Source organism: Flavobacterium frigoritolerans (assembly GCF_025847275.1).
Lineage (GTDB): Bacteria > Bacteroidota > Bacteroidia > Flavobacteriales > Flavobacteriaceae > Flavobacterium > Flavobacterium frigoritolerans.
Map to the genome: position 1 here is coordinate 1 of NZ_JAOZEV010000015.1, position 57,671 is coordinate 57,671.

Here is a 57,671-nt window from a genome sequence, read left to right on the forward strand (position 1 = left end):
GATCGAAGCTTTTAAACGTATTGATTATTAAACAGCTATAACACAATTATAAATAAATCTCTCGCAAAGAAAATAAATTATAAAAGTAAAACTTTGTACCTTAGTATCTTCGCGAGAGAACTTTAACTTCACAAACTTACATCTGGGTTTCAAAACTTTCGTTTTCTAATATTGTTTTTAACTGAGGAGCAAAATTCATTCCCCACTTATCAAGCGCAACAATTAAAGGTAAAAGAGATACTCCAGTTTCTGTAAGGTAATATTCAACTCGCAAAGGAATTTCAGTATAAATTGTTTTTGCCAAAAGCCCATGTAATTCCAGTTCTCTTAATTGGTTTTGTAATACTCGCTTGCTAATGCCATTAATAGCTAAAACCAAATCTTTAGGGCGTTTTATTCCTTTATGAATTTCATCCAATAAACAAAATTTCCATTTAGAACCTACTACTTCCATTGCAACACTAAGACCACAATTATAATCTATCGGAATTTTTCGTTGATACATCGTTTTAGTTACTTTTATTAATCTACAAAAGTAAAAATAAATGAAGTAACTGCCTTAATTATCAATGGTGATTAATTTATCACTACATGATTAATTAACCCCTTATTGATTAATCCTTGAATGAGTTTGATATTTGCACCAGCAAAAATTTAAAATTCATAACATGAAAACTTTAGTAATTATCATACATCCCGATTTAAAAAATTCTATTATAAACAAACGATGGATTGAGGAATTAAAAAAACATCCCGAAAAGTATCTCTTACATGATTTACATAGCGCGTATCCAGATGGAAACATCGATATTGAGAAAGAAAAACAGCTTGTAGAAGCACATAATACAATAATATTCCAATTCCCTTTTTACTGGTTTAATTGCCCGCCATTATTCAAGAAATGGTTAGATGAAGTATTAACACATGGATGGGCATATGGCTCAAAAAGTGGATATAAACTAAGCAATAAGAAAATTGCATTAGGAATAGCTGCTGGAATTAATCAAGAAGACTACAGCGCAACAGGCAGATACAAATACACCTTAGAACAATTAACAGCTCCCTTCGAAGTTACTTTTAATTACATAAAAGCCGACTATAAACCGTTATTCGCTTTTTATGGTGCAGAACATAACGCTACTACTGAAAGAATAGAAAAAAGCGCACAAGATTATATTTCTTTTATAGCCAATTTATAAAATCGTAACGTATAAAAGTAAACACGAATTGCACAAATTATCACTTCTATTTAATGATTAACTTAGTTTGAGAAATCAAATTAATTTCAGAGACTAATTCGTGTTTTACTTTCTTCTTTTCTTTATAGTATCCCGTTTTTTTATACTATCTATGATTTACTCTCTTTTAATTGTAATGCTCTTTGCAGAAAACTCTGATTGGCAATTTTACTTTCGGCTTCATTTATGGCTTTTAGTAAATTATTCTCATTATCTGTGATTTCATTAAGAACTTCAGAGATAATACCCCAAACAGGTTTCATTTTTAAGATAAGATCTTGTCCTTTTGTGGTAAGTACAATTAAACGTTTACGCTCATCTTCCTTATCTTTTTTGGAACGGATAAGCTTTTGTTTTTCTAATTCTTTTAGCAAACTAATTGTAGATGGATGTGTATAACCAATCTCATTAGCAATTTCTACAATACTTAATACACCTTTATTATGAAGCGTATAAATTACTGGAAACCATTTGGGTTCAAACTCAATATCAAATGATTTGTAGAGCATCGCGCCATCTTTACGCAGCTGTTCACTAAGACGTTGCAGTCTTGTAGATAAAGCCAAAATACCCGATTCATCTATTATATTAACCATATCCTAATTTAATTTTAAATGACAAAATACATTATCAACATCTACTATAGGAAATGCATCTGGAAGTGTTCCTTTCTCAATTCGTACAAAATTATTTCTTTCATAAAAGCGCAAAGCTGCTTCTAATATCGAAACTGTTCCCAAATATAAATCAAGTAAACCATTTTGCTTGCTATAAGCAATTAATGTATCCAAAAGTTGTTGAGCAATATATAACTCTTTACCTCGATATTCTTTTTTTACAAACATCTTTCTGATCGCACCTTCCCTATCATCATATTTTACTAAGGCAATAGTACCAACTAATTCTCCATCAATAAAAGCTCCCCAAAAGCAACCTCCTTTTTTGTGGTAAAATTGATTTATTTCAAGAAGATCAGGTTGATCTTCCAGAGTTATCGGAACATTAAATTCTTTTTGCTGAATGTTTAATATTAAATCAACTACTGCTTCTGAATAATCATCTTTAATAGGAACAATTATTATATTCATAACTTAAAATATTTATAATTCAAAACTACGTAGTTAAATACCTAAAACAAAATTATTTTATTAAAATTTTAACAACCTACAACTAAATAGCTAAGTAATGACGCATCTTTTTCATTAAAAACAGCTTCTAAAAACATTACAATTCATTTAACTTATTGGCAAAAATTCTGAGTAAATTTTTTTGTACTTTTGCGCCCTCATAATTTGAACCCTTTCATGAAAAATAAATTAATAAATATACCACCACTTCCAGCAATACTTTTAGCAATTATAAGCGTACAATTTGGAGCGGCAATTGCCAAAAGTCTTTTCCCTGCTATCGGTGCAGCTGGAACAGCATCATTACGAATAGGTATTTCTGCAATAATATTATTATTGGCATACAGACCAAACTTGCGTGCGATCACACCCGAACAATGGAAACTTGTTATTCCTTATGGATTGTCATTAGGTTCAATGAACTTAATCTTTTACCTCGCAATAGAACGAATTCCTGTTGGTTTAGGAGTTACATTAGAGTTTATAGGTCCTTTGGTACTAGCCGTTTTTGGATCAAAACGTATGGTAGATTATTTTTGGGTATTACTTGCTGCGATAGGAATTGCCCTTATTGCACCATGGTCTGGCAATGGAATTGACCTTATTGGAGTATTTTTTGCATTATTAGCTGGTGTCTTCTGGGCAACTTATATTGTCTTGGGTGGAAAAGTTTCGAAAGTAATGAAAGATGGTGATGCAGTATCAACCGGAATGTTATTTGCATCGCTACTTATCGTTCCTTTTGGGATTATGGAAAACGGATTAAGCAACCTAACTCCAACTTATTTAGGAATGGGAATCGCACTTGCATTGCTATCAAGTGCAATACCATTTACCTTAGAAATGAAAGCACTTGGACAACTACCTCCACGTACTTTTAGTATTTTAATGAGTCTAGAACCTGCTGCAGCCTCAATTTGTGCCTTTTTCTTTTTACAAGAACATCTTGCTTCTAGCGAAATACTTGCCGTGTTTTTTGTAATAATAGCATCTGCTGGTTCTACAATGACTGCTAAGAAAGCAATTCAAATCAAAGATTAGGGAATCTTCATTACGAGTTTTAGAAGGATTTTTTCCTTAACTATTGAAGTAGAAAAGCTAGACTGAACATTTACTCATTGGTATTTTAGTCTTATCCTTTCCTAATTTATAATTATACCTACGCTCAGAGAACAATAGTATAATTGTCTTATGTGTAAAATAAGTAAACTTTACTTAGCACCTTTCTATAAAAGGATTGTGTAGAAAAGTTCAAAGGTTCAAAGATTGCTCAAGTTTATATATAAACCAGACAATCTTTGAACCTTTGTTATTTAGAACCTTAGCATCTCAGCGCCTTAGTACCTTTTTTCAGAACCTTTATTAAAATATTCCGATATAATATTGATCAGCACCTGAAGTAACTTTTGCACCTACAGTACCATCAGGACTTGTAGAGTTTACATCAAATATATAAATGTTACCCTCTACACCAACTGGAGTTAATGCAATATAGAATTTTCCATCTCTCACAACCGAATTTTGGTATTGTTGCAACCATAATCCTTTAGGTACGTTTAAATCTAAAACTGTGTTATTTTTAAAGTCGATTCTTGCCAATCCCCAAGGAGCTGAATACGATTTTTCTCCATTTGAATCAACACCAATCTGAATTTTATCTTGATCTAATTTCTCATAAGGAATATAACCAATTCCATTGCCAGCATAAAACCAACCATTACTAGAAGCTGGTTTACCTAACAATTCGCTTACACTAAGCTTATATGATTCATCATATTTCCCGTCTTTAATTTTTACGATATTTAAATCTTTACCATTGCTAACCATTTGCATGATTTCACCAGCTTCATTAAAGTGTTGCGTAGGTGTACGATATCCATTTGTTGCTCCTTTAACGTGTGAAGTACTAATTACAGTAGCATTAGTTAAGCTTGGATAATCAAGTACAAGAGTAAAAGTCTTATCTGTTTCTCCTCCTTTACCAGTTGCTGTATTAAACTTGCTTACAGATGCTCCATAATACAATTTATTTCCAGAAATAACTGGACAATCAATACGAGAAATATAATACCCTTCACTTGCTAAAGTTCCTGGAAGAACTAAGTCAATGTCTTTCTTGAAATTGTTTCCTATTGACATTGCCTCTAAATCAAGAAGACCAATAGTTACAGTCATTTTGTGCTTTAAATACTCTGTATTATTAGCTCCTGCATATAATGGAATAGCAGCAATACTGTGTACAGAACCCACTTTGTCATTCATTTTAGTAAAACGAACAGCCTTTACCCCCAATGGAATAGAAGCGTCTATAGTAGTTACCATTTTATAATTTTGTCCGCCATGATACGTTAACTTATCAATAGTACCCACTGTATAATTAAGACTGTAAACGATCGAACCATCTGTAGATGTAAATACTCTGGCTGTACGCGATGATGTCATCGAATACCCTTTTCCAGAAAATGATACCTCGCCTTTAGAAAGATCTGTAACCCCCTGAAGATAAGTACCAGAAATACTCCCAGAACCACTAGCAAATACCATCTGAAAATCTTTTGTTACGGGTAATGTTGGTGCAATATCCTCATTACTATCATTATTACTACATGAGCTTAGTAATGCTATTGCACAAGCCCCTGAGAATAATGTACTTTTTAAATTTCTAAATTTAATTTTCATTGCGATTAATTATTTTGAAGTTAATGAATATGTTAATTTGGCATAAAATGCACGACCTGGTTTTTGTAAACCAAAATTGTCAAATATTTGTTGGTCAAATATGTTTTTTGCATCCACACTAATTGTGAATTTATTAGATGGAAAAGTATAGGCAATCCCTATGCTATTAGAAAATTGTGTTGGAATATAGTCTAGATTTTTTCCTCCTACGTTTGCCCAATTTCTAAGAAATTCATCTACGTAGCTGATGTTATAATAAATAGAAGCCTTTGATTTTTTTGCAAATAAATCATCCTGATAATAAATTGCATTGATATTAAATTTAAACGAAGGCTCGTTTCTTATTTGCATACGATAAAATAAATATGGAGCACCATTGGCATCAAATCTGGTATTAAACAAAGACTCAAATTTTGATATATTAAAAGAGAGATTAAACTTCTTGGCATAGTCATAAATTATCTCAGCATCTATACCGCGAGACATTACATTCTCTAAGTTTTCAAATTGCGAATAGGTAAAGCTTCCTGCTCTTATCGATTCTCGAATCATTCCTTTTGTATCTCTGTAAAAAAGAGATGTATTTAACCTAATAGAATGATTATCAAATTTTAATCCAGCCCAATTTACTCCTATGTTTACATTATAACTCGTTTCAGGCTTTAGTTCTCCTGCCGGCGCAAGTAAATTATCATTAACATTACCAAATAATTCGTTGGCACTAGGCAAACGCATTGCTTTTTCTGCAGATCCCAATAAATACAAATTAGGATTTAGCTCATAAGATAAAGTAATACCATATCCGCTAAAATCAGATTTTTTAGTAAATTCTCTCTTTTCGTAATTAGGTACACCCGTAATAATATCATTCCTGTAGGGCTCATTTGAAGTAGCCTTTTGAAAATAATGTTTATAAAAAATATTAGTTCTTAGTTTTTGAGAAAAAGCAAGATTCTCATAAGTAAACGAAACGATGTTTTTTTGTAAATCTCTTGTATTCTCTAATAATTGCAGTCCTAAAGGTTGTAATTCATCTGATATGCCACGTATAAAATTATTATACATATAATTGGCGTATATCGTGTTATTATCATTAATAGTATATCCTAAGTTTGTACGAACAAACAAGGTCTTATCAGTATTAATTCCCAAAGTTTTAGCACTAGAAACCTCAGCTCCACTAGTATATTTTACATAAGTTCCATCAGGATACATCAATGGTTTTCCTCTCCAGTCATACATAACACCTACAGTATCTATTGCTTGTCTTTTTAGATAAGAATAACTAGCATCTGCTTTAAATGATAATCCTTTTGCCAAAAAATCGTTCTTACTATAAGTCAATGTAGCAATACTAGAATTACGTCTGGTATGACGGTCACCATATACATTATCCATTGTAATACCATGCTGAACTTCTTTATAATCCTTAGATAAAATCCCCCCAATCATAAATCTGTCGGCCCATTTTACATCTGTAAAACCAACTTCTACCTTGGTTCCGTATGATTTATAAGCATCATGAAAACGTTTTGCATGATGGTTACTTGTAGTTTTACCTGTATAATCCTTGAAAGTGATGCTTTTTCCCCAAACTTCATAATTGTTATCACTATAATTATAAAAAGCCGAAGCATCAACTGTAAGTCCATTCTCTTTTCGGTAATTGCTTGCAATATTCCATTGGTGCGTATTAAATGAACCTAGAGAATAAGATGTTACAAGAGAATTTCTAGTTTTTTTCTTTAAAATAATATTTATCGCTCCGCCCAAAGCATCCTCAGAAAGATTAGCAGGAACTACCCCTTTATAAACTTCAATACGATCAATTAAAGCAGGAGGAATACTATTTAAAGAATATGATGAACCAAAATTTGAAGCAGGAATACCGTCAATAAAAACCTTAACAGCATTACCTGATAAACCATTAATATTATAATCAATCTTAGATCCCAATCCACCATCTTGTCTAATACGAACTCCTGCTGAACGGTCTAGCAGTTCATTAGTTTGTATCGATTGCATAGCCATCTTTTGAGTTTCGATCACATTTACAGCAAACCCTTTTGTCTCTACCTCTTTTTTCTCAGTCTTAACATTTATTATGACTTCTTTTAAGCCTAAACTTTCCGAAGGTTCAACAATTAAAACTATCCTTTCGTTGCTCCCTTTAAAATGTACATTAATACTTTTTCGGGTAATTTCGATAGAGCTTACTTCAATTTCATACTTCCCATAAACCAAACCTCTAAACTCAAACTTACCCTCATCATCAGTAATCATCTGATGATTAGTGTTTTTAACAGCAACCGCTGCATAAGTAATCGGCGTTCCATTTTCTAATTTTAAAACCCCCGAAAGAGTTCCCTTTTGAGCTAATAAACCTGATGGTAAAAAAAATATAGAAATAAAAAATAGGCTGTATTTTAAAGATTTCAATAAAGAACTATTCTTTTTAAAAGTTAAACCATTTTCATTTTTCGAAAAAAAAGTCATTATATCCAACCTAAAAACAGAATCAGAACTATTTATTATACAAGCAGTTATTATATTCTTGATTGCTATAAGACAATCTATGTAGTTTTTGAAACCCATTACAAAGTAAAATTGGCATTATTAATTTACGTGCAAACTTACCTCTAGTCTCTCAGGATAAGGGTTTCAATTAAGGATTATAACATACACAAAAAGGATTGTTTTTATTTAGACTCAATACATATATGGAATATTAAGTGTATATTTGCATTATCTCAAAGTAAGAATTTCCATGCAACTTAAAACCACGATAAAAGATATTAACTATAAACTCTGTGACAAGGTGTTTTTTAGTGAAGATGCCCAAACTTGTGAGCTTATTGAAGAAATCAATACCTATAATGACCCAGAATATGGAACTATAAAGGATAGTCATACTTTAGCTGGAACCTTTTTTATAAATTATATTGAAGTAGATTTACTTAAGCCTATAAAACTTGAATATTATACGGACGAACCTGTCATACAAATGTTCTTTTTTATGAAAGGATGTTCTAATTTGATGCATCATCAAATACACTACTTGCCAGCAGGTACAAAACTGGCAAAACTTCCTGCTACCTCAACAGTCTTGGAATACCTGTCGATATTAATTCCTCAAGACAACTACACTAACCTTGTAGATTCATTAGATTTAGATTTCGAATTTATCACGACCTGTTCTAATGAAAATCCTGCAAAACAAATAAAATATAGCGAAATCATGTCACCAGAAATTCTGACTACCGTAAGAGATATTGTTTCTTGCGAAAGAACAGGACATTTCCGTAGAATGTACATGGAAACTAAAGTTACAGAATTATTGTTGCTACAAGTAGAACAGTTAACCCAAACACAAGACAATTCTATTAAGATTCCAAAAATTGATATAGAAAGAATGCACCATGCAAGAGAATTGGTTACACAAAATATTATTACCCCTTGTTCTCTAATTGATCTTGCCCGTAAGGTAGGAACCAACGAATTCAAGTTAAAGAAATACTTTAAAGAACTATTTGGCACAACCGTTTTTGGATATTTAAACGAACTAAAAATGAACGAAGCCAAACAAAAATTACTAAAAGACGAACTTAATATATATCAAGTAGCAGAATCTTTAGGATATAAAACTCCAAATCATTTTAGTACAGCATTCCGTAAATATTTTGGTTATCCACCTAGTCAAATTAAGAATCAGGCTAATCAAGTGGCTGCGAGTTTTACAAAAGCTAAAGAAATAGTAGTTAGTCTGCTTTGCCCTTTTATAACAGAAATATCAGTTTTGGATTTAATACTAATTTAAGCCCATTCGCTTAAGGTTTTATAGCAGCAACTTCACTCATGAAATAGCTATTTGTCATCCATTTAGTAATCCAAAATAGGAATTATAAACCTTTACTTCATAGAAGTTTAGTTCTTTAGTTTTTTTTCTTAGAAAATAAATTCTCAACCACCCAAGCTGGGCCAATCATTAAAAACTGAAGATCTTTTAAGAAAGAAGGTTTTTTGCCTTCAATATTGTGTCCGTAAAATTGCCCAACCCATGCAATAACAAAAACACCAATTGAAAAAATCCATAATGGAAAAACTTGTCCAATGTAATAATTCGCAATCAGACAAATAGCTGACAATATTGCAATCTTAAAAGCCATTGCAACCGATAATCGAATATAAAAAACAAGTACAAAAAGCAATACTACCACAGCCCAATTTTCGATTATTGGAGCATTCAATTTTAAAATATTGGCAATAAAACTACTCGGAATACTCATTAATAATCCCACAATCGAAAAATAAATAGCAGGCACACATATATAATGTATTGCTTTATTCATTGGGTTCTGATGACTTACTGCATATTCTTCAAACCATTGTTCTAACGTTCTCATATTACAGGATTTAGGTAAACGTAAATCTAATAAATTTTATGGAAGATGCAAAAGTTTTTTTTTCAGGAAAGGTGCTGAGGTGCTGAGGTTTTTTTGAAGAAAAGGTACAAAGGTACAAAGGTACAAAGGTACAAAGGTTTTGGGTTTGGATAAATATTAGGGGAATAAAGAATACTAGGATTGGTTTACGCTAAAAGAAATCAAATAGCCAAAAAAGACTAAGATCGTTTTATCCGCAAACTAAACAACCTTTGTACCTCAGAGCCTTTGTACCTTTGTCCCTTTTCTTCAAAAAACCTTTGAGCCTCAGAGCCTTTGAGCCTCAGAACCTTTGTACCTTTGAACCTCAGAACCTCAGAACCTCAGAACCTCAGAACCTTTGAACCTCAACTATTATAATCAAAAACCCCATCCCATAATTCATCAATTTTGATGAGTGCTTTATCAAGCGAAATCACTTCCCACTTTTCATTTATTTCTAAAGCAAGTCCGATACTTTTTAATTTTAACAGAGCATCATTTACATCAAAATCTAAATCGGTATCTAATTTTGTCAAAAACCATGATTCTATTTGATAATCTAATTCTTCTGCAGTTAAAGGCTCCATGCTTCTGCTTAAAAATGCATACGCCAAAATAGTTTCCTTAAGCACTTCTTCCTCTGAAGAATTCAACAAAGAATAAAATGCACCACTATTGTTTCCCAGATTCTTAAAGTAAAGACTATCTGAAAGCATTTTGGAATATTTAATCTTCTTATTTACAAAATTGCTGTATTGGCGAAATAAATACGCAGATAGTATTCCTAATGCAATTAAACCTTGATTAAGTGAAGTTTTACTATTTAATAAATCAATTGCCTCCCCCGATTGATAGGCTCCATACATACCAATTAACGCCGGAATTACTGTAGTACTCAATAAAGATACTCCTCCAAAAATTCCAGGAACCCAGAGCAATAATTTATCTGTATTCGACATCATGGGAATCGCATTTGGGAATATCGTTTCCAGATCATTTTTAGGAACACGCTTAAAAATTTTTAAAATTATAGATCCCGGATCAATAGGCATCTTCCCTAATTTTACTTTTTTTGAGTTAAGATAATCGGCATCGTTATAATTGAGATAAATCATAACACGATCATAGTATTCAATCTCTATTTCTTTCTTCCAAAAAACAAATTTCGTTACCGTTTCTTTAGCCTTATGACTTCCTCGAACATACAATTCATAATCTTTAAATGCATTAAAATCTATAGCAAGATTTAGCCCTATTAAATCAGAATCTTTAAAAGCATTATCCAAAGTTTCTTTATCAATACGTCTGTAATTACCATGCTCCAGAACTGTATGAAGTGTTTCTTTAAAAACTCCAAAATCACTTTTACCAATGAATCCTTCCCGCTCTTTTGCGGTTAAATCTGGGTCAAATAAAGCATAATTTTGTTTTAGATTTCGGTTAAGATTAAAAGCTTCATAATGATAATAATGTTCGATTATATCAAATAACTTTTTAAAATCATCAACCTTTTTTGGGTCTTCACAGATAGTTGCTATTTGTTGTTCGAGTAAGAATTCCTTATTAAAGGGAATATAATGTTCTCGTTTCATATGGGGTTTTAGGGCTTTTTTTTAAAGGGGCAAATGTACAAAGGTTTTAGGAAAGGTACTAAGGTTCAATGGCACTAAGTTTGCGTAGACAAAAACTCTCTAGCCTTATACTTTACTGCTAACTTTTCTTTCTAACTTAGAACCAATCCCTAAGGGTAAAATTAAGAAACTACTTATGGAGATTCTTAGACTGTTTCTTTTAGAAACAAATATAATAACCTAAAAAAATCACATTTTTTATTTTGTAAACTATGCAACTTTGCTTCTTAGTATCTCAGTACCTTTCCTAAAACCTTTGAACCTTTGCCACTCAGAACCATTGAGTCTTTTAAAATCTATTCACAAAAAAAAGCATAGTATAGCATGAGCCATTTCTATTAGCCTACCTTACACAAAAAAATGGCAATAGAACATAAAGTTCGGCTCGTTGAAGCATTGTTTGACCGCCTTGAGATTGAAATTACTGCTTTTAAATCTGAAACCCATTTGTTTTGCAACGCTGGTTGCGGCAAATGCTGTTCCAACCCAAGTATAGACGCTTCTCCTTTAGAATTCTTACCTTGGGCATTTCATTTGTTCTTGAATGGCAAAGCCGAAGAAACCTTAACACAACTAAATAATTCTTCTAGTAATTATTGCCACTTATACCATCCTCTCTCTGTTTTAGAACATCACAAAGGAAACTGTACCAATTATCGTTATCGTGGATTAATATGCCGCCTTTTTGGTTATGCTGCAAACACTGATAAATATGGAAAATTACGATTAGCAACCTGCAAAATTATAAAAGAAGAACAACAAGAAAACTTTCAAACAGCCGAAGAATTAATCAATAAAGGAAAAAACGTACCTATTTTTACCGATTATTATATGCGTCTAGCGCAAATTGATCTTAAAATGGGAATTAAATTACTCCCTATAAACGAAGCGCTAAAAATGGCTATCGAAGAAGTCTTGCATTATTATGCCTACAGACCATTTCCGGGTGGATTGGAAAATATTGCCTAATTCTGACTTCTATTTATTCTCATTATCTAAACATAAAAAATGCGCAAATTCAAAGACATTTGCGCATTAAAAAACATTTAACTCTTTATGAGTTAACTACTATTTTACTTCAGAAAATAATCGGCATCGATTAATTTATTTCCTGTATCATCATAAACCGCATAGTTAAAACCTCCTTGAATACAATAAGAACCATATTCCCCTGCTTTATTCAAGGCGATGAATCCTACCTGAATATCTTTTAAATCTTTGTTTCTGTTCTTGGTTAGTTTTACAATTCTTGCTACAGCTTCTTCACAGGCTTTTTGAGGTGATTTCCCTTGTCGCATTAACTCTACAACGAGATGGCAACCTGAAATTCGGATTACTTCTTCTCCATGTCCTGTAGCTGTTGCAGCTCCTATTTCGTTATCAACATATAAACCTGCTCCTATAATTGGAGAATCTCCAACGCGTCCATGCATTTTAAAAGCCATTCCGCTTGTGGTACACGCACCCGAAAGATTTCCGTTGGCATCCAAAGCAATCATTCCAATAGTATCGTGATTCTCGATATTGGCAATTGGTTTGTACTTGCTGTCTTTCAGCCATTCTTTCCATTCTTTTTCTGACTCTTCTGTTAGCAGGTTTTCTTTTTTGAAACCTTGTGTTAATGCAAATTGCAAAGCGCCATCACCAACTAACATTACATGAGTCGTTTTTTCCATTACGGCTCTTGCTACCGAAATGGGATGTTTTATATATTCTAAAGAAGCTACTGAACCAATATTGGCATTTTCATCCATGATACAAGCATCCAGCGTTACACGACCATCCCTGTCTGGACGTCCGCCATAACCAACGCTTCGTTCTTTGGGGTCGCCTTCTGGGATTTTTACTCCTGCTTCTACAGCATCCAGAGCGCTTCCTTTTCTTTTTAAAACTTCCCAAGCAGCTTCATTTGCAGGAATTCCAAACTTCCATGTAGAGAGCACAATTGGCTTTTTTACTTTCTTAGATATCAAAACTTTTTCTTCTTCTTTCGAATCTGAATTGAAAGATTGCAATGCTACGGCAACTGAAGCTATTGCTGCTGTTTTTATAAAATTTCGACGATTTGAGTTTGTCATATCTATATTTTTGTTAACCTACTAAATATGTTTGTTTTATTAGCCACAGATTAAAAGATTAAAAGGATTTTTTAATCTGCAGTAAAATTGTTTTACTCTCGCATTAAACACTAAAATAAATTTAAACCATATAAGTAATATCGGAATTCCCTTAAAAACTCCATCGGAGCGCAATATTTATAGCCAATATATACATTTTCTAGTTAAAGCTCCAGCGGAGCGACATCTACATTTTTATTTTAATTACTAAAATACCACCCCGATGGGGTTTCTGTTGGAATATTTTTTTTTCTATAAATATATCGTCCCGCTGGGACTTATTTTGTCTACAAGATTTCGGAAACCTTACAGCATAGAAATTCTTATCAATAAATCTTTTTTAATCCTTAAATCTGTGGCTAAAAAAATCATCTAATATAATCAAATCTAAGCTTTATAAAGCATACTTGTAGCACCTAATAAAGCTGCTTTTTCATTATCTGTAGAAATAGATACTGTAACATTACTTCCTGCTTCTTTTATTTTTTTGTTAAAAAACGGCAAGAAAAATTCACTGGCATTTGCAATCTTTCCTCCTATAATAAAACTATCGGCTGAGAAAGTCGCTAACCACGGAAGCACTATTACGGCTAAATCTTCCCCCATTTGTTCAAAAGCTTTTTTAGCCATTGTATCTCCAGCCGTAGCCAAATTAAAAAGTTCTAATCCATTGTTTATTTCTTTTCCGCTTAAAGCGAAATAACCAGCTATAAGTCCGCGTGCAGAAACGTAATCTTCGGCTATTCCTTCTTTATATCGAAGGTCGTATATTTCACCATCCTTTGGTACTAAATCGCCTGTACTAATTGACTCTCCTTTGTCTATAAAACAAGCACCAAGTCCTGTACCTAATGTAATTGCCATTACTTTTTTAGAAAGGTTCTCAGTATCTTTAAAAACTTCTCCTTTACCAAAACAAACCGCATCGTTCTCGAAAAAAATCGGAAAATCACTTGAAAGATTCAATTTATCTTTAAATAAATCTCTAACATTTAATCCGTAAAAATGTTCGTATTTTGATTGTCCTTTTATCCAGCAAACTCCATTCGTATAATCAAATGGGCCTGGCATACACACTGCTAATCCTGTGGTGTTCTCAACTTTGGAATTTTCGATTGAGGTACGAATTGCTTTTTCCCAAATAGTCATCACTTCTTCCACTGGCAAATTAGAGTCAAAAGACTCTTTATGCAATGAAAAATCAATCACTTTCATATCTGTTATATCTATAACCGCTGCAGTAATATGTGTGCCCCCAATGTCTAATCCAACGGCATATTCTTTATTCATTCTTTTGTATTTTGGAATTGAACCGTTAAGAGTTTAAAAATTTAGTTTGATTTTTATTTTTTACCATTAAGAAATTAAGTTTATTAAGTCCAACTGCTTCATTTTTCTTAATCTCTTAATGGTAAATATCTTCTCGATTCTAAAAAAACTCAATTTTTATTAATCTCTTAATGGCAAATATTTTTAGTTTTTTAAATGTTTTTGTCTTTTAAAATTTGTGGGTAATGAATGCTTGTGTGTACTATCATTTCTCCAAAAAGTGTATTTGCCCAAGCAAACCATTTTCGGGTAAACTTAGTAACATCGTCTTTATGAAATGACTCGTGCATAAATCCTGTATCAGCATTTGTTTTTATCAAATTGCTAATGCAATGTTTTATTTCATTTTCGTCGACACTAGTTATAGCTCTCAATACAATACTCATAGGCCAAATGGTATCTGTTCCTGTATGTGGACCTCCAACACCTTCTCCTGCTTTTCCTTTGTAGAAAAATGGATTGTTTTCTGAAAGTACTACTTTACGCGTATTCAAATATAGTGGACTGTCTGGCTCAATAGCTCCTAAATAGGGTAATGATAATAATGAAGGAACATTGGCATCATCCATCATATGAAAACTTCCGTATCCATTTACTTCAAAAGCAATAATTTTTCCAAATTTTGGATGATCGATGATTCCATTTTCTTCTAATCCTTTCTGAACTTGCCCTTGCAATTCTTTAGCTTTGGCTACTAAATCATTGTCTTTTAATGCTGGTAAAGAGAATATTTCCTGTAGATATCCTAATACTTCGATAGCAAACATATTACTCGGAATTAAATATCCGAATAAAGTACTATCGTCACTTGGTCTGAAAGTCGAAACAATTAATCCGCATGGTTTTACAGGATATCCGTAACCGCTTAATGGTACACCATCTGTAGCCCAAGCTGTTACTCTCTGGAAATTGTATGGCCCTTTATCAGTCCAGCGTTGTTGTTCCTTAAAAGTTTGTAGTACCAAAAGCATCGCTTCTTTCCACTTGCTATCAAACAAACTGATGTCTCCTGTTTCCTTCCAATATCCGTGTGCCAATCGTATCGGGTAACACAAACTATCAATCTCCCATTTTCGTTCGTGAATACCAGGTTGCATTTTGGTCATATCATTCTTCCATTCGCTTACCTGATTAAAATCTTTGTAAAAAGCATTTGCATAAGGATCTAATAAAATACATTTCGTTTGGCGGTTGATTACTCCTTTTACCAATTCGGCTAGTTTTTTATCTTCTTTTACAAACGGGATATATGGCCATATTTGTGCTGTGCTATCACGTAACCACATCGCATCAATATCTCCTGTAATTACATACGTATCTGGTTTACCATCGATGATTTCAAAATCGACAGTTGTGTCTAATGTATTAGGAAAACAGTTCTCGAACAACCAAGCTAGCTCTGGATTTGCAATTTGTTTTTTGATTCTTACAATAGCTGCTTCAATGGCTTTACTTGTGAATTTTCTTTCGGCTAATGGTGGTCTTTTGGTAATAAAATCTTTTAGTGCAAAATTAAAAGCATCCGATTGCATTCCGAAAACATCAGTTTGAAGTGCCAATAATCCTGCTGAAAAAATTCCTGTGTTTTTTATAAATTTTCTACGTGATTGCATAGTATTATTTTGAAGTTGAATAAGAATATGGGTAGGCACTTGCTGAAGTTCCTCTTTGTAAATTAGGTTTGCTGTTCATGTCAAAATTTAATTCACCACCTTTTAGTACGTCAAAATGATTAATATAATTTTTGGTATGAGTTGCATTATTCCATTTTAAATCCTGAACGTATTTGTTTGTTTCTGAATTATTTGGTGCGTTTATAATAAGTTGCTTTCCATTTTCTAATTGTAAAGTTACTTTCTTAAATAATGGTGCTCCTAGAACATATTCGTCTGTTCCGGGACAAACTGGATAAAATCCCATTGCAGAGAAAACATACCAAGCCGAAGTTTGTCCGTTATCCTCATCTCCACAATATCCATCTGGAGTTGGTTTGTACAAACGATCCATTACTTCTCTGGACCAATATTGCGTTTTCCAAGGTTCGCCTGCATAATTATACAAATAAATCATGTGTTGGATAGGCTGATTTCCGTGTGCATATTGTCCCATATTCATGATTTGCATTTCGCGTATTTCATGAATAACTGCTCCGTAATAACTATCATCAAAAACTGGAGGAGTTGTGAAAACAGCATCTAATTTGGCTGTGAATTTTTTCTCGCCACCCATTAAATCAATCAAACCATTTACGTCATGAAAAACACTCCAGCTGTAATGCCACGCATTCCCTTCAGTAAATGCATCTCCCCATTTAAACGGATTGAAATTTTTCGGAAAGCTTCCATCTTTATTTCTACCGCTCATCAATCCGATTTCTGGGTTATAAAGATTCTTATAGTTCATCATTCGTTTTTCGAATAAACTAATTTCTTTTTTCGGACGGTTTAAAGCTTTCGCCAATTTCCAAATCGTAAAATCATCATAAGCATATTCTAATGTTCTGGCTGCATTTTCATTAATCTTAACATCATAAGGAACATAGCCCAAAGTGTTGTAATACTCCACTCCTCTTCTTCCTACTGCATCCATTGGACCTTCATTATTGGCTCCATGCAACAAGGCTTCGTACAATTTGTTTATATCATATCCTCGCAATCCTTTTATGTAAGCATCTGAAACTACTGATGCCGAATTATTTCCAACCATTACATTTCTAAACCCTGGACTTGACCATTCTGGCAAGAATCCGCCTTCTTTGTAATCATTGATTAATCCTTCTTGCATTTCTTTATTTATCGAAGGATACATTAAATTAAGCAGAGGATATAAAGCTCTGAAAGTATCCCAAAATCCTGTCCCAGCATACATATAACCCGGTAACACTTTGCCATTATAAGGGCTGTAATGCATAATTTTACCATCAGCATCTATTTCGTACTGTTTCTGTGGAAAACAAACGGTACGGTATAAACAAGAGTAAAAAGTTTTTAACTGTTCTTCGCTACCTCCTTCTACTGTGAGTTTTCCTAAAATTTTGTTCCATTCTTGTTTTGATTCAGCTACAGTTTCATCAAAAGTTGCTTTTCCTAATTCGTTCTTCAAATTCAGCTCTGCTTGTTCTATGCTGATAAAAGATGATGCTACTTTTACGTTTACTTTCTCTCCTTTTTTAGTTTTAAAACCAACTATTGCGCCTACATGATTGTCTTTTAATTCTAGTTTATCCTTTTCTAAAACCTTATCGTGCCATGTATAATTTGTCGAAAATGGCTTATCGAATTCCAATACAAAATAGTTCTTAAAATTCTCTGAAACACCACCACTATTACGAGTTGTATATCCTATAATCTTATTCTCAGATGGAATGATTTTGATATAAGAACCTTTATCAAATGCGTCAATTACAATTGAAGATTGTTCGTTTTCTGGAAATGTAATCTGAAAATGTGCTGCTCTTTCTGTTGCTGTAATTTCTGTTGTAACATCATAATCGGCCAGATATACACTGTAATAATAAGGTTTGGTAACCTCAGCTTTATGGCTGAACCAGCTTCCTCTTTCGTCTTCTGCAAAACTCAGCTTTCCGGTTACTGGCATGATCGAAAACTGTCCGTAATCATTCATCCAAGGCGAAGGTTGATGTGTTTGTTTGAATCCTCTAATCTTTTCGGCAGTATAAACATACGCCCATCCGTCACCCATTTTTCCAGTTTGTGGTGTCCAGAAGTTCATTCCCCATGGTCTGCAAATTGCAGGATAGGTATTTCCGTTAGAAAGACTATGCAAAGACTGTGTTCCCATTAATGGATTTACATATTCTACTGGATCTAAAGTTTTAACTTGTGCATTTACAAAAATGCAGCATTGTAATATCCCTAAAAAAATTAAACTCTTTATTTTCATATTTTATTTTTTTGCTTTAGGCTTTAAGCTATAGGCTTTAGGCTAAAAACTGTGACTGTAAACTGCGACTAAAATCTTCTGACTTCTTAAATCTAAAATCTATATTCTAAAATTAAAGCGGTCTGTCTTCTTTCTTTACTCCAAAAGTTACCGATGGTTTGCTTCCCATATACAATTTTAGTTCTCCACCTTTTACAATCATATCGTGTGTGATGTATGATTTTGTGTATGGTTTTCCGTTGTACTCTGCTTTTTGGATATAGATATTTGTTTTGCTATTGTTTACTGCATTCAATGTAAATGAAATACCTTCTTTATGATGAATTGTAGCGGTATTTACTAACGGGCTTCCTAATACATAAATTCCATTTGCGGGATTAACTGAATAGAATCCCATTGATGAGAATACATACCAAGCCGACATTTGTCCTAAATCCTCGTTTCCACATAATCCATCTGGTTTTGTCGAGTAGAATTTCTCATCAATTTCACGAATTAGTTTAGCCGTTTTCCAAGGTTGTCCTGCATATGCATACAAATATGGAATATGATGATTTGGTTCGTTTCCTTGTGCATATTGCCCAATTAATCCACTGATATCTGGTGAAATTTCTTCGCCTTCTACTTTATCTGTTATCAGGAATAATGAATCTAACTTGGCAAGAAATTTATCTTCACTTCCAAATAATTCTATTAAACCGTAAGGATCTTGTGGTACTAACCATGTGTATTGCCACGCATTTCCTTCGACATAATCGTCTTTACGATGTGCTGATGAAAGCGGGTTAAATGGTGTTCTCCAATTTCCGTCGGTTAACTTTCCTCTCATGAATGTGGTTTCTTTATCGAAATAAAGCTTGTACAAATTGGCTCTTTTGGTGAAATAGTTATAATCATCTGTATTACCCAATGATTTTGCCATTAATGCTATACAATAATCATCAATAGCATATTCTAAAGCATTCCCAACTGATTCCAACAATTTATCCGCAGGAATATATTCTAGTTTTTGAACATAATCCATTCCCTCGCGCGTTTGCATAGCTGTTTTTTTGATGGCTTCATAAGCTAATGCCACATCATAATCTCTATATCCTTTCATGTAGGCATCTACAATAACTGCAATCGAGTGATTACCATTCATTGTATTGGTTTCATTCCCCATTAAGTGCCAAACTGGTAATCTGCCTTGTTGCTCGTAGATTGCCAAAAATGATTTAACAATATCATTGATTTTATCTGGATGCGTAATCGTGTATAAAGGATGCAATGCACGATACGTATCCCAAAGTGAAAAAGTAGTGTAATTGGTGAAATTTGCTTTTTCGTATACTTTTTTATCTGTTCCTCTATAATCTCCATTTACATCATTAAAGATTGATGGTGCAAACATCGTATGATACATGGCAGTATAAAAAACCTTCATGGTTTTATCATCTGCTTTTATCTGTATCTTATTGAGTTCTTTGTTCCATTTTGAAGTTGCTTCTTTTACTACTGCATTAAAATCCCAATTCGGAATCTCCGCTTTGATATTTGCAGCAGCATTTTCATAACTTACTGGAGATATTCCAACTTTTACTAAAACTTGTTTGTTTTTTAAAGCCTTGAAATCTAAAACTGCTTTCATTCGTACTGCTTCGCCTTCGTTACCTGCAACTGCTGTTGTGTTATCGTACAATGCCATATTAGCAATTGGGTCAGAGAATTCGATTGTAAAAAAGATACGTTGATCAGTAGCCCAACCTGCAGAATATCTATATCCTACAAGGGTAGTTTCGTTTATCTTTTTTATGAATGTTTTTACTGGTTTATCCCATCCTACGCCATCGGCAAGATCTAATAATACGTGATTATCTGTAGTGGTATTAAACGTGTATTTATGAAAACCTACTCTTTCACTAGCAGTTAGCTCTGCTTTTATTTTATATTTATCGAGTAAAACACTGTAATATCCTGCTTTGCTTACTTCGTTTTTATGAGAGAAATAAGATCCATAACCAGTAACCATATCTTCTTTTGTTCCTTTGGTAAGTGGCACTTTTCCTGATACTGGCAACAAAAGGATATCGTTTAAATCTCCAATTCCTGTTCCGCTTAAATGTGTGTGTGTGAATCCTAATATAGTATTACTGGCGTAGTTATACCCACTGCACCAATCCCAACCTTCAAAAATATTTACTGGTCCTAATTGTACTGCTCCAAAAGGAACATTAGCTCCCACAAATACGTGTCCGTGTCCTGCAGATCCTATAAACGGATCTACATATTTGGTATAATCTATACTAGTTTGTTTTGCTTTCTTTTCCTGTGAAATTGCAGGTAAATTAACCAGCATAATTATAGAGAAAACAATGTGTTTATATTTTGTAATCATTTTATTCGTTTTTTATTTAACTTGCGTAAATGCCCACAGATGAGACAGATTAAACTGATTTACACAGATATTTTTTTAATTTTTAACATAAAAATTTAACCGCAAAGGGCGCAAGGTTTTACGCAGAGGTCGCAAAGGTTTTTCGTTAATTTCTTTTGTTTTAAAGTAAAAATTAACCGCAGAGTTAGTAAATTAGATGCACCGCGGTGCGTCTCTACAGAAAACCTTTGTCGCTTTGTCGCTTTGTTCCTTTGAACCTCTGTCCCTAAAAAACCTCTATCCCTAAAACCCTTAGAACCTTTGTACCTCAGAGCCTTAGTACCTCTTTAAAACATCATACAGAGAATAAACTTTCACTTCTGGTTTTGTTATTTTTCCTTCAAACGTAATTGTTCTTTCTTCTCCAGCATTTAAGTCGATGTAATTATCGCTCCATTTTCCTGTATATCCTTTTATGGAAACATTTACATACTTAGCAAATTTTGAAGCTTTCAGAGTCAGTTTGTTCCCTTGTATTTTCCATGTAATTTTTGGGTCTTCCAGTTTTAAATCTATCGGACGTGTCAAATCAATTTCTGGTTTTATATCATCACGATACGCTTCTTTCATGGCATACCAAGCTGCTTTGGGTTGGCGATCATAATAATCGGTTACACTCCAACTTGCTACTGGCCAGCAATCGTTAAGTTGCCAAACCAATGTTCCCATATTATAAGGTGCTTTAGAACGGTGAATTCCGATAATATTTTTAAGCGAATAATATTGCAAGCATTGTGTGAGGTATGTATAATCTTCGACATTCATTTTCTTTATTTTGGTCGAATCTATAAAATAACGGTTTAGATAGGAATCTAATTTCATGAATCCTTTTCCTGCTTTTTGATGCGCTTGTAAAATATCAGAATATAAATATCGATCTTCTGGTAGAGTAAATTTTTCGATTGACGAATAATTTGGCATCGCTTGCATTCCGTACTCACTAACAAAACGTCCTGTTTTATTCTGTACCGCTTCTACATCTTCTAATCCCCACCAAGTTCCCCAATAATGGCTATCACCCTCGGTAATACTTTTTTCTTTCGACCAGTGAAACAATGGTGACGAACTAATGTATGGTCGTTTATTATCAACTTCTTTTACCCATTTTGGGATACTATCCTGAAACAAACGAACATAATCTTTCCATAAACGTGTTGAATCTTGTTTGGACATATTCATACTTTTCTGCCATCCCCAGTTTTTAAATGCTTCGTCGGCTTCGTTATTTCCGCACCACAAAACAATACTCGGATGATGACGCAAGCGTTTTACTTGATATTGAACTTCTTTTTTTACATTGTCGAAAAAAGCATCGTCTCCCGGTACCATTGTTCCTGCAAACATAAAATCCTGCCAAACATTAATTCCGTATTTATCGCATAAGTCATAAAAATAATCATCTTCATAAACTCCTCCGCCCCAAATACGCAGCATATTCATATTGGCATCTTTTGCCATACCAACTACTTTCTCATATTCCTTTTTAGTTACTCTAGAAAGAAATGCATCCGAAGGAATGTAATTGGCTCCTTTCATATACACAGGCTTTCCATCAATTTTAAAATAAAATGATTTTCCTAAGCTATCTGGTTGTTGTACTAACTCTATTTTACGGTTAAGTACATACGGTTTCTCTGGAGTTTTTTCGTCATAAGCTTCTAATCGTGGTGTTTTCCATATTCCGCAAGTGGTGAATTTTGGTCCCCAATCCCATCCAAAATGATACTGCGCTTTACGCACATACGCACGAGGATTATCTGGAATTACAAATGGCAAATCTTTCTTGGCAAGCGAATCGACTACATTTTGTGCTGATTTAAATACGATTACCAAATCATTATTTCCTGATTTGATTATTTTCTTTACATCAACTTTCCATTGGCGGAACATATTATCCGCTTTTAAAACCAATTGATTGTTCAGGTAAACTGTTGCATAAGTGTCTAGTCCGTCAAAAACTAGTTCTGCATTTTTTTTCTTAAACGTTGCTGGCGTAACCTGAAAGCTAGTTTTATACTCCCAATCTTTCTTTTCTATCCATTCTAGTTTTTTCTCATTGTCCCGATAAAAAGGGTCTGATATTAATTTGTTGTTTAACAAATCGGTATGTATCTCTCCAGGAACTGTTGCTGGATACCATTTTTCAGTTTTTGTTTCGCGGTATTCCCAACCTTTTTTTATATCAATATTTTGAGCACGAACTGCAAATGAAAAATTTGCAAGACAAATGCCGACAAACCAATAAAAGCTTTTTTTACATTCCATTTTTACTGTGTAATAAAATTATTATTTAGGTCTAATTTTTTTAAGTGTTTTTTTGTAAAGAATAGTAGTCATTAAGCGTTGGCAGAGGAGAAGGATAATTGCCCTCACAATTAATTCCTTCTCTTTTAAGTTTTATATCTTAGAATTAAAGTAACTAACAAAAATATCTAAACATATTTTCTTTTTTACAGCTGCCAAACTTAAACTTGTTTACGCATTCTCTACAGTATATTGCAAGAGCAGTTTTTAATGTTTTAAGAAATCTATTTATCCAATATAAAATCTATAACCAATGTCACCAGATTCTTAAGTTATATTAAAAGTAATTCCATTTTTTTCAGCGAAAGCAATTTTACTGTTTGCGAAAAAAAAGGTACTAAAAAAACAATATATTAACCTCTTTATAACAACTGTTTTTTTATATAATCAAAATAGAAATTTAAAAAATAAGCCGGGAGGTACCCTCCTACCCGACTTATTTTAACTAACCTAACCAATATTAATTATTTGTCCCACCAAATTCTGGTTGTCATTAAGTCTAACCCTTGGCGTTGTATTGCTTCCTTGTAGTTGGCTCCATTTGTTATTAACTCTGTTTGATCGTATATTAATCTCCTTGGGATAATACCATTAGTATCACCTAAAGGATCATTAACTGGTGCTAAAACTGGATATCCTGTTCTTCTCCACTCAGAAAAAGCTTCGAAACCATTAAATAATAAAACAATCCATTTTTGAGTTATAATCTGCTCTATTTTCTGAGCTTCTGTTCCTGTGGTTTTAAAAGGATAAGCTGCAATATAAGCGTCATACTCTGCTGTTGTAACTGCTGGCACTTTGTCTCCAAAAATGGTTAAACCTTGCATTGCTCCTTTTACTCCATCCTCATAATGTTGCTGTGCTGTTCCTGAAACATTCCATCCTTTTACTGCTGCTTCTGCCAATAAAAATTGTACTTCGGCATAAGACATAATTAAAGTTGGCGCATCTAAACGTAATACTGTAGAAGTATTTGGGTCTGAGAAAAGCTTTTTATCTCCACCTGGGAATTCTTTTGCATCATTAGCAAGCCCTTGTTGATTAGCAGGATTATTATCTCCTGAAGCTTCTAATTTAGCATAAATTCTTAAACGTGGATCATTTGTATTTTTTAATAAATCTATAAAAGTTTTACTGTATTTAATGTTAGCTTCACCTTTATTCAAGTCATTCATAACCCAAGAAGAAGTAATTGGATTTGTTTTAACTCCTTGTGGACTTGGATCGTGTTTTAGTACTGCACTATCAGTATTTGAATTAAAAACACCTTTCGCAACTGCTTTTTCTACAAATTCCTTTGATTTTGCTGGATCTACTTTAGACAAACGCATTGCCACTCTCAACATCAATGAATTCGCAAATTTTTTCCATTTTGCTACATCACTTTGGTAAAATAAATCAGCATTACCTACAAAAGATTTATTAGCGTCTAATGCACTGCCTGCCTCATCTAACTCTTTTAATAAATCATTGTAGATGGCTTGTTGTGTATCATATTTGGGAGCAAAAATGTTTCCATTATATCCTTTACCAGCTTCAAAATATGGAATTTCTCCATAAGTATCTGTCAATTTCTGGAACATGAATACTTTCATGATTCTACAAGCCTGAATCATATTTGAATTTTCTGGCGTATCTGGTAAAACTGATAACAACTGGAAAATTTGATTTAATCCCTTACCGTATGATTCTCCAAACAAAGAGCCCGAATACTCTGATACATAGATATATTTTGAACCTGGTCCTCCTAATGAAGCAAAGTGTTGCACTATTTGAGCTGCATATCCATTGTTTCCTCTTGTATTCGAATAATCTTGTCCATCGATATATATTTCGGCAAGCGTAAACATCGATTTTGGTGCGGGATCTGTTAAGGCATTTGGATTCTTATTTAATTCCTCGAATCCGTTATCACATGCTGTCAATGTCATTGCACTAACAATTGCGATACAAAATAGTTTTATATATTTATTTTTCATCTTACAATTTTTATTATTAGAATTTGACATTAAGAGTTAGTCCGTAGTTTCTAGTCAAAGGCATAGATGCTCTTTCAAGTCCTTGTGCATTACTATTAGAATAATTTGATTCTGGATCAATATTAGGTGTATTACTATAAATTGTCCACAAATTATGTGCAGAGAATGCTAAACTAATAGATTGAAATGGTGAATTTGCAAGATATGCTTTCGGAAAATTATAGCTTAAAGAAACAGCTCTTAGCTTAATAAAATCTGCATTATAAACAAAATTTGATGTTATATCGCTATAACTTCTCCAGTAATCATAAGCCGAAACTTGCTCATTAACAGCACCTCCAGCAGGATCCTTACCAGTTACTGCAATTCCTCCCTCACGTCCATCAAGTGTGTTATCTGATAATCCATATTCTGTTCCTTTTTGGTTTGTTGCTGAGTAAATATCTCCTCCAAATTTAGCATCAACAAAAACCGAAAGTGTCAAATTTTTATACGTAAAATCATTTGAAAGTCCCATTGAAGTTGGAGCAACTCCTTGTCCAGCTACAATTAAGTCTCCTCTCATGAATTTACCATCTGAACTTAATAGGATTTTTCCATTTTCATCTCTTAAATAATCGTATGCTTTAATTATTCCGAAAGGTTGTCCTTTTTCTAAAACTACAAAAGCGTTTGAATTTCTATCTCTTTCAAGTGTTTTTGTATTGATTTTATCAGATAGACTAAGTACTTCACTTTGATTATAAGCAAAATTATAACCTACATTCCAACTAAAATTTGGTGTTTTTATAGCTTTTACATTTACAGCAAACTCAACTCCTTGATTTTGTATTTCGCCCACATTAATTTTGGTCGTTCTATAACCCGAAGCTTGAGAAATATCGGCATCAGAGATATCATTAGTTGTTTTCTTACGGTAAAAAGTCAAATCTGTACTAACTCTATTATTGAAAAATGTATTTTCAAAACCAAATTCGATTGTACTTACATTATATGGTTTTAAGTATTTATTTGGAACGGTTTCTCCATTAACTCCTAAAATAGGTTGTCCCTGAGCATCTGTTTGTCCATCTGGTGCAGTATATGTTAAAGCTAAAGCATAAGCATCTGGTAATGCTCCTCCTACGTTACCCCAACCTGCTCTAATTTTACCGTAAGACATCCACTCAGGAAAATTAATAACTTCTGAATAAACAAAACTTGTACTCACAGACGGATAAAAAGTACTGTTGTCTTCTGGATTTAAAGTCGAGAACCAATCTTCGCGACCAGTTACATTTAAGTATAAGAAATTTTTATAACCTAAATCAGCAGAATAAAAAAGAGAGTTTACTTCACTTTCTGAATACAATTTCTCTGTTTTGTCTGGCATAGTGTTTCCATAAAAATATTTAAACGGTACAATAAAGTTATTTCCTTTCATTTTAATACCGCTAAATCTGTTATGCTGACGATTTGCTCCAACAAAAGCATCCAATGTAAGGTCTTTTGCTATATCGCCTTTATATCCTAAATAACCAGATGCATTAACCTCTGAACGGGTTTCAACTCTATTTTCATAAGATCCCCCTGGAAGATAGTTAATTCCAGTAGGCTCAATTTCGGTATATTCGTAATTAATATCATCTATACCGATCACCGCTTTAGCGTAAATTTTATCTGTAATATTATAATTTACTTTAGTAGAACCAATAAAACGTTTTCTAAGATCATTATTCAGATCTTCTTGCGTTGCAAAATAAGGATTGGTTTGATAGGTGTTAGCTCCAAAATAATCTGCTTCACCTCCATTTGCATCATATCCATTACTTAACCATCTAATATCTGTTGCTGGTGTTAAAAAAGTAATAGGGTAAGATGCGTTTCTTGGAGAATCATTCAAATAGGGTCTGTTGTGGCTTTTTTCAGAAATGTATTGTGCATTGGCCTCAATACTTATCTTTTCATTTACTCTTGAGTTCAAATTTAAAGCAACATTATTCCTTCTAAAGTTTGTTCCTGGCAAGATTGACTCATCTTTTGTATTTCCAAATGACAATCTGAAATTTGTATTTTCATTCCCTCCAGATACTGCTAAAGTATTGCTAAAAGAATATCCTGTTCTGTAAAAATTATCTGCGTTATCTTTACCATACGCCTGATATGGTCGAGTTTTTCCATCAAGAGAAAGCGAAGGCGTTCCATCATATTTATCTCCCCAAGCATTATAATATTTATCTCTAAGCTGTTGCAAATTATTATATCTGGTAGGAACACCATTTAAAGGTTCACCCGTACCATATTGATCTTGCCATTTTAAAAGATTTATTGGAGTATTAAATGTAGAATTCGTGCTAAAATCAACTCCTATTCCTTTACCAGCTTTACCTTTTTTAGTTGTAATCAAAATAACTCCATTTGATCCTCTATATCCATAAAGTGCCGATGCAGCACTCCCTTTTAATACAGACATAGATGCAATATCATCTGGGTTGAATGAAGACATACCATCTCCTTTATCTGCCCCACCCCACATATTAGCATTTCCTTGTTGGCTATTATCAATAGGAATACCATCTACAACATACAAAGGCTGATTAAGTCCCGAAGCCGAAGTTGCTCCTCTAATTACTACACGGCTTGAACCTGATGGTCCCGAAGTAGGTGCAGAAACATTTACCCCAGCTATTTTTCCTTGAAGTGCATTTCCTAGGTTAATTTCTTTAGTTTTTGTTAAATCATCTCCTTTGAGTTCTCCAACAGCATATCCTAAACTTTTCTTTTGTTTTTTTACTCCAAATGAGGTAATCACAACATCTTTTAACTCTTCTACACTTGAAGATAATATTACATTAATATTTTTTTCATTTTCGCCTACTTCTATTGATTGTGTGATAAATCCAATAGAAGATACTGTTAGACTAACCTTTCCTTCTGGAATAGTCATTGCAAAGCGCCCCTCAGAATCCGTTATAGAACTAATGGATTTTCCTTTTACCTTAATGGTGGCAGAAACAATTCCTTTGTTATCTGCATCTGCTACTACGCCAGTTATTGATCGATTTTGTGCCACAGCCCCTAAACTGCTTAACATTACCATCGCTAACACTGCTAAAATTTGTTTCATAAGCGTTTGTTTTTGGTTTCCTTGTTTTGATTTTTGTTTGTGTTTGACTTGTTTATTTTTGAAATATTAATAAAAAATGAGGACTCAATTTTAATACTGCACCCGTCGACCTCATCCTGAATGTTACCTATTTTCCGAAAAAAAATCCTTTTCAGATATTCTAAGAAATCGATATAGTCAACCATTTAAAAAAAACTAATTAACTATCCACTTCATCAACTAAAATTCACTAAAACGATTTAGCAAAAAGGTCAAAAAAATCAATAATCCTTTAATTTCTCATAACAATCCTACTAAAACGATTTAGTAAAAAGAATAAAAAAAAACTAACGTTTTCTTCATTTCTTTTTTTCAAAAAACGATATCTTATTATACCGATTCTCTTATAATTAAATCTCCTTTTTTACGTATCCCTTCAATAACAAAAGGTTTAATTCCTGTCATTTGATCCATCAATAATTTTATTGCATTTTCAGCTATTCCTTTAATTGGCTGTGCAATAACTGATATCGTTGGAGTATGTAATCGAAAACTATCATGATCATCAAAACTAATAATCGAAATATCCTCTGGAATCCTAAACTTCATACCTCTAAAAGCCTGAAGCCCTGCAAGCCCCATATAGTTAGCTAGGAATAAAACAGCATCAATTTTTGGATTCTTTTTCATAAAATCTAATATGGCAGCAATTTTACTTTCCTCGCTACTCTTGTAATCCATATGAAGCACAAGCGAATCATCATAAATCCCTTCTTCTTTTAAAGCATCTCTATATCCGTCTTCTCTAAGTCTCATCTGAATCATTCCTGAGTTAGTGTTAACAACAGCAATATTTTTTCGACCTTTCTCTAACAAAAATTTGGTTGCAGAATGTGAACCTTCGTAATTATCCATAACTACATGGCTCACTTTTTGACCAGGAAAATATCTATCTATTAATACAACTGGTTTTTGCAATTTTAAAAGAAGATCTATGCTTTTTTCAAGCTTTTCTGTTGGTGTAATTATAAAACCATCAACGTTTGCCTGCAAAAGACTATGTATCAACTCTTCAGAACGTTCATCATCTCCTCCTGTACTACAATAAAAAACTCTATAATCAATACTTTTAGCTTCATCTTCTATAACTCTGGCAAGATCTGCAAAGAACTGATTCGAAATATCTTCAACAATAAGTCCGATAGATCTAGTCTTTCCTGTTCTAAGACTTGTCGCAATCATACTTGGTCGATAATTAAGCTTATCGGCAACTTCTTGCACTTTTTTAATAACTGCAGGACTAATTCCCATTTTTTCGCCTTTATCATTAATGACAAAAGATACAGTAGATATAGACACTTGCGCCTCTGTGGCAATATCCTTAATAGTAATCTTTTTCATCTAGCGAGTTAATTTTTTATTAAGCTGTTATTAATTATATCACAAATATATATAAAAATAGTTACTAAAACGATTTTGTAATTATTTTTTTGAATAAACCATTATTTTATTGGCAATTATAAGTATTATCATCAGCAATTATAAGTCTTTACCGATTAATTAGTATTTAGTGTTTAGTGTTCAGTTTACAGTTGCAGTTTACAGTTTCAGTTTACAGTTTCAGTATTCAGTTTCAGTATTCAGTAACAGTAACAGTAACAGTAACAGTAACAGTAACAGTAACAGTAACAGTAACAGTAACAGTAACAGTAGCAGTAGCAGTAACAATATCAGTATCGGTATCAAAGCCTTTGAACCTTTGAACCTTTGTACCTCAAAACCTTTAAACCTCAGAACCTTTAAACCTCAGAACCTCAGAACCTTTGAACCTCAGAACCTTTGAACCTCAGAACCTTTGAACCTCAGAACCTTTGTACCTCAGAACCTCCTTTAAGAAATAGTGACTTCCAAAATTGATGCTTCTCCTTTTAACACATATGCATCTATAGCGGCAGGAATTAAAACTGTATCTCCTTTTTTGTATTGATAAATCGCATTTTCATATCCAATTTCAAAAACTCCTTCAATACACATATAGACTGTAAAAGTATCTCCTTTTTTATTTACTTTAACCTCACCGTTTAACGGAATAAAATTAGTTGTAAAATAAGGACAATCTACAACTACATTAGACTCATTTAAAATGTTTTGGTATTTTTTATGCGTATCAACTTTATTGTAATTGATAGCATCTAAAGCCAAATCAACATGCAATTCTCTTTTATTTCCTTGAGCATCTACTCTATCAAAATCATATAAACGATAGGTAATATCCGATGTTTGCTGAATCTCTGCTACAACCAATCCAGCTCCAATTGCGTGAACCGTTCCTGTTTCCAGAAAAAACACATCACCCGCTTTGACTTTAACATCATCTAGAATAGAAACCAACGTATTATTAGTTAGATTCTCCAGATATTCTTCTTTACTAGAATCTTCTTTAAAACCCACAATAATCCTTGCATCAGCATCTGCTTGCATCACATACCACATTTCGGTTTTACCAAATGAATTATGGCGCTCCTTTGCCAATTCATCATTAGGATGAACTTGTATCGATAAATCTTCTCGAGCATCTAGATATTTAAAAAGCAATGGGAATTGATTTCCGAAGCGTTTATAAACCCTTGTACCCAAAATTTCGTTTGGTAGTTTCTCTATTAATTCTGTTAAAGATTTCCCTTTATGCTCTCCATTTGCAACAACGCTTACATCGCCTTCTACAGTAGATAATTCCCAGCTCTCTCCCGTAATTTTAGAAACGATAGGTTTATTAAGAACTGTTTTTAGTTTTTCGCCTCCCCAGATTCTTTCTTTTAAGATTGGTTCAAATTGTAAAGGGTACATTTTTATGCTCATTTTTTTATTTTTTTAAATTATTGTTTTTTTTGAGATTGTCTAAAAAGGAACGCGGATGACGCGGATTCGCTATCGCGAAAACACGGATAAACACGGATTTTAAAACAATACTTTGTTTTGTCTCTAACTTAAATCTGCTTGATCTGCGAGAGAAAAGTTTAGCCACAGATTAAAATGATTTTATTTTCTCGCAGATTGAGCAGATTTTTTAATCAATTCTTAAAATAAAAAATCCGTTTTTATCAGCGTCTTTCCTTTAGGAAATCCGTATCATCCGCGTACCATACACAAACTGTGTTTATTTTATAGAAATTGCCACACCACCGCTTGCGGCTAATTTTTGCTTTAATTTAGTTTTACTATTTACTGTTACTTTACGAATAATATATGATTGCGGATTGGTTTTGTAATCTGCCGTTTTTCCGTCTTCGTAAATCGTTGCCGTATATGATTTTCCTGCAGGTAAGAAACTAAAATCAATCGTAGCTGTACGCGAATTTTCATCTGTGATTCCGCCCACAAACCATTCTTGTTTTCCTTTAGTTTTTCTGGCAATGGTAATATAATCACCAGGTTCTGCTTCGAGGATATACGTTTCATCCCAATCTAAGGCAACATCTTTTATAAACTGAAATGCATCTTTAAAACGCATATAATTTTCAGGTAAATCGGCTGCCATTTGCAACGGACTGTACATCGTAACATACAATGCCAATTGTTTTACTAATGTTGTGCTTAGCTTGTTCTTTTTAGATCCATAAACTGATAAATCTCCCTGAAAAATTCCAGGTGTATAATCCATTGGCCCTCCCATAAGACGTGTAAATGGTAAGATTGTAGTATGATCAGGATGAATTCCTTCCATAGCTTCAAACTCAGTTCCTCGTGCCGATTCTTGTGCAAACCAGTTAGGATAAGTTCTGTGTAATCCTGTAGGTCGAACTGCTTCATGTGAATTTACCATGATTTTGTGCTTCGCAGCTTCTTTAGCAACATACGTATAATGATTCACCATTTGTTGTCCGTCATGATGCTCTCCCCTCGGAATAATTGGACCAACATATCCTGTTTTAACCGCATTATAATTATTGTCGACCATAAAGTTTAATGCGTCATTTAATTGTCGTTCATATTCGGCAGTAGAAGAAGTCGTTTCATGATGCATAATAATTTTTACATTCTTCTTATTCGCATAGTCGCTTAAATCTTTTACATCAAAATCGGGATAGGCTTTGGTAAAACTATAAATACGTTCTTTCTTAAAGGCAGTATTGTCTTCCCAGCCTTCGTTCCAACCTTCGACCAAAACGGCATCGAAACCATTTATAGCAGCAAAATCGATATATTCTTTTACATGTTTGGTATTCGCTCCATGCGTAGTATTAGGTTTTAATTTAGAGAAATCGGTAGAGCCAATAACAACATCTTGATTATCCGAATATGCCCAAGTAGATCCTCCTCCTGTAAAATATTCCCACCAAACACCAATATATTTCACTGGTTTAATCCAAGAAGTATCTTCAAAATTACAAGGTTCATTCAGGTTCAATATCATTTTTGAAGCCAAAACATTTCTCGCATCATCACTTACAACAATTGTTCGCCAAGGCGTAAAACTTCCTGTTTGTATGTATCCTTTATTACCCACAGCGTCTGGTACAAGATGCGAACTTAACGAATAGGTTTTATCATCGACATTAAGGCACATTGCTGGATAATTTTTTAAAGCTGCTTCATGAATATTAATATAAAGTCCTGTTTGCGTCTTTATCATTAAAGGAGTTTGCGTCGCTAAATTTTTAATTGACGTTTGTGCTGCAAGTGGAACATGAACTGCATCATACACCAAAGATTGCATTTCTGATATTTTAGAAGTCGTATAACTATATTCGTTTGTATCGTAATCACCCGGAATCCAAAAAAGTTTATGATCTCCTGTCAAGTTAAACTCTGTTGTTTCTTCCTGAATAATAAAATGACGCAAATTATCTTGAACGGGAAATTCATATCTAAATCCTAAACCATCATTAAACAAACGGAAATAAATTGATATTTTTCGCTTGTTTTCCTCTTGAACAAGTTCAGCTTTCAATTCATTGTATTGATTTTGTATTTCTTTTTGTTCTCCTAAAACTGGTTTCCAAGTACTATTTTCTGACTGAAATTTGGTGCCTGCAATCTGAAAACCTTTGTTCAGCATAATATCCGACTTTATAATAAAGCCCAATTTACTTTCCTTGATCACTTCTTTTTTCTTGTAAGTCAAAGAATAAATTGGCGTTCCTTCAGGATTTAAATGAAACTCTAAAGTCAAATTCCCGTCGGGCGATTTAAGTTCCTGAGCATTTACAAATGCAGTTGAAACAAAAGTAAAAAAGCAGATAAAAAGTATATTTTTCATAATTTTAAGAAAGTTATATGAATTGCTAAATCGATTTAGCAAACATAATAAAAAATGCCATACTTGCACACTTAATGTGAATTTTATGATTATAAAATAATTAATCACATATTAATACACGAATATATCTTATTACTACTCAAAAACTTGCGAACAATCGCACACTTAAAACCAAATGCTAAAAAGTACCAAAAATCAATCAAACTAAAAGGTTTATAAAAATTTTAACAACTAAGACAATCAAGAAAAAGTATCTTTGCCCTTAACTATGACAAAAAAGTTCTACATATTGCTACTTGTTACACTTGGTTTCCTAATGGGACCAACGTTTACTTATGCGCATGGAACAAAAAAAGAAATGTCATGTTGTAAAAAAGAATCTACAGTAAAAGACTGTTGCAAGAAAAAAGATTCTAATAAAAAAGGGCACAATTGCGATAACAGTTGTTCAGGGAATTCATGTGGTTCTACAACTGGAAACTGTGGTTTTTCGCCAATGGCACTTTTTCAAACAGAAAACAATTCACTTTTTAGTTTTTCTGAAAGAAAACAAAATTACTATTATTCTGAAATCTTTATTTCTTCAGATTTCCGTTCTATCTGGCTTCCACCTAAAATAAGCTAGATTTATTTCCCGACAGCCATAAGTCTGTCTTTTTCAAAAGTCGTTTTAAGGCTTTAAATCAAAAACATTTTTTAATCCCAATTCTATTCACAGAAATAGCTGTATTTGCTATAGTTTCTGTTGTGTTTTAGGATTAATCCATCCAAAAAAAATTACATACAATGAACTCAATAAAAAAATTATTGATGGTAATGACGCTATTACTATCAGTTACTTACGCCAGCGCGCAAATAAAAAATAAAACTACTCAAACTGTAAAAATCAATGGTAATTGCAGCATGTGCAAAAAAACCATCGAAACTGCAGCAAACGTCAATAAAGAAGCTAAAGTAAACTGGAATGAAACTACCAAAGTAGCAACCATTACTTATGATAACAAGAAAACCAATGTTGATGCTATACTAAAACGTGTTGCTGATGCAGGATATGATAATGAAAAATTTACTGCTCCAAATTCAGTTTATGATGAATTACATGGATGTTGCCAATATGATAGAGAAGCAAGCCCTAAAAAAGCAGAGTAATCATAATCAAATAATTACCTGTTTATTGTAATTCGTTTTTTTTCACCACATAGAGACATAGATTTTATGTGTAAAAAAGATTCCAAAAAGAAAAACATTTCTTTCGCATAACCAGCTATGTGCATTTAAAATAAGTGAAACGCCTATTTTGAGAGTACAAAACCTATGTCTCTATGCGTTAAAATCAATTACACTCAACAAGTAAAGCATTAAAAAAAAAATATCATGTTCAAAATAAAAAATATAATCACATTAATTACCCTTGTAGCAACTGTTTCTATAGCAAGTGCACAAATAAAAACAGGAGATTCTTTTCCAGAAGTTCAGCTTCTAAACAACAAGAATGCTACCGTTAAACTAAATTCTTTTAAAGGAAAAACAGTTTTGGTAGACTTTTGGGCTTCATGGTGTGCTCCTTGTCGAATGGCCAATAAAAAATTGGTAAAACTATACGACCAATACAAAGGTCAGAACTTTGAAATAGTTGGAATATCAATAGATATTGACAAAGCTAAATGGTTAAAAGCCATCGAAAAAGACAAACTGAAGCACCAGCAATTAATCGACCCTAAAGGTTTTGATGCTAAAACGGCTGTAACTTTTGGAGTTGATGCTTTGCCATCGACCTATCTTTTTGATGCATCAGGAAAACTGATTGCTATAAATCCAACTGAAGCGCAAATAATTGCTCAAATCAAAAAAAACAAAAAATAAAATGAAAACCATAAATATAAAATTCATAGCCGTTACACTTGTACTATTGTTAACTGGTGTAAAATCATATTCTCAAATATCTAAAGCCGAAATCATAGCAACAGGATTAACTTGTTCTATGTGTTCTAATGCCATAAACAAGCAATTAAAATCATTTACAGAAGTAGATAGTATTGCCACTGACTTAAACACAAATACATTTACGGTTTACTTTAAAAAAGATAATTCATTAGAACCTAAAGTATTGAAAAAAGCTGTTGAAAAAGCTGGGTTCTTCGTAGGTTCATTGGTTTTAACAGCTAAGTTTCATACTGATAAAATCGAGGATAATACAACACTAAAAGTTGAAGATGCTACATACACTTTCATCGACATTAAAAACCCTGTAGCTCATGCTGAAGCAAAATACAGAGTGCTGGATAAAGGTTTTGTAACCCAAAAAGAGTACAAAAAACTAGTTAAATCATATTCTAAGTATCCTGGTTATGCTACAGAAAATGAGAATGATTATTACTTAAAAGCACTATAAAAATGAAATATCTATCAATAGTTTTCTTATTCCTTGTTTCATACAATATAGAGGCACAAGAGTTATTCGTAGTAACAGAACCGGCTAGTAACGCTCCTGCAGGTTCTATCGGGGTTCGCGTTGGACAATCACTTATGGATAACAAACACGAAAGTGGTTCTATGTACAATCTAACACCCGAAGTTACTTGGGGAATAAATAAAAATTTAATGGTTCGTACCTCTGCATTTCTGAGTAACCAAGAAAACGGATTAGGACTCAAAGGTGGTGGTTTTTATGCCAAATACCGATTCTTTTCTGTAGATGATTTACAGAGTCATTTTAGGATGGCTGCCTTTGGACGATACAGTTATAATAACTCCTTTTTTAATCAGGAAGCTATAGACTTAGCTAACGGGAATTCTGGTTACGAAGCAGGTTTAGTTGCAACTCAGTTAATTCATAAAGTTGCAATAAGTTCATCTGTTAGTTATGTGCGTGCACTTAACAACCCTGATTATAGTTTTCCAGATGCCTTGGGTAAAAATGCTGTAAACTATACTTTTTCGGTAGGTAAATTAATGCATCCGAAAAAATATACGAGTTATAAACAAACCAATATTAATGCAATGTTGGAGTTTACGGGACAAACAATTACCGAAAATGGAAAATCATATCTAGATGTAGTTCCTTCTATTCAGTTTATCATTAATAGTCAGGCGAGAATTGACCTTGCTTACAAGAAAGAATTGTATAGCTCAATGCAACGTGCTGCATCTGATGGTGTTTTCTTAAAACTAGAATACACTTTCTTTAACGTGACGAAATAGTTTTAAGCTGTAGGTAAATTTTATTTCACGCAGATTTATTTATGATCTAAATTAAATCTGCTTCAATCTGTAGACCCGAGCGAAAGCGAATAGGCGAAGCAATCTGCGTGAAACAAAAAAATTTGGCTAGAAAAAACGTTTATATAGAGATCTCTTTTTTAGTTGTGTAAAAGGTCGTTTTACTCAAAAAAATAAGGTCTCATTCCAAGCCTAACAGGTTTCTAAAACTTGTTAGGTTTATTTTAATAAAAGTCTAATTACCATCAGAACAAAACGTTCTGATTAAACGTATAACATTTACATCAAAATTAACACCCATCTGATAATTAAATTTTATTTTCGTGTTTCTTATGGCAAAAAAATTCTACATACTATTACTTATAACGTTTGGTTTCTTTATGGGACCTACGCTTAATTTTGCACGTGGAATTAAAATAGAAAAGATATGTTTTAAAAACAAAACATTCTTAAAAGCCGATTGTAAAAAAGCCGATTTAAAAACAAAAGAACACAGATGCGCTAAGGGTTGTATAGAAAGTTCTGCCGATTGCCCTGTAGTTTATTGTAGTTATTATTCACCAATGATTTCTTTTCAAATAGACAATCATTCTTTTTTTAATTTTTCCGAAAGAAAGCAAAACTATTATTATTCAGAAATCTTTATTTCTTCAGATTTCCGTTCCATTTGGCTTCCGCCAAAAATAAGCTAGATTCCTTTTGCGACAGCCATAAATGCGTTTAATCCAAAACCATTTTAAAGCTGTAAATCATTAAAAAATAATCCAATTCTTGAGTATATAGCATCATTTGCTATGTTTTCTGTTATGTCTTGGAATTAACTCTTTCAAAATTACAAAAACAATGAATTCAATAAAAAATATATTGATAGCAATAACCTTATTACTATCTATTACTTCCGTAAATGCACAAATTAAGAAAGGTGATGCTTTCCCTAATATTCAATTACAGAATGATAAGAACAAAACAATCAAACTAAATTCTTATACAGGAAAAACTGTTTTAGTAGATTTTTGGGCATCTTGGTGTCCGTATTGCCGAATAGCCAACAAAGATTTAGTGAAACTATATGATAAATACAAAGGTCAAAATTTTGAGATTGTTGGGATATCAGTAGATGTTGATAAAGCAAAATGGTTACAAGCCATTGTAAAAGACAAACTAAAAAACCCTCAATTAATTGACCCAAAAGGATTTGATGCTAAATCAGTAGCCATCTTTGGAGTAAGAGGAATACCTAGTACGTATCTTTTTAGTAAATCAGGAAAATTAATTGCTATTAATCCAACTGAAGCTCAAATAATAGCTCAAATAAAAAAACAATAATTATATCAAACCTTTGGGCGCAATTACTGCGTCTATTCGCTTCGAGCGAGTCGTGAAAAAATTATTTAACACAAAGAAACATAGATTTTATGTGTAAAAAAGAGATCATAAAGAAATATATTTCTTTCACATAGTTAGCTATGTGCATTTAAAACAAGTGAAACGCCTTTTTTGTATGTACAAAACCTATGTTTCTGTGTGTTAAAATTAATTGCACCCAACGGGTTAATTACATCAGTATAAAAACTAAATAAAAATCAAATTATCACCAGAACAATTCGTTCTGATTAAACTTATAAAATGAAGAAAATCTTATATTTATTAGTACTGGTTTTTGCTTTTACCAAAGTCCAGGCACAGATCATAAATCCAGTGAAATGGGAAGCTTCAATCGAGAAAAAATCCACTTCAGAATTCGTGCTTTCTTTTAAAGGAACTATCGAATCAGGCTGGCATGTATATTCTCAATTTACTCCCGAAGATGGGCCGCTGCCTGCCGAATTCCTTTTTCATGATAACAAAAACAATTATGAACTTGTTGGAAAACCTACCGAAAGTGAAACTAAACGAGCCTTTAATGAAATCTTTGGGGTTGATGAAATCTTCTTTTCAGACAAAGTAATTTTTACTCAATTAATCAAACAAACTAATTCTGAAAAAGAAACGATACAAGTCGAACTTTCGTACCAAGTTTGTAAAGAAAACTGCATTAGCGAAACAAAATATTTTGAATTTAATCTTAAAACGCTTGTAGCAAAAGAAATCCAAGCTGCTGATATTGTAAACGAAAAAACTACTAAAACCGATGCTGCCACTACAGTAGAAAAACAACCAGAATCGAAAGAATCTGATTCTAGTTTATATATGATTTTCTTTATTGCATTCTTATCTGGTTTTGCAGCACTACTTACTCCATGTGTATTCCCAATGATTCCAATGACGGTAAGTTTCTTTACGAAACAAAGTAAAACCAAAGCAAAAGGAATAAAAAATGCAATTATTTATGGCGTATCAATCATCTTGATTTATGTCTTTCTTGGAACAGTAATTACACTTATTTTTGGTGCCGATGCTCTAAATGCATTATCTACCAACGTTTGGTTTAATATTATTTTCTTTGTGTTACTAGTTGTATTTGCTTTATCATTTCTGGGTGCTTTCGAAATTATGCTTCCAAATTCATGGGCAAATAAAGTCGATCGTCAAGCCGATAAAGGAGGTATTTTAGGAATCGTATTCATGGCATTAGCTCTTGCAATTGTTTCTTTTTCTTGTACTGGACCAATTATAGGGACTTTACTGGTAGAAGCAGCTTCTAAAGGTGGTATTGCTCCAATTGTAGGAATGTTAGGTTTTTCATCTGCTTTAGCATTGCCATTTATGTTATTTGCTATGTTCCCAGGTTGGTTAAATACTTTACCAAAATCTGGCGGATGGTTAAATACGGTAAAAGTATTTTTAGGTTTCCTTGAACTGGCTTTAGCATTTAAATTTTTATCAAATGCCGATTTGGTATTGCAATTACATTGGTTTGAAAGAGAAATTTTCTTAGCCATTTGGATAGCAATATTCGGTACTTTGGCATTCTACTTATTCGGAAAAATAACCTTGCCGCATGATTCGCCTTCCACTTCAATTTCGGTAGGACGTCTATCTATGGGGTTAGTGGTATTGGTATTTACAATATATCTTATTCCTGGTTTATGGGGTGCTCCTTTAAAACTAATTAGCGGTTTCCCGCCACCAATGACTTATAGCGAATCTCCTTATGGTGTAGGAGGCTCAAACAAAGGTTCTGCCACTGCAATAGCATTACCAGACGGAGCTCATAAAGGTCCGCATGATATTATAGCTTTTACCGATTATGAAAAAGGATTAGCTTACGCCAAAAGTGTAAACAAACCTATCCTTTTAGACTTTACAGGTTTTGCTTGTGTTAATTGTCGAAAAATGGAAGATTATGTATGGTCAGATCCACGTATTTTATCCATTTTAAATAATGAAGTCGTTTTAATTTCTTTATATGTGGACGACAAAAGAGAATTACCTCTCGAGGAACAATATACCTCTAAAGAAACGGGAAAAAAGATAAAATCTATAGGGAATAAATGGAGTGACTTCCAGATTACTCGTTATAAAGCAAATGCGCAACCGTATTATATTATATTAGATACTAATGAGCAAAGCCTGAATAAACCTACTGGATACAACCCAGACATCACCGAATATGAGCAATGGTTAAAATCTGGAATACAAGGGTTTCAAAAATAGTTATGAAAAATTAACCGCAAAATTTTAAAATCTGTGACTAAAAATGGAACGCGGATGACGCGGATTTACAAAAGTAAAGACGAGGCTAAAAACGGATTTTTAAAAAGCAATAAGAGAAAATCCGTTTAATCTGTGTTTTCGCGATAGCGAATCTGCGTCATCCGAATTCCTTTATAGACAATTCTATTCAAAGTCCTAAACTTACTTTTAATTCAAGCATAAATAAAAAAGTTGTTCAAAGTAATTTGAGCAACTTTTTTTTGTAATTATTTCAGTCTTAAAATCACGATAGGTAAAAACCTTCTTATTTTCTGGATTTCAGGGGTAATCTACAAAATGAAATAGTAACTTTATCCCGATGAAAATTTTAATAATAGAAGACGACCAAAGAGTAGCCGAATTAATCAAAAGAGGACTAGATGAGCATGGCTTTACACCTACTCTCGCTTACGATGGAATCTCTGGAAAAAAATTAGCGCTTAATAATCAGTATGATTTGATTATTACCGACATTATTTTGCCTAAACTTGATGGTTTGGATTTATGCAGAGAAATACGTCAGGTAAAACCCGATATGCCAATCATAATGTTAACAGCATTGGGTACAACAGATGATAAAGTAGAGGGCTTTGATGCTGGTGCTGATGATTATCTGACAAAGCCATTTGAGATGAGAGAACTTTTGGTTCGCATAAGAGCTTTATTAAAACGAAGTAATGGGACAATAAACAATACAGGATTCATTTTAAAATATGACAATCTTGAAATGAATTTGCAAACAAAAAATGTAAAAAGAAATGATATCGAAATAAATCTTACTCCCAAAGAATTCAAACTCTTAGAGTATATGATCCAAAATTCAGAACGTGTTTTATCCCGAACAGAAATTGCCGAAAAAGTATGGGATACTCATTTTGATACTGGAACAAACTTTATCGATGTATATATTAATTACCTAAGGAAAAAAGTTGACAAAGATTTTGATAAAAAGCTTATTCATACCCGATCTGGAATGGGATTTATTTTAAAAGTAGAATGAAAATAAGAACTCGATTAACCCTATTATTTACATTTACAACAGCTACTGTTTTATTAGTATTTACCACTATCATCTTGATTTCTGCAAAGGAAAACAGAGAAAAAGAATTTTATGCATTACTAAAAAAGGAAGCAATAACTAAAGCCAATTTATTCTTTAATGCCAAGGTAGATAGTAAAACATTACAAAACATTTATAGAAACAATCGAACTACATTAAATGAAGTAGAGGTTGCTATATATACAACTTCTTTTCAATTGTTATATCACGACGCAGTTGATATAGATGTTGTTAAAGAAACAAAACCAATGATTGAAAAAATTGTTCAAAAAAATGAAATACAATTTTATCAAAATGATTGGCAAGTAATAGGAATGAAATACAAATTTCAGGGCAAAGAATACATTATTACAGCAGCTGCATACGATGAATTTGGATATTTAAAATTAGAAAACTTACTAGAAACCTGCATTATTGTTTTTATTGTATCTATTTTACTCCTTTATATTGTGGGGCGCTTTTTTTCTAAGAAAGCATTCGAACCTATTGTTGAAATGACAGATAAAGCAAAAACTATTTCTGCTACAAATCTCCATTTACGATTATATACTAACGAAAGTAAAGATGAAGTTTCTGAATTAGCAACTACTTTTAATAAAATGCTAAACCGTTTAGAAAACTCCTTTGATTCTCAAAAACAATTTGTTTCTAATATTTCTCATGAATTACGAACACCGCTTTCGGCTATTATTACTGAGTTAGAGCTCTCAACCAACAAGGAACGCAATAATGACGAATATAAAATTGTTATTCTTAATACGTTACAGGATGCTAAAAAATTAGCAAAACTATCTAATAGTTTACTCGATTTTGCCAAAGCCAATTATGACCCTTCTGAAATTGCTTTCAAACAAGTTCGTATTGATGAAATTTTATTAGACGCAAGACAACAGGTACAAAAATCAAATCCAAATTATAATGTTGCAATACATTTCGAAAATGATTTTGAAGATGATGACCAAATAACAGTTAATGGGAATGAATATTTATTAAAAGTCTCATTTGTAAACTTGCTCGAAAATGGCTGTAAGTTCTCAGAAAACAATCAAAGTAAAGTTATCATATCACTAAGAAAAGAAAAGATTATTTTACAATTTACGGATAACGGTATTGGCATTTTAGAAGAAGATTTAAAAAATATTTTCAAGCCATTCTATAGAGGATTAAACAAAATATATGCCGATGGAAATGGAATTGGATTGTCTTTAACTCAAAAAATTATTTCACTTCACAAAGGGACTATCTCTGTTATATCTGATAAAAAATCGGGTACAATATTTACTGTTGAACTTTATCATGGTATAACAAACAACCTTGATTAATTTATATTACTCTTTACAAATAAAGGTGTTACGAAAACTAAAATTTAACTCTTAGTAAAACGTAACACCTTAATATTTTTTAAGCATTCTTATTTAGAATAGTGAAACTAATATGACATTTCTTCTTCTAATTCAAGCTTTTTAGGAGCATTTACTGCCTTTGAAGCTACTTTAGGCTTAGCAGCTCCTTTTTTGCTAAACTTCTGTTTTCCCCACCAAATTAAAAATCCTGTAATAGGCAAGCTTGCAGAAATTAGACTCGCAAAAAAAGCTAAAATCTTTCCTGTAAGTCCTAATACTGCTCCTACGTGAATGTCATAATTCATTCGGCGAATTTTATCAGGAACACTTGCTTCTTCGTACTTTCCTGAAAATGGAGTTTTGATTGTAATGTCTTTGAGTGATTGTTGATCGAAACTATAACGGTCCATATTATAAAAAGTATTGCTTGCTTTATAAACAAAAGCTCCAATAGGATCTGCTGGTTTTTCGGGTATTGATATCAAAATTCCAGCTGCATGAGGGCTTTCTTTTGCTAATTTCAGCATCACTTTATCTACTGTAGAAACATAAAAGTCCTTAACATTTGTTGTATCTGACTTAGGTGATTCTCTATTTTCTACTAACGGTTTTCCGCCTGAAGTTACCCAATATAGTGACTTACTAAACCAGCCAAAACTCCAAACTAAACCTGTTAGCGAAATGAACAATAAAAAAATCGCGCTGTAAAATCCGAGTACATTATGCATATCATAATTTACACGTTTAAAACTAGCCGACCATTTAATTTTAAAACTCTTATCGCGGATAGATTTAATCCATTTTGTTGGCCACCATAAAACTATTCCTGTAATTAATATTACTACAAATATTAAAATAGCAACTCCTACAATAGGACGACCAATGTCATAAGGCAACCATAAAGCACGGTGTCCGTTAAGCATAAATCTAAAAAAATCGGGGTCTTCTCTAGAAATCGCTTTAACATTAAGAACTTGTCCTGTATAAGGATTCATATACACATTGAAGGTGGTGCCACTTCGTCTTTTTTTACGTTTTGACTCTTTATCTTTAGGCTTGTTATTTGAAGCTAGATTACTCGCGTTTGCTTGTTTTTTCTCTTTTTTGGCTTCTTCCTCCTTGCCTTTATTATCTTCTTTCTTTTCTTTTTTAGCTACAAAATACCCAACAATTGCTGCTTCATCTTTATCTCCAAAAGTAACACTTGTGGCTTTTTTGCCTTTCATTTCCTTATCGGCAATACGTATAAGTTGAGATGGCAACAAATACGCTTTTTCCTGAGGGGTAACAAAACGCCAATCCTCAATAAAATCTTTAATCTCATGCTCAAAAACATACATGCATCCAGTAAGACTCACAATAACGACAATGATGCCAGATCCTAATCCTAGCCACAAATGCAGCCATGCTGCAGCGCGTTTGAAAAACGATTTTTTACTTTTTTTCTTTTTTTGAGTAGAAGTAGACATGTTTTTAAAATCTATAAAAAATTAAGTAATTAGGAACCATACAGGCTTTAAAAGTAAGGGCAGCAAAAAATAATGTCCTAGAATGCAAATCTATAAATTTACTTTTACTTAATAAGACTAAATATAAATAAGTTTATTTTATACTAGAATTATCATCATAAATTTATTTTCTGCAAAAAAATACTCATGTCTGTCTTACTAAACTTTTATGCTCTTGTCTAGCTATAACTCTACTTAATTGAATTCTTATTACTATTTAGTTGATGCGTTTTATACTGCTTATCTAATTTTATATAAAAAGACCATTTCAAATTGAAATGGTCTTTTTAATCAATTTAATATTTTAATTTAGCAATAGCTGTAATTTCTCCACCTTCTACTTTCATACCTTTAGTAGCAACTCCTGTCGCCCCATTAATTGTATAAATCCAGTTCCCATCTGGTGTATTAATACCAAGTATTAGAGAGTTATTATCTTCTGTAGCAATATTATAATTTGTAGTAGTTGATTTAATTACTGCAGGGCCATTAGTAACCCATTTAAAGGTTTGAGCGTACACATCGGCTACTGCCAATTTAGCCACTCCGTTGTTTTTACCAGCATTACCATACATTTGTAACAACACTTTTCCTTTACCAATATAACTGCTTGAAGAAATTTTATGTCCACCAGATTTTTCTTCTATATTAAAGAAATATGACTGATCAAATTCGGTAGTTCCTTTTTTTATTTTCACTACCGCAGATGGTTTGGTAGACGTTATAACACTATTACTTGTTGCAACTGCGCTAGAAAAACCGTACGCATCTCCATTTTCATCCTGAATTAATCCATTTGTAAAATAATCTCCTAAATAACTTGTACGATTGTCTTTGATTACTTTTTCTAATTTTAATTCTGGGTAGTTATATACAGCAACCCATGTACTATCTGGATAATTAGTTCCAAAAGTATCAACTCCGTCTCCCTTAATACTCATGTAAGGCATATATACTTTATCTCCTACCTGTGTTGCCCACGTATAATGTGCTCTTTCTCCGTTTTTAGCCAGTTTTTTGATATCATGTTGTGCTCCACCTACAATAAGTGATGATGTTGCATCAATTCTATACATAGATGCAATAGCTGCCGCTCCACTTCTTGGTACTTTTATAGTTAAAATTTCTTTGTTTACTGCTGCAAAAACCTGTACAGTTTCGGCTTGAAAGTTAGATGTTTTAGCCAGTTTCCCTTCAGCTGTTAATGCATAAGTAGTAACTGCTCCGGGATTTCCCTGCCCATAAAGTAAGCTAAAAAATTTATTCTGGTTTGTAATATAAAAACGATATGAACCGTCTTGCTCTAATCCATTACCTTGAGTTGTAATCGATCCTTTAGTTACGTCATCAGTAGTTAGTAAATAGTCTGCCACTCCAGAAGCTCCTGTAGTAACGGTAACAATATATTTTGTTTTATCTGTCCCTACACTTGGTGTCCCTCCATCTGGTGAGTCAGAATCACTGCTACAAGAGAATGATGTAAAAGCTATTAGAGCTGCAAATATTGCTAATGTGCTACTTTTTTTCATGATAATTATTGTTTGATTTATTAAATTATTTATTTGATTTGGTAAAGAAATACCTGAATTTTATATTGAAAGATCGACTTGGCTTCTGCAATGAAAAGTTGTCATAAAGCTTATTATCTAATGCATTTTTACATTCTAAAGCAATATTATATTTCCCGTCAGCAAAAGTGTAAACTGCATTTAAATCATGATTAAACTGTGCCGGAATATCGAATTTACCCACTTTTCCACCACTACTCGGCCAGTACAAATAATAGTCGTGTACATATAATAAATTGTAACCAACAGATAGATTATTGCCCTTTTTTATGAAGTCATTAAAGAATACTGTAGCATCTGCATTCCCAAAAAGAAAAGGAATATTAGGAACTCTGTCTTTATAATTTAAAGAGACTATTTCCTTACCTGGCTCATATTTTATATTGTTACGAAGATTTTGATACGTCATGTTTACACCAGCAGTAAATCTATTCTTATAAGAATATCTTATCTCTGTATCAATTCCATAATTTGAAACTCCTTTTTGATTAACATTAGTTACCATTGTTTGATTTAAATTCAGCTCAGGTCGAATAAAATCGGCAGCTTCGCGATACATAAGATTTACATCAAATGTTATCGCATTTACTTTCTTAAAGCTAGTTTGATAACTAAGCCCTACATTAAAATTCTCACTCTGTTCTGGTTTTAAACCAATGTTTCCGTATAAATTATCATTTACGCTCCCAAAAACTTCCTCTGGAGCTGGTAGTCTATAACTTTTTTCAAAAGAGGCTTTTATTTGTAAATTATGTTTTAAATAATAGCTACTCGCAGCACCATATCCCCAATAACTTTTATTATCAACATGCCTTATATATGCAATATCACCCCAATTCCCCGACGGGTTATAACTCTCGGAATAGGTGTTTTTCAAAGAATAATTTTTAACAAATACCGAAGTGCTCCATTTTTCGTTATAATCGAATTTATAACCTGCTCCTAAAATATTTTTTTGAGATTTTTTAGGCTGTTGATATAGTAATGATTCTGGAACTAACTCATCACTTTCTTTACGATCAAAAGTATTAAACGTATTATTCAACATAAACGAATGTCTTTCGCCTAAACTATAAGTAAGATTAGCTGTAGCAATTCCATTATTATTTTTGAACTTACGTAATGTTCGGCTACGCTCTCCTCCTAAACCTTCTAATTCTATATAATCTCCAAACCAATTGTATCTTCTATAAACCGTATCAATATTTTGTTCTTCTCCAAAATTATAATTACCAGTTACACTAAAATCCAATCCTTTTGTAAAGAAATCTTTCACCTGATATTTTACTGTTGGCATCAAGATATTTCCTTTTCTATAAACCTGACCAAATACACTAACCATACGGGCTCCTGTCTGTATGTCCGCTTTATTTTCACCTGCTGTAAAACCAAATAATAATTTATCAGCATACTTTTTACCTGTCACACCAATATTAAAAATTACAGTTTCATTACGATATTTGTCATGAAATCTTCTTACACGCTGATTTGGATAATACTGTCCAGTTTTTAAATCTGCTACATCTACATTTACCCAATAGTTATTATCTGAGTAATTTTGGAAAGCATTAATTTCAGTAGTAAAACCACTCTTAGCAGTATAGCCTGCATTTATAGTGGAACGGTGTGTATTAAATGAACCAAAAGAATAGGATGCATCCAAGTAGGTGCGAGGTTTAGAATTTGTAACAATATTAATAGCCCCACCAAGTGCATCTCCTCCTAGCCATATAGGCACAACACCTTTGTAAACTTCGATTCTATCCGCAAGATTTACGGGAATATTATTCAATTGAAACGATGAACCAAAATTATCCATCGGTACTCCATCAATAAAGAGTTTTATCTGATTGCCTGAAAACCCATTAATAGAAAGCTCAGACTTAGAACCTACCCCACCCGATTCGCGAACACGAACACCAGAAACTCTATCTAACGCATGCGATAAATCAAGCGTTGAATTATGTAGTTTTTTAGCATCGATAGCAGTTACGCTATACGATTGCTTATTTACTTTCTCCGTTTGGGTACGCCCCATTACCGTTATATTCTCTAATTCGTTTAATTCGCTTTCTAAACGAACCGAGAAAATTATTTCGCTTGTACCCTTAACCTCAATATGTTTTTTTGAAGTTGTAAAACCAATTGCAGAAACTTTTAAAATGTAATTTCCTGCTTTAACATTCTTAAAATTATATTTTCCGTTTTCATCGGACATAATTATAAAATCTGTTTTTTCGAGACTTATTGTTGCGAACGGAATACTTTGTCCTGAACTCTCCGTAACCTGTCCTGATACTACTATCCCTTTATTTTGTTGAGCTGACAAAAAAAATGATATTAAAAAAAATATACTGAAAATTGAAACTTTATGATTTGACATATTTTTATTTAGACTAATTATAAATAACTTTGTCGCAAAAGTACCAACACTCACCCAAATAATTATAGGGAAAAACGGATTATTATTTTGTAAAAAAGGATTATTATTTTGAAAATCAAATCGAAACTTCTAAATCACGAACAATCAATCATTTCTATTGTGATTCGTGATGGCTATGACCCAAAAAGTCATTTAACACAAGAAAAAATATGTATAAAAAATGGACTCGTAGAAGAAATAAAAAGCTTTCATTTATTAACTGACGGACTTGTAATTCTTGATACGCAAATGTATTTCTCTGAACCGAAAACCCTTTTATTTGAGATTAGCTCCGAATCAATTATAATGAATTTTATATATTATAATAACGTCGAGACTCATATTGATCAGCTAGAAACTGAAAAATTTTCACGAGAAAACACACATAATATCTTCTATACATCAAACTATACAGCAACTTTTAAAATCCTGCCATTTGAACAAATAAATTACTTTTCAATAATTTTATCAAAAGATTTCTATTACAATATGATTAATGAAGATTGGAAACTTCATCAAAAATTCTCGAAAAACATTCTCTTAAAAAAATCCAGTTATTTAACTTCTAGTTACATTCCTTTTACTCAATCTATACTATGGGTAATTCATGAAATTAAAAGTTGTAATCGTGAGGGTACCTTAAAAAGAATGTATATTGAAACTAAAATTAAAGAACTTTTGATTTTACAACTGGAAACTCTTATTGACAAAGCAATACCAATAGATTTGGTAGGCGAAGATGATTATGACAAACTTCAACAAGCTAAATTAATTTTGGATAAAGATTATGTACATGCTCCTACTCTTCCCGAACTTTCAAGAATGATTTCTCTTAACGAATTCAAACTAAAAAAGGGTTTTAAAGCATGTTTTGGAACTACTGTAAAAAGTTATGTTATCGAACTTCGGATGAAACACGCTAAAGAATTATTTAAATCTAAATCTATAAGCGTAACCGAAGTAGCATATAAATGTGGTTATAAAGATGTGTCGCATTTCTCAGCAGCTTTTAAAGCTTTTTATGGTTTTTCTCCTCAAAAATTTAAAATCAATTGGAATAGCATTAATACCCTGTTAACAAACTTCTTACTCTTTAGTTAGCATAAATAAAAAAGGCTATCTGATGAGATAGCCTTATAAAATAGAGTCCTAAATTATTTACTTTGGATGATTATTCTTTTCGCACAATCAGAGGCACATAACAAGCCTCCTGCCATCATTATAATATCTTTAATAACTAATCGTCCTGCTCCAGATAAATACGGAAAACCATGCGTTGCACTTCCTAAATCTGGCACCCAGGTTTCTGGAGTAGTAATTAAAAAAGTAAGTGTTACTAATGCCATACAAGCAGTAAGAACTCCACCTATTATACCTATTTGGGCATTAAAAATTCCAAATAAGGTAAGTAATCCAATAATTATAATTACTCCACCTAATGCATAAGAAAAGAGATAAGTTCCATTCTCAATATGCCATTTAATATTTTCATCGACCACTTCGCCTTCTTTATTTTTATGGTCTTTATATTCACTTGGGTTATTATAAAAGAAACTCATTAAGGGGCTATTTGCAACAAATGGCACAATTCCATCTGCTTCATATTGAAAAGCTTTAAGTCCTCCAATCCAAACCATTACTATAAAAATGGCGATACGCATTAAATTAAAAAACTGACTTTGCAATTCTGATAAGATCGATACTATTTTCATGATTTTTATTCTTTAAGGTATTAAATATAAAAAAACAAAATTAGCCCCGTTACACTCTTCTCACAATGGACAGATAGGGATATTACCTAGACAAATCTGCTACGATAGATATGCCAACATTCTCTCGAAATGCAGTTGGTGTAATACCAGTATGCTTTTTGAAATAACGGCTGAAATAATTTTCGTCATCAAAATTAAGCTCTGCTGCGATTTGCTTCATGCTTTTATAACTAAGGTGAATGAGTTTTTTTGCCTCAAGAATCACTCTTTCGTGAATGAGCGTAGATGGTGTTTTTAAAAAATACTGTTTACATAATTTGGAAAAACTATTAGGCGAAATATTCATTTGAGCAGCATAAAAGGATGGTTGTCTTTCTTTATGAAAATTATTTTCTAATAAGTTTTTAAACTGAATTAACGGGTGATGTATGTTTCTTTCTTCATGAACAAGATTATCTTCTGATTTTATTTTGCTGCATAATGCTAATATCAATTGCAAATAAGAACGTACTACTGCAATACCATAGCTAGTAGTGTTTTCAAGCTCTATAATTAGTTTTCCTAAAATATAATCTAATTCGATATAATCTTTAGGCTCTAGATTTACATAAGGTTGCTGGTATATATTATTAAATAAAAGTCCATTACAAGCAACTTCTTTTTTATGATATTCTATACAATAAAAATCTCCGTGAAATTGTAATCTCCTAGTTTTAATTGACTGTTTCGTATCAAAATGAACAATTTGATAGGGCGTTGCAAATAATATAATTTTTCCATCAAAAGTATATTCTACCAAATCTACGCTTACTTTTCCGTTGCCTTCCAGAAAAAAAATACTATACAATGGTGAACTACCATACAGGTTAATATAATCTGTATCGCACTCCTGAACCATGCAATCTTTACGATCTATTTCATTTTCTTTCATTAATTTTCTTTATCAAACCAAGTAAATATATAAGAAAAATAGTAATATATTTGGAACTAAGCTTTTTTTTACAAAAGCCTAAATTACAAAAAAAAGAATAATTACCAATGCCACAAAATATGAATAGTAGTCTATTTAAAGAAAAAGAGGATTTAGATCTTTCGGAATACAACAATTTATTAGGATACCCTTTTTGGGGAATGCCTGGGAACTCGAAAGCAATTAAATTTTATCTTCAATTAAATGAAAAAGAAAAAGCCTTAATGTTAAAAGCCAATTATATAAAAATGATTGAAAAAGCTAGAGAAAGAAATTTTAACAAAGCGGCTGATTGTTTGCAATGGTGGCTAGATGGTACAGGTTTTACAAAAAACATAGATTTTCATTGGCTCAGAAAACAAAGAGAGGTTATTGCTGCTGAAAATGTAAATATTGAACGTTTTGAAGATAGAATAAATAATGTAAATTTTAATATAAAGTTAAATAAAGAAGGCGATTTTACAGATTACATTAATGAATTGCAATGTAAATTTACCGCAGGTATTTTCGGAGAATTATACTATATGTCTGGAACTAGTATAATAACATCAAAATCTAATTTTAAAATAACGAGAACAAAAAATAATTTCACTTTATCTGGAACAATAACTCATACTTGGTGGGATAAATACGACTGGCATGAAGGAGCTAATGCTTATATCCCTAGTTTTGGTTTTATTAACGATTCAGATGCTTTGTTGGTAGAGAAACATTGTGGAGCAAAACCCTTTAGAATGGAAAGTAAATGGCAACAAACTTTTAATAAAACATTTCAATCTAACTTTTCAGGAGGTTTAAATTTAAAATTGAAATTGAAAAAATAAATCACAAAGAGAAATGAATAGTATTAATGGAGAATATAAAAAGAGAGAAGAATTAGACAATAATATTGATGAGTTAGTAGTAATTATACTAAATTTAGTAAAGAAATGTTTTAGCTTTATTATTCTTGTCTTTTTTATTTCTTGCGGAAATCAAACAACTACAAATGAAATTTTGAATGTTGGAAAAGAATTAACTACGAATGATTTATCAAAAACAGATTCCACTGAAAATATTGTATTTATTGGAAAAGGATTAAAGGGAAAAATAAATGAATTAAAAAAGCAAAACTCTAAATTTAAATTAGAAGTTAAAAATGGGGACTTAAATTATCCTTTTGGAGATTCCAAAGCCAAGAATGTTTTAATATTAAATAATGGAACCCAAAAAATTAATGTGAGATTAAAATATAATTCAAATAAAAATAAATTTGATATTTTAGGTTATACTTCTGAATAAAAAAAACTACTGCTACTACAACGAATTAGGGTAATTGGCTTTATGGAAAGTCGATTATTTAATTGCAATTAGATGTTTTTTACTTTTTATAACAAAGTAAGTTGTTTGATGTTTTCAGCTTATTATTATTGGCAAAATAGATATGTGGAATTCAAACCTGTTATTCCAGTATGTGATATAAGCAAATAAATGATTATGAAACTATTTGGAATTATATAACTAAAACTAAAGATTCTGCTTGGTTTAATAAAAGAGCTTGGTGGAAGAGAAAAACAAATTGATTAAGAAACAGATACTAATTAGTTTTTTTAGCTTTTTAGAAAAACTAATACATTTCGGATTCAGATGCTTTATTAGTTGAAAAACATTGTGGAGCAAAACCCTTTAGAATGAAAAGTAAATGAATCCAATATTTTAATAAAAGCTTGTTGAATGAAATTACGAGCAACAGTTTAATAAAACTAAAAAACCGCTTCGAATTACGAAACGGCTTATTAAACTCAATATTTTAATTTAGCATCCAGTTACAGAACCATCTTCTAAAAGTGTTGGTAAACAAGGTCTTTCTTGAGGACCAATACATGGATAATTAGGGTAATCTGCAGGATTAACACCTGGACCTGAAGGCGCCCAATCATTCTTTTCACATCTAGGAACAGAAATTGGACCATTATAACCTTTACCAATAATGTTTTTTTGTTGATTTTTACTTAGTAATTCTACTCCATTTAAATTCAAAATTGTTTTTAACATAATAAATTAAATAATTAGATTTTTAAATTCATCAATCATTTTAAGTCCATTGATTTTTAGACTTTTAAACATTTAAATATAAGAAAATACTTTTAATACAGTCCTGATTATTTCACAAATATATCAACTATATGAATTAATAATGTCACCTAAAAATACTTTGATAAAGCATCAAGAATTGCAATTAGGATTAAGAAAAAAAGTATAGCATTTGGATTTTTTGTTACAATTAATAAAAGTACTATCCAATCTATAAAATCAAAAGGACTGTCTTTTTATAACAGCCCTTTTTGAAAATTATTTTTTATTTTAACTATTGAAAAGCATAAGTAGCTAATCTAAAACTACTTGAAGAAGAAGTAAAAGTATAAATTGCATTAGGTGCTCCTCCAAGCTTGAAACTTTCTCTCTTAATATATAACCCTTTTGGATTTGTTAATTCCTGATCTATTTTTTTCAACAATACAGGTTCAGCAACAAGTGCAGTTGCCGTTTGCCATGAAATATGCTTAAGGATAAGAGTTTTGTTTGCGGCATCTTCAATAACATCTACATTATGATATAGAGTCGCTTTTCCTCCCGTAAAACTATATGCTATATAACTATCTCCTCCATCATTAAAAGTAAACTCAATTCTATTAACCTTTTGTGCAGCAGGTAAACTAGCATTTATTTCATTCAATAATGTTTTACATAAAAGAGAGTTTCCACTTGTATTACCCAAATTCGATGCAATATATCCAAATCCAGTTATTGGTTGCCCTTTTAAAAGAATTTTATAATCGTCTGTTAAAACTAAAGGTTTATTACTATACTTAATAGTAGCCGATACTCCATTTGTTCCTGTTGCTGTAAAACTTCCATCAGCATCATTATAAACAAATTCAGATAAAGCTTGCTCTTTAATCACAATAGCAGGACTCACTACTATTCCTGTTGGAGAATACCCAATACCAATATTATAACTTTCAGAAAAACCTGTTGCAATAGGATCAGCGGTAGCAAAACGAGTAATGACATCAAAATTAAAATCAAATTGACGTACAGTGGTTCCATCACTAGTTTCTAAAAATCTAAAAAGTGGTCGTGTGTTTGCTCCAATTACATTTTGCTCCATTATAGTGTTTTGTGGCAAATTAGTCCAATCTGCAGCAGTAGCTTTTACAAAACGTAATTCCTGAAACTTACGATTAGTTCTAAAAACAATATCCCCTTTATCTTCTCCGTAAAATAAAAACTGAAAATCACCCAGATATCCTTGTCCTTTCAAATCGTCGATTGGATATGAGTCTGAATCTGATAAAAGATGAATTCTGTTGGCGGTAGTAAAAACTACACTTACAGTACTACCAAGTTGAATCTCATATTGGCTATCATACTTTTTTGCATCACTGTCAAAATCTGATGCCATTGTTACTTTTCCTCCAGGTGAGAATTTAAATAAATGAGTATATCCTCCCAATTGTGTATTATCGGTAAAATAAACTGCTTTCCATCCGTACTCTGATGAGAGCAATAAATCATCTAATTTTTTGGACTGAGCATTTGTTCTTGCAGTAGGTCCTTCCTCAAACTTTTCTTCTGTATCACTGTTGTTACTGCAAGCAACTAATTGAATTGCTACAAAAGCAACAATTAGCAACTTATATAAATATTTTATTTTCATAATGTTTTTTTAAGTTAATGTTTTCGAACTTAATAGTATAATTACTAATTGCCATTAATTACAATTGTAGTATTTTTTTCAGCCTCATCTCTTAATGCATAGAAATCCATATCAAAAGCATCTTTAAAGTACTTAACTACAATAGCTTCCTTCTTTTTAATATCTTCTCTTGCTTTTGTACTTTTTATAGCTGCTAAAATAGCTGCATATTCCGCTTTAGTACTAATTAAGATTATAGAAGCAGTTTCTGCAAAATCTTCAACAATATTAGATCTTGCATAACTAGTTATAAAGCCTAATTCTCTCGATGCAGGTTCTTTTTCTAAATGCCAGGTTGCTGTATATCCAGAAGGAGTTAATTTACCCCATGCTTGCTCATCAAATAGTTTATTTTGATTTAAAATATGAATGTACTCATGCTGAATAGTGTGAATAAATTCTGAAACAATTGCACGATTTTGTCTATTAATATAATCTACTTCAAAAAGGGTTATTCTTTGTCCTCCTTCTGCAATTCCTAATGTTCTGGTACCATTGTCATTTGAATTTACTCCACCTACCAAAACAATTTCTCTTGGTGCAATTTTCTTAACAAAATCTGCTCCACCGATGGTTGCATAACTTGCCAACCATATTTGTTTAACAATTTCTAAGGCTGGTTGCACTTTATCAATAGTTGGAGGAAATAAAAATCTACTATTATCAACCGTATTTTGATTCCATTTGTATCGTGCGTTAATATTGTATGGATCAAGATAATTGGTAGTAATCCATTTATCTAAATCTGTTTGAACAGGTTGATTAAAATCTAATTGACTTTCCTTAGGCTGATCCTCATGAGCACAACTAGAGAAAATCATAACTACTCCTGCGATTAATGCTATTTTTTTATATTGGTTTACTATTTTCATAATACTTTATATTAAATTTTTATCTAGGATTTATTTCAACGCCGTTACTAGATGCACTAAGTGGTATTTGTAATACTCTACGTTTATCATCTTTCACTAAAATGTTTGTTGGTTGATTGAAAATTTCATGTTTTACTTCAAGATTAAAACGTTTCACATCAAACCATCTCATTCCTTCATGAATAAACTCTCTTCTTTTAGCCTCTGCAATAGCTTTTACATAAGAAGTCTGTAATGGAGTCATATCATAAAAAGGCGTGTACTCATTAGCAATTACTGGATATTTAGCAACAACTTTAGCTTGTGTTAACTTATCTGTTGCAGCGTTATAAGACTTTGTTCTCATCCCTAAAAAGAATTCCAACTCTGTATTTGCTTCAGCAATTCTATTAGCCATTACAAGAGCTTCTATTCTATTTAAATAAAATTCATCATTAGATAAAAGCACAGTCCCTAAATATGGTTCTCCAATACCTGCTGTTAAGTTAGAATACTTAAAATATTCTTTGTACTTAGGTCGGAAATCTGTCTTACTATTATAAGAATATGTTGTATAATACCAAGCTTTGTTGAATATGTTTGTTGCATTGCCAAAAATACTAATCGCTTGATTTGATCCTAAATAAAATCTATTTGACTGAGTTGCTCTAGAATAAATAGAATAAGATGAAACTACTAATAAGTTTGTAGTATGCTCTGCTTTTGCATAATCAATAAACTGTATGTTTGGATCTAAACTTGTATAAGCTAAATAATCTCTGATTTTTCCAGCTGGTTTTGATCCTAGTCCTTCTGTAAGCTCTATTACTTTAGCCCAGTTTCCTTTTATTAAATAAAAACGGCTAGCAAATGCTTTTCCGGCTTCTTTATTAAAATGGAATTTTGGTTCTTTATACTCGTTTGTTACATATTTCAAACCTTCGTCTATGTCTTTTTGAATGTAATCATAAACTTCTGCAACAGTATTTCTAGTATATTTTTTAATCAATACCGTTTCTGGTTCTGTTACATATGGAATACCTAAATCAGTCGCAGCAGTTGCAGGATTATATTGTTTAGACCAGAATGTTACTAACATAAAATGTGAATAAGCTCTAGCCAACAATGCTTCTCCTCTTTGTGCATTCATATTAGTTGGAAACCCTTGTTCTTCAATAGCTTGTAATGCCTTGTTAGCATGCGCAATAGCTCTGTAACAAGCATCCCAATAGTTTGCCTGAGTATCTATATCAGTTTCATCTTGCATTTCCCAATTATAATTCTGCTCATTTCTAGGTAATGTCTCTGTTAATCTTCCATCAGTAACGTTATCAGACATTGTTTCAGCAAAATCCATATAAGTTCCACCTATTGGATATGCATTTACTAATAATTCTGATATTTTTTCTGGGGTATCTATCTGTGTTCTATTATCAGGTGTTTCCGAAAGAAACTCATCGCAACTACTAATACTTATAAGTAATAATAATGCTAGCGCTATTTTTATATTTTTCATAATTTAATGATATTATAATGAAATATTTAAAGTAAATGTATACTGAGAAGTTATAGGAAATGCAACTCCTCCTGTATTACGGAATTCAGGATCCTGACCGTTTAATCTTTTATCTGAATAAATTAACCAAGGATTAACTGCAGACCCTTTTAAAGTAAAAGTATTTAAACCTAACTTTCTCTTAAACTCTTTAGGAAATTCCCAGCTTATTGAAATGTTTTTCAATCGTACAAAATCACCATCAGCAATTCTAACATCTGAATAATTGTAAGTGTTATATGCTCTTGCAAGCGTACGTGCACCATCATAGTTAGCATTTAATCTCTTATCTGCAATAACTGGAACATTCGTTATGTTTTCGTCACCTGGATTAATCCATCTGTTGGTAAAATCTTTTGTGAAAACAGTTAAATCGTCATATTCACTATCATAAATAGGGTTTAAACGAACTTTATTTCCTGCTGATCCTACGAAAAACACATATAATGACCAGTTTTTATAAGTAAATGTATTAGCAAGACCAAATGATTTATTTGGCTCAATTGATCCTTCGTATTTTAAATAATCAGTTACATTTTTATTATCCTGAAAATTAGCTCCAGTAATTTTATTTGTCTCTCCATCTTGCATTACAA

Annotated in this window: 46 protein-coding genes (1 of these 46 running past the window's edge); 18 read left to right on the forward strand and 28 right to left on the reverse strand. The window is 32.3% G+C overall.

What is annotated here, in order from left to right:
- Positions 1–136: 136 nt before the first annotated feature.
- On the reverse strand, positions 137–505 hold the full coding sequence (locus OIU80_RS16415) for a winged helix-turn-helix transcriptional regulator (protein WP_264288068.1): 369 nt from the start codon (positions 503–505) through the stop codon (positions 137–139).
- Between the two features lie 163 nt (positions 506–668).
- On the opposite strand from OIU80_RS16415, the gene OIU80_RS16420 reads away from it, so the two are divergent.
- Complete coding sequence (locus OIU80_RS16420) at positions 669–1,199, forward strand: NAD(P)H-dependent oxidoreductase (protein WP_264288069.1); 531 nt, start codon at positions 669–671, stop codon at positions 1,197–1,199.
- Positions 1,200–1,348: 149 nt separating this feature from the next.
- On the opposite strand, the gene OIU80_RS16425 is transcribed toward OIU80_RS16420, so the two are convergent.
- Together OIU80_RS16425 and OIU80_RS16430 are read right to left on the reverse strand one after the other, a co-directional pair.
- The gene (locus OIU80_RS16425; protein WP_264288070.1) at positions 1,349–1,834 is read right to left on the reverse strand and encodes a MarR family winged helix-turn-helix transcriptional regulator; all 486 of its coding nucleotides are present in this window, start codon (positions 1,832–1,834) and stop codon (positions 1,349–1,351) included.
- 3 nt (positions 1,835–1,837) lie between these two features.
- Positions 1,838–2,326 carry a GNAT family N-acetyltransferase gene (locus OIU80_RS16430; RefSeq protein WP_264288071.1) on the reverse strand — a complete coding sequence of 163 codons (489 nt, stop codon included), beginning with the start codon at positions 2,324–2,326 and terminating at the stop codon, positions 1,838–1,840.
- A gap of 216 nt (positions 2,327–2,542) precedes the next feature.
- Between OIU80_RS16430 and OIU80_RS16435 the strand changes: the two genes are divergently transcribed.
- A complete protein-coding gene (locus OIU80_RS16435; protein WP_264288072.1) occupies positions 2,543–3,406 on the forward strand; it encodes an EamA family transporter in 864 nt (287 codons plus the stop codon).
- Between the two features lie 321 nt (positions 3,407–3,727).
- Here the strand turns inward: OIU80_RS16435 and OIU80_RS16440 are convergent, their stop codons facing one another.
- The gene (locus tag OIU80_RS16440) at positions 3,728–5,044 is read right to left on the reverse strand and encodes a hypothetical protein (protein WP_264288073.1); all 1,317 of its coding nucleotides are present in this window, start codon (positions 5,042–5,044) and stop codon (positions 3,728–3,730) included.
- A 9-nt stretch (positions 5,045–5,053) separates the two neighbouring features.
- Entirely contained in the window at positions 5,054–7,483 is a 2,430-nt protein-coding gene (locus OIU80_RS16445) for a TonB-dependent receptor (RefSeq protein WP_264288074.1), read from the reverse strand.
- Between the two features lie 328 nt (positions 7,484–7,811).
- Here OIU80_RS16445 and OIU80_RS16450 point away from each other — a divergent pair, with 328 nt between their 5' ends.
- Positions 7,812–8,861 carry a helix-turn-helix domain-containing protein gene (locus tag OIU80_RS16450; protein WP_264288075.1) on the forward strand — a complete coding sequence of 350 codons (1,050 nt, stop codon included), beginning with the start codon at positions 7,812–7,814 and terminating at the stop codon, positions 8,859–8,861.
- A gap of 115 nt (positions 8,862–8,976) precedes the next feature.
- Here the strand turns inward: OIU80_RS16450 and OIU80_RS16455 are convergent, their stop codons facing one another.
- Both OIU80_RS16455 and OIU80_RS16460 read right to left on the reverse strand, forming a co-directional pair.
- The gene (locus OIU80_RS16455; RefSeq protein ID WP_264288076.1) at positions 8,977–9,447 is read right to left on the reverse strand and encodes an Mpo1 family 2-hydroxy fatty acid dioxygenase; all 471 of its coding nucleotides are present in this window, start codon (positions 9,445–9,447) and stop codon (positions 8,977–8,979) included.
- 386 nt (positions 9,448–9,833) lie between these two features.
- Positions 9,834–11,060, reverse strand: a complete 1,227-nt coding sequence (locus OIU80_RS16460) for a TMEM143 family protein (protein WP_264288077.1) — start codon at positions 11,058–11,060, stop codon at positions 9,834–9,836.
- Between the two features lie 399 nt (positions 11,061–11,459).
- On the opposite strand from OIU80_RS16460, the gene OIU80_RS16465 reads away from it, so the two are divergent.
- Positions 11,460–12,068 (forward strand): YkgJ family cysteine cluster protein, encoded by a 609-nt coding sequence (locus OIU80_RS16465; RefSeq protein ID WP_264288078.1) that lies wholly within the window; start codon positions 11,460–11,462, stop codon positions 12,066–12,068.
- A gap of 104 nt (positions 12,069–12,172) precedes the next feature.
- Here the strand turns inward: OIU80_RS16465 and OIU80_RS16470 are convergent, their stop codons facing one another.
- The 9 genes from OIU80_RS16470 to OIU80_RS16510 all read right to left on the reverse strand — a co-directional run bounded on the left by OIU80_RS16470 (position 12,173) and on the right by OIU80_RS16510 (position 29,633).
- Positions 12,173–13,177 carry an isoaspartyl peptidase/L-asparaginase family protein gene (locus OIU80_RS16470; protein WP_264288079.1) on the reverse strand — a complete coding sequence of 335 codons (1,005 nt, stop codon included), beginning with the start codon at positions 13,175–13,177 and terminating at the stop codon, positions 12,173–12,175.
- 426 nt (positions 13,178–13,603) lie between these two features.
- Complete coding sequence (locus OIU80_RS16475; RefSeq protein ID WP_264288080.1) at positions 13,604–14,506, reverse strand: ROK family protein; 903 nt, start codon at positions 14,504–14,506, stop codon at positions 13,604–13,606.
- A 191-nt stretch (positions 14,507–14,697) separates the two neighbouring features.
- Positions 14,698–16,158, reverse strand: coding sequence for a glycoside hydrolase family 125 protein (locus tag OIU80_RS16480; RefSeq protein WP_035625006.1), 1,461 nt, complete (start codon positions 16,156–16,158; stop codon positions 14,698–14,700).
- Between the two features lie 4 nt (positions 16,159–16,162).
- On the reverse strand, positions 16,163–18,448 hold the full coding sequence (locus tag OIU80_RS16485) for a GH92 family glycosyl hydrolase (protein WP_264288081.1): 2,286 nt from the start codon (positions 18,446–18,448) through the stop codon (positions 16,163–16,165).
- 112 nt (positions 18,449–18,560) lie between these two features.
- Positions 18,561–20,825, reverse strand: a complete 2,265-nt coding sequence (locus tag OIU80_RS16490; protein ID WP_264288082.1) for a GH92 family glycosyl hydrolase — start codon at positions 20,823–20,825, stop codon at positions 18,561–18,563.
- A 315-nt stretch (positions 20,826–21,140) separates the two neighbouring features.
- Positions 21,141–23,129, reverse strand: a complete 1,989-nt coding sequence (locus OIU80_RS16495) for a beta-mannosidase (protein WP_264288083.1) — start codon at positions 23,127–23,129, stop codon at positions 21,141–21,143.
- 503 nt (positions 23,130–23,632) lie between these two features.
- Positions 23,633–25,147 (reverse strand): SusD/RagB family nutrient-binding outer membrane lipoprotein, encoded by a 1,515-nt coding sequence (locus OIU80_RS16500; RefSeq protein ID WP_264288084.1) that lies wholly within the window; start codon positions 25,145–25,147, stop codon positions 23,633–23,635.
- 16 nt (positions 25,148–25,163) lie between these two features.
- Entirely contained in the window at positions 25,164–28,253 is a 3,090-nt protein-coding gene (locus OIU80_RS16505) for a SusC/RagA family TonB-linked outer membrane protein (protein ID WP_264288085.1), read from the reverse strand.
- A 369-nt stretch (positions 28,254–28,622) separates the two neighbouring features.
- Complete coding sequence (locus OIU80_RS16510; RefSeq protein WP_264288086.1) at positions 28,623–29,633, reverse strand: LacI family DNA-binding transcriptional regulator; 1,011 nt, start codon at positions 29,631–29,633, stop codon at positions 28,623–28,625.
- Positions 29,634–29,809: 176 nt separating this feature from the next.
- Between OIU80_RS16510 and OIU80_RS16515 the strand changes: the two genes are divergently transcribed.
- Positions 29,810–29,995, forward strand: a complete 186-nt coding sequence (locus OIU80_RS16515) for a hypothetical protein (protein WP_264288087.1) — start codon at positions 29,810–29,812, stop codon at positions 29,993–29,995.
- Positions 29,996–30,122: 127 nt separating this feature from the next.
- On the opposite strand, the gene OIU80_RS16520 is transcribed toward OIU80_RS16515, so the two are convergent.
- Positions 30,123–31,091, reverse strand: a complete 969-nt coding sequence (locus OIU80_RS16520) for a type I phosphomannose isomerase catalytic subunit (protein WP_264288088.1) — start codon at positions 31,089–31,091, stop codon at positions 30,123–30,125.
- A 298-nt stretch (positions 31,092–31,389) separates the two neighbouring features.
- Entirely contained in the window at positions 31,390–33,492 is a 2,103-nt protein-coding gene (locus tag OIU80_RS16525; protein WP_264288089.1) for a glycoside hydrolase family 97 protein, read from the reverse strand.
- A gap of 268 nt (positions 33,493–33,760) precedes the next feature.
- On the opposite strand from OIU80_RS16525, the gene OIU80_RS16530 reads away from it, so the two are divergent.
- From OIU80_RS16530 to OIU80_RS16575, 10 genes are all read left to right on the forward strand, one after another.
- On the forward strand, positions 33,761–34,117 hold the full coding sequence (locus OIU80_RS16530) for a hypothetical protein (RefSeq protein WP_264288090.1): 357 nt from the start codon (positions 33,761–33,763) through the stop codon (positions 34,115–34,117).
- A 161-nt stretch (positions 34,118–34,278) separates the two neighbouring features.
- Positions 34,279–34,641, forward strand: coding sequence for a heavy-metal-associated domain-containing protein (locus tag OIU80_RS16535; protein ID WP_264288091.1), 363 nt, complete (start codon positions 34,279–34,281; stop codon positions 34,639–34,641).
- Between the two features lie 225 nt (positions 34,642–34,866).
- Positions 34,867–35,355 carry a TlpA family protein disulfide reductase gene (locus tag OIU80_RS16540; protein WP_264288092.1) on the forward strand — a complete coding sequence of 163 codons (489 nt, stop codon included), beginning with the start codon at positions 34,867–34,869 and terminating at the stop codon, positions 35,353–35,355.
- Between the two features lies 1 nt (position 35,356).
- Positions 35,357–35,884, forward strand: coding sequence for a heavy-metal-associated domain-containing protein (locus OIU80_RS16545; protein ID WP_264288093.1), 528 nt, complete (start codon positions 35,357–35,359; stop codon positions 35,882–35,884).
- 2 nt (positions 35,885–35,886) lie between these two features.
- Positions 35,887–36,693, forward strand: coding sequence for a hypothetical protein (locus tag OIU80_RS16550; RefSeq protein WP_264288094.1), 807 nt, complete (start codon positions 35,887–35,889; stop codon positions 36,691–36,693).
- A 350-nt stretch (positions 36,694–37,043) separates the two neighbouring features.
- Positions 37,044–37,403 (forward strand): hypothetical protein, encoded by a 360-nt coding sequence (locus OIU80_RS16555; RefSeq protein ID WP_264288095.1) that lies wholly within the window; start codon positions 37,044–37,046, stop codon positions 37,401–37,403.
- 151 nt (positions 37,404–37,554) lie between these two features.
- Positions 37,555–38,037 (forward strand): TlpA family protein disulfide reductase, encoded by a 483-nt coding sequence (locus tag OIU80_RS16560; protein ID WP_264288096.1) that lies wholly within the window; start codon positions 37,555–37,557, stop codon positions 38,035–38,037.
- A gap of 300 nt (positions 38,038–38,337) precedes the next feature.
- Positions 38,338–40,308: a protein-disulfide reductase DsbD family protein gene (locus OIU80_RS16565; protein ID WP_264288097.1), complete on the forward strand. Its 1,971-nt coding sequence runs from the start codon at positions 38,338–38,340 to the stop codon at positions 40,306–40,308.
- Between the two features lie 358 nt (positions 40,309–40,666).
- Positions 40,667–41,347 (forward strand): response regulator transcription factor, encoded by a 681-nt coding sequence (locus OIU80_RS16570; RefSeq protein ID WP_264288098.1) that lies wholly within the window; start codon positions 40,667–40,669, stop codon positions 41,345–41,347.
- Positions 41,344–42,729, forward strand: a complete 1,386-nt coding sequence (locus OIU80_RS16575) for a HAMP domain-containing sensor histidine kinase (RefSeq protein ID WP_264288099.1) — start codon at positions 41,344–41,346, stop codon at positions 42,727–42,729. Before OIU80_RS16570 ends, OIU80_RS16575 begins: the two co-directional genes overlap by 4 nt.
- 107 nt (positions 42,730–42,836) lie before the next feature.
- Here OIU80_RS16575 and OIU80_RS16580 read toward each other — a convergent pair whose 3' ends face one another.
- From OIU80_RS16580 to OIU80_RS16590, 3 genes are all read right to left on the reverse strand, one after another.
- Entirely contained in the window at positions 42,837–44,219 is a 1,383-nt protein-coding gene (locus OIU80_RS16580; RefSeq protein WP_264288100.1) for a PepSY-associated TM helix domain-containing protein, read from the reverse strand.
- Positions 44,220–44,554: 335 nt separating this feature from the next.
- Positions 44,555–45,787, reverse strand: a complete 1,233-nt coding sequence (locus tag OIU80_RS16585) for a DUF4374 domain-containing protein (protein ID WP_264288101.1) — start codon at positions 45,785–45,787, stop codon at positions 44,555–44,557.
- Between the two features lie 25 nt (positions 45,788–45,812).
- Positions 45,813–48,155 (reverse strand): TonB-dependent receptor, encoded by a 2,343-nt coding sequence (locus OIU80_RS16590; protein WP_264288102.1) that lies wholly within the window; start codon positions 48,153–48,155, stop codon positions 45,813–45,815.
- A gap of 162 nt (positions 48,156–48,317) precedes the next feature.
- Between OIU80_RS16590 and OIU80_RS16595 the strand changes: the two genes are divergently transcribed.
- Positions 48,318–49,349 (forward strand): AraC family transcriptional regulator, encoded by a 1,032-nt coding sequence (locus OIU80_RS16595; RefSeq protein WP_264288103.1) that lies wholly within the window; start codon positions 48,318–48,320, stop codon positions 49,347–49,349.
- 53 nt (positions 49,350–49,402) lie between these two features.
- On the opposite strand, the gene rclC is transcribed toward OIU80_RS16595, so the two are convergent.
- On the reverse strand, positions 49,403–49,963 hold the full coding sequence (gene rclC, locus OIU80_RS16600; protein WP_319004975.1) for a reactive chlorine resistance membrane protein RclC: 561 nt from the start codon (positions 49,961–49,963) through the stop codon (positions 49,403–49,405).
- A 79-nt stretch (positions 49,964–50,042) separates the two neighbouring features.
- The gene (locus OIU80_RS16605; RefSeq protein ID WP_264288105.1) at positions 50,043–50,891 is read right to left on the reverse strand and encodes an AraC family transcriptional regulator; all 849 of its coding nucleotides are present in this window, start codon (positions 50,889–50,891) and stop codon (positions 50,043–50,045) included.
- Positions 50,892–51,010: 119 nt separating this feature from the next.
- On the opposite strand from OIU80_RS16605, the gene OIU80_RS16610 reads away from it, so the two are divergent.
- Both OIU80_RS16610 and OIU80_RS16615 read left to right on the forward strand, forming a co-directional pair.
- Positions 51,011–51,754 (forward strand): hypothetical protein, encoded by a 744-nt coding sequence (locus OIU80_RS16610; RefSeq protein ID WP_264288106.1) that lies wholly within the window; start codon positions 51,011–51,013, stop codon positions 51,752–51,754.
- 13 nt (positions 51,755–51,767) lie between these two features.
- Positions 51,768–52,211 (forward strand): hypothetical protein, encoded by a 444-nt coding sequence (locus OIU80_RS16615; protein ID WP_264288107.1) that lies wholly within the window; start codon positions 51,768–51,770, stop codon positions 52,209–52,211.
- A gap of 513 nt (positions 52,212–52,724) precedes the next feature.
- Here OIU80_RS16615 and OIU80_RS16620 read toward each other — a convergent pair.
- The 5 genes from OIU80_RS16620 to OIU80_RS16640 all read right to left on the reverse strand — a co-directional run.
- The gene (locus tag OIU80_RS16620) at positions 52,725–52,964 is read right to left on the reverse strand and encodes a hypothetical protein (protein ID WP_264288108.1); all 240 of its coding nucleotides are present in this window, start codon (positions 52,962–52,964) and stop codon (positions 52,725–52,727) included.
- A 313-nt stretch (positions 52,965–53,277) separates the two neighbouring features.
- Positions 53,278–54,630 carry a DUF4302 domain-containing protein gene (locus OIU80_RS16625; RefSeq protein ID WP_264288109.1) on the reverse strand — a complete coding sequence of 451 codons (1,353 nt, stop codon included), beginning with the start codon at positions 54,628–54,630 and terminating at the stop codon, positions 53,278–53,280.
- A gap of 44 nt (positions 54,631–54,674) precedes the next feature.
- Positions 54,675–55,541 (reverse strand): substrate import-associated zinc metallohydrolase lipoprotein, encoded by an 867-nt coding sequence (locus OIU80_RS16630; protein ID WP_264288110.1) that lies wholly within the window; start codon positions 55,539–55,541, stop codon positions 54,675–54,677.
- 19 nt (positions 55,542–55,560) lie between these two features.
- The gene (locus OIU80_RS16635) at positions 55,561–57,036 is read right to left on the reverse strand and encodes a RagB/SusD family nutrient uptake outer membrane protein (protein WP_264288111.1); all 1,476 of its coding nucleotides are present in this window, start codon (positions 57,034–57,036) and stop codon (positions 55,561–55,563) included.
- Positions 57,037–57,048: 12 nt separating this feature from the next.
- Positions 57,049–57,671, reverse strand: the 3' portion of a protein-coding gene (locus OIU80_RS16640; protein ID WP_264288112.1) for a SusC/RagA family TonB-linked outer membrane protein. 3,085 nt of this gene lie beyond the right edge of the window; only the last 623 of its 3,708 coding nucleotides appear in the window; its start codon lies off the right edge, out of view — the gene reads right to left on this strand; its stop codon occupies positions 57,049–57,051.

Excerpts from the sequence above, each read along its gene's own strand:
- OIU80_RS16415 (WP_264288068.1), bottom strand. The coding sequence starts at position 505 with ATGTATCAACGAAAAATTCCGATAGATTATAATTGTGGTCTTAGTGTT.
- OIU80_RS16420 (WP_264288069.1), top strand. The coding sequence starts at position 669 with ATGAAAACTTTAGTAATTATCATACATCCCGATTTAAAAAATTCTATT.
- OIU80_RS16425 (WP_264288070.1), bottom strand. The coding sequence starts at position 1,834 with ATGGTTAATATAATAGATGAATCGGGTATTTTGGCTTTATCTACAAGA.
- OIU80_RS16430 (WP_264288071.1), bottom strand. The coding sequence starts at position 2,326 with ATGAATATAATAATTGTTCCTATTAAAGATGATTATTCAGAAGCAGTA.
- OIU80_RS16435 (WP_264288072.1), top strand. The coding sequence starts at position 2,543 with ATGAAAAATAAATTAATAAATATACCACCACTTCCAGCAATACTTTTA.
- OIU80_RS16440 (WP_264288073.1), bottom strand. The coding sequence starts at position 5,044 with ATGAAAATTAAATTTAGAAATTTAAAAAGTACATTATTCTCAGGGGCT.
- OIU80_RS16450 (WP_264288075.1), top strand. The coding sequence starts at position 7,812 with ATGCAACTTAAAACCACGATAAAAGATATTAACTATAAACTCTGTGAC.
- OIU80_RS16455 (WP_264288076.1), bottom strand. The coding sequence starts at position 9,447 with ATGAGAACGTTAGAACAATGGTTTGAAGAATATGCAGTAAGTCATCAG.
- OIU80_RS16460 (WP_264288077.1), bottom strand. The coding sequence starts at position 11,060 with ATGAAACGAGAACATTATATTCCCTTTAATAAGGAATTCTTACTCGAA.
- OIU80_RS16465 (WP_264288078.1), top strand. The coding sequence starts at position 11,460 with ATGGCAATAGAACATAAAGTTCGGCTCGTTGAAGCATTGTTTGACCGC.
- OIU80_RS16470 (WP_264288079.1), bottom strand. The coding sequence starts at position 13,177 with ATGACAAACTCAAATCGTCGAAATTTTATAAAAACAGCAGCAATAGCT.
- OIU80_RS16475 (WP_264288080.1), bottom strand. The coding sequence starts at position 14,506 with ATGAATAAAGAATATGCCGTTGGATTAGACATTGGGGGCACACATATT.
- OIU80_RS16480 (WP_035625006.1), bottom strand. The coding sequence starts at position 16,158 with ATGCAATCACGTAGAAAATTTATAAAAAACACAGGAATTTTTTCAGCA.
- OIU80_RS16485 (WP_264288081.1), bottom strand. The coding sequence starts at position 18,448 with ATGAAAATAAAGAGTTTAATTTTTTTAGGGATATTACAATGCTGCATT.
- OIU80_RS16490 (WP_264288082.1), bottom strand. The coding sequence starts at position 20,825 with ATGATTACAAAATATAAACACATTGTTTTCTCTATAATTATGCTGGTT.
- OIU80_RS16495 (WP_264288083.1), bottom strand. The coding sequence starts at position 23,129 with ATGGAATGTAAAAAAAGCTTTTATTGGTTTGTCGGCATTTGTCTTGCA.
- OIU80_RS16500 (WP_264288084.1), bottom strand. The coding sequence starts at position 25,147 with ATGAAAAATAAATATATAAAACTATTTTGTATCGCAATTGTTAGTGCA.
- OIU80_RS16505 (WP_264288085.1), bottom strand. The coding sequence starts at position 28,253 with ATGAAACAAATTTTAGCAGTGTTAGCGATGGTAATGTTAAGCAGTTTA.
- OIU80_RS16510 (WP_264288086.1), bottom strand. The coding sequence starts at position 29,633 with ATGAAAAAGATTACTATTAAGGATATTGCCACAGAGGCGCAAGTGTCT.
- OIU80_RS16520 (WP_264288088.1), bottom strand. The coding sequence starts at position 31,091 with ATGAGCATAAAAATGTACCCTTTACAATTTGAACCAATCTTAAAAGAA.
- OIU80_RS16525 (WP_264288089.1), bottom strand. The coding sequence starts at position 33,492 with ATGAAAAATATACTTTTTATCTGCTTTTTTACTTTTGTTTCAACTGCA.
- OIU80_RS16530 (WP_264288090.1), top strand. The coding sequence starts at position 33,761 with ATGACAAAAAAGTTCTACATATTGCTACTTGTTACACTTGGTTTCCTA.
- OIU80_RS16535 (WP_264288091.1), top strand. The coding sequence starts at position 34,279 with ATGAACTCAATAAAAAAATTATTGATGGTAATGACGCTATTACTATCA.
- OIU80_RS16540 (WP_264288092.1), top strand. The coding sequence starts at position 34,867 with ATGTTCAAAATAAAAAATATAATCACATTAATTACCCTTGTAGCAACT.
- OIU80_RS16545 (WP_264288093.1), top strand. The coding sequence starts at position 35,357 with ATGAAAACCATAAATATAAAATTCATAGCCGTTACACTTGTACTATTG.
- OIU80_RS16550 (WP_264288094.1), top strand. The coding sequence starts at position 35,887 with ATGAAATATCTATCAATAGTTTTCTTATTCCTTGTTTCATACAATATA.
- OIU80_RS16555 (WP_264288095.1), top strand. The coding sequence starts at position 37,044 with ATGGCAAAAAAATTCTACATACTATTACTTATAACGTTTGGTTTCTTT.
- OIU80_RS16560 (WP_264288096.1), top strand. The coding sequence starts at position 37,555 with ATGAATTCAATAAAAAATATATTGATAGCAATAACCTTATTACTATCT.
- OIU80_RS16565 (WP_264288097.1), top strand. The coding sequence starts at position 38,338 with ATGAAGAAAATCTTATATTTATTAGTACTGGTTTTTGCTTTTACCAAA.
- OIU80_RS16570 (WP_264288098.1), top strand. The coding sequence starts at position 40,667 with ATGAAAATTTTAATAATAGAAGACGACCAAAGAGTAGCCGAATTAATC.
- OIU80_RS16575 (WP_264288099.1), top strand. The coding sequence starts at position 41,344 with ATGAAAATAAGAACTCGATTAACCCTATTATTTACATTTACAACAGCT.
- OIU80_RS16580 (WP_264288100.1), bottom strand. The coding sequence starts at position 44,219 with ATGTCTACTTCTACTCAAAAAAAGAAAAAAAGTAAAAAATCGTTTTTC.
- OIU80_RS16585 (WP_264288101.1), bottom strand. The coding sequence starts at position 45,787 with ATGAAAAAAAGTAGCACATTAGCAATATTTGCAGCTCTAATAGCTTTT.
- OIU80_RS16605 (WP_264288105.1), bottom strand. The coding sequence starts at position 50,891 with ATGAAAGAAAATGAAATAGATCGTAAAGATTGCATGGTTCAGGAGTGC.
- OIU80_RS16610 (WP_264288106.1), top strand. The coding sequence starts at position 51,011 with ATGAATAGTAGTCTATTTAAAGAAAAAGAGGATTTAGATCTTTCGGAA.
- OIU80_RS16615 (WP_264288107.1), top strand. The coding sequence starts at position 51,768 with ATGAATAGTATTAATGGAGAATATAAAAAGAGAGAAGAATTAGACAAT.
- OIU80_RS16620 (WP_264288108.1), bottom strand. The coding sequence starts at position 52,964 with ATGTTAAAAACAATTTTGAATTTAAATGGAGTAGAATTACTAAGTAAA.
- OIU80_RS16625 (WP_264288109.1), bottom strand. The coding sequence starts at position 54,630 with ATGAAAATAAAATATTTATATAAGTTGCTAATTGTTGCTTTTGTAGCA.
- OIU80_RS16630 (WP_264288110.1), bottom strand. The coding sequence starts at position 55,541 with ATGAAAATAGTAAACCAATATAAAAAAATAGCATTAATCGCAGGAGTA.
- OIU80_RS16635 (WP_264288111.1), bottom strand. The coding sequence starts at position 57,036 with ATGAAAAATATAAAAATAGCGCTAGCATTATTATTACTTATAAGTATT.